This is a genomic window from Paenibacillus sp. 1-18, assembly GCF_000520755.1.
Classification (GTDB): Bacteria; Bacillota; Bacilli; order Paenibacillales; family Paenibacillaceae; genus Paenibacillus; species Paenibacillus brasilensis.
The window spans coordinates 1-57173 of the sequence record NZ_ASSB01000399.1 but is presented as its reverse complement, the minus strand read 5'-3'; the positions used below and the strand labels follow the sequence as shown (position 1 = coordinate 57173).

The 57173-nt window shown below is 41.9% G+C and carries 12 protein-coding genes; 2 read left to right on the top strand and 10 right to left on the bottom strand.

Annotation, left to right across the window (positions count from 1 at the left end):
* Nucleotides 1-222 precede the first annotated feature (222 nt).
* Nucleotides 223-765, top strand: a complete 543-nt coding sequence (gene loaP / locus L693_RS0126940) for an antiterminator LoaP (protein WP_025721552.1) — start codon at nucleotides 223-225, stop codon at nucleotides 763-765.
* 86 nt (nucleotides 766-851) lie between these two features.
* On the opposite strand, the gene uvrA is transcribed toward loaP, so the two are convergent.
* The 10 genes from uvrA to fabD all read right to left on the bottom strand — a co-directional run bounded on the left by uvrA (nucleotide 852) and on the right by fabD (nucleotide 55771).
* Nucleotides 852-4712 carry an excinuclease ABC subunit UvrA gene (gene uvrA, locus L693_RS0126935; protein ID WP_231503778.1) on the bottom strand — a complete coding sequence of 1287 codons (3861 nt, stop codon included), beginning with the start codon at nucleotides 4710-4712 and terminating at the stop codon, nucleotides 852-854.
* A 62-nt stretch (nucleotides 4713-4774) separates the two neighbouring features.
* The gene (locus tag L693_RS0126930; protein WP_025721548.1) at nucleotides 4775-6196 is read right to left on the bottom strand and encodes an MATE family efflux transporter; all 1422 of its coding nucleotides are present in this window, start codon (nucleotides 6194-6196) and stop codon (nucleotides 4775-4777) included.
* Nucleotides 6197-6807: 611 nt separating this feature from the next.
* Entirely contained in the window at nucleotides 6808-17661 is a 10854-nt protein-coding gene (locus L693_RS0126925; protein ID WP_025721546.1) for a non-ribosomal peptide synthetase, read from the bottom strand.
* Nucleotides 17662-17720: 59 nt separating this feature from the next.
* Nucleotides 17721-20504, bottom strand: a complete 2784-nt coding sequence (locus L693_RS0126920; RefSeq protein ID WP_025721544.1) for a beta-ketoacyl synthase N-terminal-like domain-containing protein — start codon at nucleotides 20502-20504, stop codon at nucleotides 17721-17723.
* Nucleotides 20505-20530: 26 nt separating this feature from the next.
* A complete protein-coding gene (locus L693_RS0126915; protein WP_025721542.1) occupies nucleotides 20531-21925 on the bottom strand; it encodes an SDR family NAD(P)-dependent oxidoreductase in 1395 nt (464 codons plus the stop codon).
* An 11-nt stretch (nucleotides 21926-21936) separates the two neighbouring features.
* Nucleotides 21937-37245, bottom strand: a complete 15309-nt coding sequence (locus L693_RS0126910; protein ID WP_025721540.1) for a non-ribosomal peptide synthetase — start codon at nucleotides 37243-37245, stop codon at nucleotides 21937-21939.
* Nucleotides 37232-51655 carry an SDR family NAD(P)-dependent oxidoreductase gene (locus tag L693_RS0126905; RefSeq protein ID WP_025721538.1) on the bottom strand — a complete coding sequence of 4808 codons (14424 nt, stop codon included), beginning with the start codon at nucleotides 51653-51655 and terminating at the stop codon, nucleotides 37232-37234. Before L693_RS0126905 ends, L693_RS0126910 begins: the two co-directional genes overlap by 14 nt.
* Nucleotides 51656-52798 carry a zinc-dependent alcohol dehydrogenase gene (locus L693_RS0126900; RefSeq protein WP_025721537.1) on the bottom strand — a complete coding sequence of 381 codons (1143 nt, stop codon included), beginning with the start codon at nucleotides 52796-52798 and terminating at the stop codon, nucleotides 51656-51658. It lies immediately after the preceding gene.
* 20 nt (nucleotides 52799-52818) lie between these two features.
* Complete coding sequence (locus L693_RS0126895; RefSeq protein WP_025721536.1) at nucleotides 52819-53484, bottom strand: class I SAM-dependent methyltransferase; 666 nt, start codon at nucleotides 53482-53484, stop codon at nucleotides 52819-52821.
* 34 nt (nucleotides 53485-53518) lie between these two features.
* A complete protein-coding gene (gene fabD, locus L693_RS0126890) occupies nucleotides 53519-55771 on the bottom strand; it encodes an ACP S-malonyltransferase (RefSeq protein WP_025721534.1) in 2253 nt (750 codons plus the stop codon).
* A gap of 867 nt (nucleotides 55772-56638) precedes the next feature.
* Here fabD and L693_RS0126885 point away from each other — a divergent pair.
* Complete coding sequence (locus L693_RS0126885; protein WP_025721533.1) at nucleotides 56639-57097, top strand: AbrB/MazE/SpoVT family DNA-binding domain-containing protein; 459 nt, start codon at nucleotides 56639-56641, stop codon at nucleotides 57095-57097.
* Nucleotides 57098-57173 lie beyond the last annotated feature (76 nt).

Sequence of the window (57173 nt, the reverse complement as noted above, 5' to 3'; positions counted from 1 at the left end):
ATTGAGTTACTTATTTTGGTTATTCAACAGGCGTGTTTTCAGATTTAACTAATTTATTTTCTAGCCACTTAATAGTCCCTTCCTTTTCGTCAATTGTGGGCTTAAGATCACTGATTTTATTTAAATTCAAACTTTTGTTTTAATGTTGCTTAATTGTCTCTTTATCCCTTTTTGGCTTATAAACCTATAATTGGATATATACTGCCTAGGGAGGTCTATGTAATGCCATGGTACGCTCTATTTATCGAAAACGGTAAGGAAGAAATTGTTCAACGCTTTATTCGTATGTATTTTACTGAATCCAGCCTTATATCAATTGTCCCACGACGAAAGATACCAGAAAAAAAAGAGGGTATTATGGTTAATTCGTTGAGGTTGTTATTTCCGGGATATATTCTAATAAAAACAGACATGACAGAAGAAATATACTATACTTTAAATAAAATTCCATATTTCTACAAAATTGTTAGTCAAGGATGTCATTATTCAAAAAAAGAGGGCTTTCATCTTTCTACAATTTCTGATGCAGAAATAGACCTCATACAACAGTTGATAAACGAAAACGAAGTTATTGACTATTCCCAAATCTATGTAGAAGGTTCCAAAGTCACTGTTCAGTCGGGACCACTAACTGGCTTAGAGGCAATTATAAAGAAAATTGATAAACATAAAAAAAGGGCAAAAATCAGGCTTAATTTTATGAAAAGTGAACGGACTGTTGACGTTGGAATCGAAATTATATCTAACAATCCCAGATTTACATAATAACGTGTTGTACTAAAAAGAAAGGACGGTTCCCCATAGTTTTTCAAAATTCAGGAGTACCGTCCTTAGAATGTTTATCTTGGAAATTACATATTGAACATCTTCTTTAAAGCCTGCCCGGTAAAGCTTTCTTCTACATGAATCAATTTGGCCGGCGGACATTGGGCAATAAGCACTCCTCCAGCTTTTCCTCCTTCTGGGCCTAAATCTACAATCCAATCGGCTGTCTTTATCACATCAAGATCGTGTTCAATTACAATTACAGTGTGGCCTTCAGTGGTGAGTCTGTGAAGAATATTCAGCAGATGCTGAATGTCGTTGAAGTGAAGCCCAGTCGTAGGCTCATCCAAGATATAAATCATATGCCCTTTTTTTACCTTGCTTAATTCCTTGGCCAGCTTTACCCTCTGTGCTTCTCCACCGCTTAATGTAGTAGCACTTTGGCCGAGCTTAATATAGTCAAGTCCAACATTTTGGAACGTTTGTAAAATGCGTATGACATCTTTGTTAGATTTAAAAAACTCCAATGCCTCTTTAACGTCCATTTCCAATACATCAGCTATGCTTTTACCATTGTGCTTAATGTCAAGAACTTCTGGCTTAAAACGGCGGCCTTTGCAATCGTTACATGTAATCCATACATCAGCTAGAAAGTGCATTTCAATTTTTACCTGTCCATGTCCTTGACATGCCTCACATCGTCCTCCTGGCGAGTTAAAACTGAAATACTCATATGAGATCTGCGCGTCTTGGGCTTGTTCCGTATTAGCAAAAATTTTTCGAATTTTATTAAATAAATCAGTGTATGTTGCAGGATTGGAACGCGGTGTCCTACCAATTGGGGATTGGGATACATTAATTACTTTATCGACCTTATCAAGCCCTATAATGCTTCGATAAGCTCCTGGACATGTGTCGCTCCCATTAAGCTTTTGCTCAAGTAACGGCTCCAGCGTTCCAGCAATCAGGCTGCTTTTCCCACTACCACTAACACCTGTTACACAAGTCATACGACCCAAAGGAAATTGGACAGTAACATCCTTCAAATTATTGTGAGAGGCTCCCTCAAGAACAAGCCAATCTTGCGTATTATGATTAGTTTGGGCCTTGATTGGAGCCTCAACTTTCTTCATTCCACTCAAAAACTGACCGGTAACGGAAGCGGGGTCTATCATGACCTCCTCAGGTGTACCCAATGCTACTACCTTGCCACCCAGAATTCCCGCTTTGGGACCAATATCAATTAAATAATCAGCTTTTCGCATTATTTCTTCCTCATGCTCAACAACAAGTACGGTATTCCCTTGATCCCGCAAATTCAATAACGTGTGAAGGAGCTTATTGATGTCACGCGGATGGAGACCGATCGAAGGCTCATCCAGTACATAAAGCACTCCTGTCATTCCACTACTCAAATGACTGGCAAGTTTTACACGTTGGCCTTCTCCTCCTGATAAGGTTGGAGCTGTTCGATTCAGACTAAGGTAATGGAGACCGACATTCATCAAAAAGGAAAGACGGTTGTATATTTCGACAAGCAACTCCTCGCCAATCTCCAGCATTGCTTCATCCAAGTGCTCATATACAACCTTTGTCCATCCCAACAATTCTCCAATTGAGGAGGAGCTTATCTCTGAAATAGTTTTACCTCCAAGCTGAACCGAACGTGCTTCCTTACACAATTTGGTCCCATCACAACTTGAGCATTTTTGGGAAGCCATAAATGCCCCGTATTTCTTTTTACCAAACTCTGATTCCGTTTCATAATAAAGCCGGGTAAGTTCAGGAACAAGACCCTTTATGGGTTTTTCTGTTTCTTTCATACCTAACGTGGACTGGACTTTAATCTTATCTTGTCCTGAGCCATAAAAAATGATTTGATGAAACCATTCGGGCAGTTCTTTCCAAGGTGTTTCAATATTTAGACCGTAGTGGGCATATATCACATCAAGCGGTCCTGTGGGCCATGTTGTTTTTTTCCCTTCTCGTAAGTTGCCAAACCACTTTAAAGCGCCGTCCAAGATACTTACATCAGGGTTATCTACAAGTAATTCGACGCTAATGTTCTGTTGGATTCCAAGACCGTTACAATCTGGACACATACCTAATGGTGAATTAAAACTGAAGTGCTGAGAACTCAATTCCGGAAAACTGGAATGGCAGTATGGGCAGATCATTTTTGTTGTAAAAAGAGCCTTGCATTCTTTTGCCTCTGCTGAAATTGTATGTTTACCTGCCTTCAAAATCTGCTGGATAGATAGCGTTAACTCTCCTATAAACGATTCCTTCTCTAGACCAACCAATGTATCAGGAGTAGTAAAACAATCCCCCACAACATCGACATTCCAATTGCTTACTGTCTGAGTTAAAACCACGTCGTCTAACATCATCTGCTTTCCGTTTACCCGAAGTTGCTTAACTCCTTTTCGCTTCATTTCTTCAAGTTTATACTCTAGTTCACCGGAAAAGTTAATTAACACGGGCGCAAACAATTGAAATGTTTCTCCAGCAGAAAAATAGTCACATAATGCAACAGCAATATCATCAGGGCTTTGGGGATATATTTCCGAGTTGCATTTTAAACATTTACGTATCCCGACCCGGGAATATAGTAAACGAAGATAACTGGATATTTCTGTTATTGTCCCTACTGTAGATCGGGGATTGTTACTCAAAGTCTTTTGCTCAATTGCAATAGCGGGACTAAGTCCATCAATAGCATCAACCTTGGGTCTTTCGACTTTATCCATATATTTACGAACATAAGGAGAGAAGCCCAATACAAATCTTCGTTGTGCTTCGGCATATATGGTATCAAAAACTAATGAGGATTTACCACTACCACTTACCCCTGTAAAAACGACCATCCGATTTTTAGGTACATTCAGGTTCACATCTTTCAGATTATGATGCTTTGCACCCCTAATCACAATTTGGTCTGTAGTAACTTCTGGAGTAGTCCATTGCGAAGTATTAAAATGACGACGCTTTTGGTGTACAGGCTCCATGACTCTACAGTAAACATCATTTTCGGTTTTATGGGGTACCTCAACTTCACCCTGCAGGTCCAGTTTTGTCCGGACAGGGGATGACAGAAAGACATCCGTTTCAAAAAGAGAACGCAAGTCTTGGAACGTATTGCTCCCTCCCGATGTAACCTCGGCTATTTTTTGTAATTGAACAAAATCATCTTTATTCATATCCTTTTTTGACCGAAATCCCCACCAGTTATCCCAAGGAGATACTTCGTATTTATTCAGAGAAGCAAAATTACGAAGTAAATTTCCACGGATGAACCCCAGACCCGTATGAAGCTGATATCCGAACAATCGGTCATCCATATCGTGGTCGCGACACCTGGTCCATACATCTTCAGAACGGAAAAACTTTTCTGGTGGTAAGTCTACAGGACTGAAGTCAATCCCTAAATGTCTTTGTAGCGTAGGGTCCAAGGATGCATCTGCCAGTACCCAACGTTCTTCTTTCTCCATCCAAAATTCACAAACCCAATGAGAGGGATAAAAATCATTACGATAAGCAGAAAAACCGCATAATACACGTGAAGGAATCTTTTGGTATCGAAGTATAGAGCATAACAATACATTAATATCTCGAGAGGTCACCATTAAACGATCTTGGACCTCTCTTGGTATATTCAAAGAATGAGAACAAAGTTCTTGAATCCTTTTTAGCATGTTGGAAACTGTTCGTAGCTCACGTTCTTTTTTTCGATTATACGTCAACTTCACTTCGTATTGCTCTGCATACTCATGGTTCAACGTAAGTCCTTGAACTATTTTACATAGTTCATCCACTTGCTTGGGTAGATTTGTATAAAGCCATCTCTCCTTACCGGGGTCCGTTATTATTCCCTGTTCCTGATAATACTCTCTCATCTTCGTCATTGCTCGTGTATTTTCCATAAATCCTCCAAAGGTTTCGCTCATTTATATCATCATCTGTATAAATAGCATCCATCTCTATTTCATTATGTTATCCCAAATTCCACTTATTTCAGGGTCATAGATTCCATCAACACTTTAACTTGCTTAATATTTTTCAAATAGAAATAACACCACGCAAAAGAGATCACCATCATTATCAAGTTAATCCCTGCCATCCCAAAGAATATTCCTGTAGTCCCTTGCTTAAGCCAGTAGAACAATATATATGATAATGGAATTGTTAATAATCCCATACGTAAAATGTCCAAGATGAGTCCCGGCATAGCCCTCCCAGTAGCTTGAAACGAACTGGTTGCCACAATAGCTATTACAATCCCTATACACGAAACAGAAATGATATGAACCTGTTTCACAGCACCTGCAGCTACCTCTGGGATGCTGGTAAATAGAGGGAATAAGTGAGGGGCAAAAACGTTGTAAATGACCAAAAACACGCTGCATAATCCCACCGCTAATAATACGTTAGTTTTGAAAATACGTAATACACGATCCATGTTTCCGTTTCCATAATTTTGACCGATCATTGTTAAAGCTGCACTTCCGAAGCCATAACCAGCTAGAAGAAGGAATTCATCAAATCTACCTACGAGAATCCATGAGTTCATGGCATGTTCACTAATAGAACCAATTAAATTATTAAGAAAAGCACTCATGACGGATAGGGAGATCATACTTAAGGTCTGAGGAAACCCAACATAAATCACCTTTGAAATTAAGGTGAAATCCACTTTATTAGTCTTCCAGGAAACAGGGACAACCGACTTTTTTTTCAAGAATAACCCTACCACAAATAAAAACATGACAGTTATCGCTATCGTTGTTGCTAATGCAGCTCCAGAGACCCCCATACCAAAATAAAATATGAAGATAGGGTCCAAAATAATATTGAGCACTGTAGACAACATCAAAGCCATTCCATAATATTTGGACAATCCTTCACCTTGTAAGATGCCCAGGAGCGATTGACTGATGAGCATCATGCCAAGCCCCGGAAGTATCCAATGCAAATAACTCAAACCATTGTTAACTGCCTCTGTACTCATCTCGGTACCAGCCAAAAGCCGAACAATAGGCCCAGAAAATACATACAAAACTGATACTGTTAACAGAGCCAAGGCAATGGCAAGCCATACTCCCGAGTCTCCGGTCTTATGTATGACCTGTTGATTCTTTTCCCCGATCCCCCTTGACACAACGGAGTTCATACCTGTAAATAATCCGATGCTCAAGGCGAGGAAACACATGTGTATAGGGAAAACTAACCCTATTCCAGTCAATAATGTTGTAGATTCTTTATTAATCATAGAAACAAACATCGTATTAGTTAGGCTGTAACCTAATTGCAAAAGTTGTCCAATAATAATCGGTAGAGCAAGTTTGATTGAAATCGGAACAATCGGACCTTGTAAAATCTCATTTGATATACTGCTTCCCGTAGGATTGTCCCTTTTTTCACTAATACTCATACATCCCATCCCCATCCTTCATATTTTTGTAGTTAAACTACATTTTACCAGAAGAAAAATTCATGATCAAGGAGGAATACCCAAAAAGAGGTAGTATAGCATTCTCAAAGTCATCCCTTGTGATCTTTTTTTAATAGTTAACTTAATGGTAAGAACTTATCTATTTTCCGAAACGTCAAACCTAGAACCTTGCTTTGCAGAAACGTTCAACAAAAACGACTGATGCCTCTAAATTTAATACCCGGGAATAAAAACTAAACCTTATTGGAGCAAAAAGTATTGGTTCGTTTTTCCATCAAAGAAACCCTATGTTCCAACTAGCCATTTCCCATCTTTCCGTTCGGCAGCGTAGCGCCCCGTGCTCACGACTCCCAAATATCCAGCTCAGGCTCTAAGAAACGTAACAAAGGAAAATCATTTTTATGGAATGAGGTATTATGTCAATATTCAATGAACTTATACCAAAAAAAGAATTCATATACGGTTGACCATTTAGATGAATACAGCATAGACTCATTGCCTTAATAAAGATTAACTTTCATCTCTCATCAATTTTTATCTGATGATTAAAGAAAACTCCCGATATCGGGAGTTTCCTTTAATCATCATGCTTATAAAATTGGCTTTTTCAAAAGTCCATTCTGGATAAAGTGATTTACATACTTACAGATAATATCTTTACTGATCGGGCTAAATTGGATTCCCGTTCCTTGCAACCCTTCTACTGCATTATGCATATCATATGTGAACGTTATACGTAGCTTATAATCTTCTGCCGCTCTCCAAACTACATCCGGTATTTGACTGTCTCCTGATCCAACAGCCTGAGCATCTTCCATCTGTTTTTTCCACGTAGGGAAGGGCATTACCTGAATTGGAAACCCAGCCTCCCCTAGCCAATTAGCCAACTCACTCAATTCAAAAAAGTAAGGAGAGGCCAAATTGAAATTTTTATTCAAGCTTTGAGGAAAGCTGGACAACTCAACGATGGCTTGACTCACTGTATCTACCGGCAACCAGCTGAACTTAAAGCTCCCATCCGGTATAATACCTGATGAAGCAATACTTCTCAAAGTTTTACTAGCAAAGTCATTCTCATTCCAAACCCCTGTTTGACTATGTCCAGAAATCACGTCGGGTCTGTAGATGGAAACAAGCATACCCTCTTCTCTTGCTCTTTGCACCAGCTTTTCAGCTACCCACTTACTTTGAGTGTAGCCGAGAGTAGAATGGAGCTTCTCGTTATAAATAAGATCACTATTGTCATGCACCACAACTTCATGGTCACAAGAAGCAGGCTCTGCGTCTATATTTTCAAATACAGATGTGGTGGAAATATAGTGTATCGGTTTTAACCTGAATTGTGAAGCCAGCTTCAGAACTTCAATCGTACCGTTCACGTTTGCTTTTTTCAGAACCTCATATGGATAAGCAAAGTTGACAAATGCACCGTTATGAAACACAATATCAACTTCTTGTGCAAGCTTATCGAATGAACTACGGCTAAGGCCTAACATAGGCTTTTCCAAATCTCCCAATACAGGGACCACTCTCTCAAGCATTCCTTCTCTCCAAAGCAAGTACTTTTGAAGGGTATTCTCCAGTCTGCGGATAGCGTCTGTTTCATCCTTTGCCCGAATCAGGCAGTACATAACAGCAGTTTTATACTTTTCAAGAAGATTAACCAACAGATGTACCCCCAGATGACCTGTCGCACCTGTTAGAAAAATTCTTTGGGGTGTGGCCCATCCCGGTGCTACGGATTCTGCTTGTAGGAACTCCTGCTCTAGACCGCCACATTCCAGCCACTCCTCCTCAGGCTTGTTGTTATCCCCCGCCGTATCCAGCAAGTTGGCCAGATTCCGAATAGTGGGATTAGCCAAAAAGTCAACTAACGGAATGTCTTTTTTCCATATTGACTTTATCTCATTCAACAACCTGATTACCAAAAAGGAGTGTCCACCTACCTCAAAGAAATTATTTTCAATCCCGACAGTTTGAATCTGAATAATATATTTCCATACCTCAATTAATTTTTGCTCTGTTTCTGTATTGGGGGCGGCCATATTCCGTATAGATGTTTTTAAGCACTTTTCTGGGCTTGGCAGATTCCTCCTATCTATTTTTCCGTTATTTGTAAGATTGAACGTATCCAGCTTAATAAAAACAGTAGGTACCATGTATTCAGGCAGCTTGTTCCGAACAAAATCCTGCAGATCATTCAGGGAAAGAGAATCAGTATCCGTTTCAGTAAAATAACCAACTAAAATACTTTCTCCTGTCTGATCTTGCTTTCCAAGAACAACAATTTCCTTGATTAGAGGGTGCCGGGATATGACTTCCTCAATTTCACCTACCTCGATCCTGAACCCCCGTACTTTTATTTGATAATCTGATCTGCCAAGAAATTCGATTCTTCCATCCGGTAAGTAACGTGCCAAATCACCTGTACGATACAGCCGGGATTTTGGACTATCATGAAACGGGTCTGGAATGAACTTCTCGGTTGTTAAATCAGGGCGATTAAGATATCCTCTTGCCACCCCTTCTCCTCCAATGCAAAGTTCACCTACTACACCGATGGGGGTCGGATTCAATCCTTTATCCAAAATGTAAATTTGGACGTTAGGGAAAGGTCTTCCGATCGGCACGAAGCCTTCATATCCGGTCCCTAGATCCGCGCAATCCAAATAGGTACTGTCGATAGCCGCTTCTGTCACACCATATGCATTTATAAACCGTGTATCCTTATTAAAATACAGCCGAAAATCGGACAAATCCTTCATATTCCAACTATCCGAACTAATTATGACTGTTTTCATATGCAACATGAGTCCGTTAGTTTTCATGTACTGAACCAAATGTCTCATCACCGCTGGTACAAATTCGGCAATGTGTATATTCTCTTCAGTAATATATTGATACAAATGCCCGGGGTCCAGCAAATACTCTCGAGGACAAAGCACAAGTTTGCCACCTGAACAAAGAGATCTCATCACATCTGCGATAAAAACATCAAAGGTGAACGCTGCCATTTGTAAATGTGTTTTATTTACCGTTTCGAGTTGATATTTCTCTCTATATCCATAAAAAATATTCACTGCACTCTCATGTGTAATCTCCACCCCTTTTGGCATGCCCGTTGAACCTGAGGTATAAATGACGTACGCCAGACTGTCAGTTCGAAGTGGAAGGTTCAAATTCTGATCCGACACCCTCTTTATATCACCACGAGCTAGATCAAGATTGATCGTTGTGGTTAGTCCATCAAGATTCGTTTTCATCTCCGAATTTGTAATAAGGATAGAAGCTCTGCAGTCTTTCAAGATAAATTCTATTCTTTCTTTCGGGTAAACTGGATCGACAGGAACGTAGGCATATCCCGCTTTAAATACAGCTAAAACGGCAACGACCATTTCTATAGATTTATCTAGACAAATCCCTACTAATTCTGTGGTTTCCTCTGCAATCGATCGCAAATAAACCGCCAGACGGTTCGCCCGGCAATTCAATTCCCTGTAGCTGATTTGGATTCGCTTTCCCTCACGGTCACAGATGGAAACAGCCGTATGATCTGGCTGGAGATCTGCTTGCTCCTCAAACAATGTATGAATACATTTGGAATCGTATTCCTTTAAGTTACCATTCCAGGAATGGAGCAAGAGTGTTTTCTCGTTTGGTTCAAGAAAATCATAAGAAAGAAGATTGCAATCCGGACAATCTACTACTGCCTCCAATAAATTGATATAGTGATTTTTGAAACGTACAATTGTATTTTCATTCCATAAATCCTTGTTATACATTATTTTACTCTGAATTATTTCTTCCTCCGCCATCATTTCAAGTTCAAGATCAAACTGACCCTCTTGTTGTGAAATGTGAAAAGATTCCAGTGCCAGTGCGCCCTTACTTTTCTGCAAGCTCATTTGACGATCCAGTAGCTGAAAGGTAACCTGAAAAATAGGTGATCGACTAGAGTCGCGCTTGGGGTTGAGTTTCTCCACTAGCAATGAGAATGGGTAGTCCTGGTTGTTCAGAGCCGAATATAATGTTTTGCTGACTCGTTCCAAGGTCGCCCTAAAAGTCGGTTCTCCACTCAAATCTGCCCGAATAACTATTGGGTTAATAAAATATCCTGCGACATCCTGAAAGCGAAGCGGGCCTCTAGCAGTTGCCGTTGTCCCAATGATTACATCCTCCTGTCCCGAATAACGGTGTAGTAACACGTGAAACGCGGTTAAAGCAACTAGATATAATGTTTTCTTTTCTTGTCGTGAGAATCGGCGCAGCTTTGTAGTTAGATTTTTATCCACAGTGAAGGTCAGAGTCGCCCCGTTAGAAGTTTGGACCGAAGAACGAGGCTTGTCAGTCGGTAAATCAAGTATCGGTAATTCACCGTCTAATTCCCCTTTCCAATAATTCCACATATTCTTACCTTTTGTGCTGTTTAACTGTTCGTTTTGCCATGCAACAAATTCAAAATAGCGCATATCCGCATTAGCCTCTGGTATATATTTTGGATCTATTAGCAGTTTTTCGTATGTTTCCCATAAATCTCTCACTATTAGTCCAGTTGAGATATAATCCGTAATGATATGATGTATATTAAAAAGCAGTACTGCATCAGTATCAGAGATACGGAACAACACCACTCGAAAGCCTGGCTTCTCTAAAAGCCTAAACGGCATACGGTATTCTTTTTCGTTTTCTATTACAAGTTTTTCGTGATCCCAACCCGTAGCATCCACCACTTTAATTTGCGGATCGCATTTTGCATAAACAATCTGCGTTTCTACCCCGTCCCTGATGGAAAAAACTGTACGCAGCAAAGGATGTTTATATATTACAAATTCCATTGCCCTTTGTAACAGAGTTATTTCCAGTTCACAGCGTATCCGCACGTGATAGGCTGTATTATACGAAGCGCTTTCCGGATTTGAGAGATGAACAAATAACAATGATTTCTGCCCCATAGAGAGGGGAAAGGAGCCGACTACGGAATCAGATTCCTTATCCAGTAATTTAGTAGGTTTTGCTGCCGGTTCCTCAAGTCTGAATGTAAACTCACGCTCTTTCTTATGTGATACGGAACCACACATAAAACTATGGATATAGATGTTTTCTTCGCCCGCAAGAAAATCTTGTGAGATTTTATCAAAATCCATCCCGCCAATCGGTACAGTTCCGATGCCGCATTCAGCTTGTCTATCCATCAAAACTTGTCCGATCATTCCAGCTTCTATCAGAGCACAACTTACACAGCTTTCCCCTAGGATCAATCGGCTCTTTTCTAACCGGCTAATCAGGAATATAAAAAATTTGGCTTCCATGCTGATTTTAATATTAAACGGAGTATGACACGCCCGCACAGGTACAGATAAACGTTCTCCAACCAAAGTCAACGTATTTTGATTGCGATTGTACATATAAATTCCTTCTTGGAGATTCTCAACCCCGTTCTCCTTTGCATAAACAAAAATCCCCAAACCTGAAATCCCACCAGGAGGGGTATACAGCCCTTTATCCATGGATTGGTCACTTTCTGTTCTTAATGTAGACAACCACTTGCTAAAATGACTAAAAGGTACAGGCTGCTCCTTGAAATGCCGCTGACTGGAACGCAGTATATAATTTACAGGGTCCAATGCTTCCGAAGTAAGCACAATTCTTTTTGTATATTCATCAAACTTACGGATGTGGCGCTGTTCTCTGGTAAGCTGCACAAGCTCTTTACGGGTCAAAATATTAAATTTACGCTCCCGCTGAACTCTAAGAATATCTGTTACTTTTTCATAAACAGGATGTGCTTTAAAATGTGCCGTAATATCCATTCTAGGCTCTTGACCATGTTGATTCTTGCTTTCGCCATTACATATCATTTCATTTTTCTCATAATTATAAAATCCACCGATCATAGAAAACATAAAGAGATGGCCCTCGTCAAGATGGAAGAACGGAGCAATACGATCAAAGTCAAGCCCCACTACAGGGTATAGCCCAATATTGTACTCCTGCTGTCTGCTGATCAGCAATTGAGTCATATAGCCAGAATCCAGCTTGGCCAAGTACCTGCTATAATCTACATATACGGTTTCAAGTGCGTGAAGCTGAGCAATAAAAAAAATACTAAATGCACTACTTTCAAAGACGGGCCGATCAGACTCCATGTGCATTGAGGAAGTTAGTACAACCGGAACGCAGATCGGAAACAACTCGTGTTGCAAAGGATGATAATAATACACTCCACCCTCCAATCCTTCAATACGCCCCTCTTTTACATAGACATATGTCTGTACACAATTTCGCCCTCCTGCAGAGGGGTATAAATACTTGCTGTCGCCATCCACTTTTTCCATTTTTAAAAGCCCTAAAAATTTGGAAAAGTCATTAAATGGAATGGGATCAGACTGGAATTGATGCTTACTCGAAGAGAAATGATACAATTCTCTTCTGAATGCTGGAGATTTCAACTTCACAGTCCGCTTTGTCATCTGAATGTTCTCAGGTGCAGTCATGACCGTTACTGTATCCCCAACCAAGTGTGATTCTTGAGTACTGCAAGGGGCTAATTGTATTCCACATTTACTAGCAATAAACCGAGCAATATCCGCAATTTTCGGTGTACTGAAGAATGTCTCAACTGGTACTGATATTCCATATCTGTCCTCAACGACACGAGTAACATTCATGAGGGTCAGTGAAGTAGCCCCCAGATCAAAAAGATCGTCAGAAAGTTGGATATTATCGTTCGTTTCAAGAGCCGCACGAATGATGGACAGGACTTCGTTATTGATCGAATCTGCTTCCTCTTCCACTGTTGTACCTTCAACACATAAGCTTATATTTGGCTCACTTTTGCATTGATCATCATGGTTGTTTTCTATCACATCGGATCGACTGCAATTAACTTCTGAATGTATAAATTTTGCAAGATCAAGAAGTGTTGATTCAGTAAAAAAGATTTCCACTGGAACAACGACACCGTACTCTTCTTCCAATACTTGTGACATCGTCATAATGGTCAAGGAGGTCGCTCCGAGATCGAATAGATCGTCCTCAATACCGATAGGCTCCTGCGAGTCCAAAGCTTTTCGTAGGATCATCTCTAACTCCAGGAGCAATTCTTCTAAATGCACAGGAGATTTGTATCTCCTTGCATCTACCGTTGCTGAGACAGGCCATGGCAGAGAAGTTCGATCCAGTTTTCCATTTTCCGTTAGCGGCAAAGATGTGATAGGCACAATAACATTAGGTATCATGTAGTCTGGAACTATATTTCGAACCCTTTGTCTGACTTCTTTTGCCGAGGGACACTCTCCGTTGGTTGGAATGATATAGGCCACAATCTTTGGATCGTCTGTATCCTGATCTTGTACAGTGACGGCTACTTGTTTAATTTGTTCATGCCTTAATAAAGCGGCTTCGATATCTCCTAGTTCAATTCGAAAGCCACGAACCTTGACTTGCATATCCATGCGCCCCAAATACTGTACTTCACCATCAGGTAGCAAGAGCGCACAATCTCCTGTTTTATATATTCGGCTCAACGGTACATCGGAGAACGGATCGGGAACAAATCGCTGGGAAGTTAAAACGGGCTGATTCAAATAACCTCTGGCAAGTCCTTCTCCCCCAACATATAGCTCCCCCGCTGTCCCCGTTGGTACTGGGCGCATGTGTTCGTCTAAAATATACAGTTGTACATCAGGAATAGGAGAACCAATTATACTCTTCTCGGAGTAAGCATCCGACATTCTCAGCGGACGATACGTTACATGTACTGTTGTTTCCGTAATTCCATACATGTTAATTAGCTGTGGTTGTTTATCACCGTGTCTGTTAAACCATGTAAGTAAACTTTCAGGACGAAGCATTTCTCCTCCAAAAATGATATACCGCAATGACAGATCCCCTGGTCGTCCCATACGCTCCTCCGCAAGCATAAACTGCTTGAATGCAGTTGGAGTCTGATTGAGTACAGTTACCTGCTCCGACTCGACCAGTTTATAAAAGAGCTCAGATGAGCGGCTGACAGAGTAAGGCACAATGACCAGACGTCCCCCGTATAACAAAGCCCCCCATAACTCCCATACCGAAAAATCAAAAGCGTACGAATGAAAAAACGTCCAAACATCTGTCTCCCTAAATCCAAACCAGGCATCGGTTGAGGAGAATAAACGGGCAATGTTTTGATGAGTGATCAAAACTCCCTTCGGCTTACCAGTAGTTCCCGAGGTATAGATCACATACGCAGCGTTATCTTCCATTACACCAGTATTAGGATTTTCGTTACACTCTACTAAGAGTTGTTTCTCTACCTCATCTAGACAAACAAATTGCGTCCGTTCTGCAGGATTTGAGGTTAACTTCCCCGCAAGTGACTTTTTCGTAAGCATAAGAGATATTTGTGCATCCTCCGTAATCATCCTTAACCTTTCCTCTGGATAATGAGGATCAAGTGGTACATAGGCTCCTCCACTTTTCAAAACAGCCAGAATGCTGATTACCATATCAAAGGAACGCTCCAGGCAAATCCCAACCAACACCTCAGGTCCTACCTTGCGACTAAGCAAGTAATGAGCCAGTTGGTTGGCACGTTTATTCAGTTGCTCGTAAGTCAAATGTTTTCCATCCAATGAAAGCGCTACCGCATAAGGTCTGTACTCAGCCTGCTTTTCAAAAAGAGTATGGATACAGTTTCTGCTGCTCCATCCCTGCCCGCCTTTATCTACATCATTTGTCCAATCCGTAAGTAAATCGTAATACCGTTTAAACATTTCTTCCACACATTCAGACGGGAGCACACTCTCATCGTAGTCCCAATGACTAACCAAAAACTCGTCATGCTCATAGCTCATATTATCCAAATAAACTCCAGGGGTAATGGATTGTCCAAATCCCATCTTTACTTGTGGAGGCAACGGAGATTCAGTAGCTCTTATTGGGTTGGTAAAAACAACTGGTAGAGAAAAAGAGTCTTCCTCGGAAGCAGTCATCATTTTTTTTCGCAACTCACCCAAACCACCGACAACTCCATGATCCAAATCGTTCTGGACAGTCTGCTGATAGATACGGGCCTTTTCAACTAGAGATGTATCGGAAGGTTCGATAATTACCCAACTCAGCGATGTAAAATCCCCTATCACTCGATCTATGTCAGGATGGAGATGCATACGGTTCCAATCAACGTACACAACAGTGAACGGCCGGGGACCATTCAAGTCCTTTAAAACCTGTGTAAACGCTGTAAATAGTATCATTTCAGGTTTGACCAACAGCTCTTCAGCTTTTTTCTTAATTTTCCTCCAATTGTGAATCTGAACTTCCAAGTGTTTATAGCCATACTTCAAATCGTCTCTTTTAAGATATGGCAAGCTGGGACCAGTTGGCAGCGAGATGAATTTCCCTTGCCAGTATAGGGATATTTCCTTACCTTCTTTTGTTCTTTTAAACCGCTTCATTGATTGCAAATATTCGCGGTACGTCAAATCTGGTACTTTCAGTAACGCTGTAGGATTTGTATATATCTCAAAAAGCTCATGATAAATCTTGGCCATACTGGCTCCATCTGCAATTAAAGCATCTACTGTTAAATGTATTCGAGCTGTTTTACCTGCTCTCAACGAAACTGAAAGGTCGAACAAGGGCCATTCATCGACACGGAAACACATACTAAGCTTTTCACGTCGCATAGACTCCACTCCATGCTCTCCTAACCCGTCTGAAAGAATAATTATTTTATACTCAGGTACTGAGGGCAGCACCTCTTGGGTTCCATTCTCACTTATGACAGTCCTCAACATATCATGTGTCTGAATGATCCGATTCCACGCGTTTTGCAAACGGGTAATATCCAGATCTTCAAGGTCAAACTCTTGATATATTCGGCAACTGACCTTTTTATGAATACGTTCAAAGAGTTGTGCTTGCTGCATGTCGGATAAGCGGAATCGAGAGTATTTATTTTCGGGAGAGAAAACAAGCGGTACAACCTTTTCAAGTTTTCTCTTTAAGGATACTTCATGCCAGTTATCCGGATTCGCCAATAGCTTAATGACCTGTATATATTCAGAAAACATAGAGCATATCGTGTTTTCTGTAAAATATTCTTCTACCACATCCCACTGAACAATTAACTGCTGGTCTCGCTCATATACCTGATGATCCAAATAAACCTGCGGAGTTTGCGAAATGGAGTATGACGCTTGGCTCAACCAGCTTCCCTCTGCCGCCTTTCCCCCATTATTCAGCATACTGGTAAATACCACTGGAACTGAAAGGTGTGGAGATTGTTTATTACGAACACGTAGCTCTCTCAAAGCTCTTATTCCGCTGACGGTACTATGATCCAAGTCATTCCAAAGCTGGCGTTGGTAGTTGGTCAGCTTATCTTTCAACGATAACTGCCGACTACTTTCATTCGAGCAAATATGAGTTGATACAAACGGTCCTACAATCTGGTCCACTTGCCGATGAACAGGTGGACGGTTAAAAAATGTAAGAATAATCGAAAAATTCTCATCTCTGCTCCAGTAAGATAGCAGTTCGTTGAAACATAAAATCAACAAAGCCGTCTGGGAAACTTCCATTTGAAGACATATTTCTTTTAAACGTCCCCAGGTGTCCCTATCTATAGACTGCTTATATCTTTTACGTTCAAAATAAGATTGACCCGAAGGATGCTCTGGATCAGAAGCATATGGAAGCGAAGGGCCGTTAGGTACGTTAGTGTACTTTTTCATCCAATATTCCAAGTCGTCTGAAAAGCGCCGTGACTCTTCATACTTTCGACTCATAGCTATATATTCTCTAAATGTAAATTCAAGTCTTGGAAGTTGGAACACAAGATTGTGGTATAGCATGTACCATTGCTTAAATAGTAGGGCAATACTATATCCATCCACGATCCATTCGTCGATACTAAAGTGAATTATATATTTCTCATATTGTAAACGGGATACGCAAATTTCGAATAATGGCCATTGGCCTACCTCATATAACCGATGTGACATCCGACTTCTAATCATCTTTAAATGAGAGTTTAATGCTTCAGAAGCTTCGTCCGACATATCATATACTCGAATCGTGTATTCCGGCACATCCTCCAGCACACGCTGAGACTGGTTAGGTAAAATCACTACTCGAAGCATCTCGTGGTACATCATCAGTTGGTTCCAAGATGCTACCAATCGGGCAATATCCAAATTGTATTCTTCCAGTTCGAAATAAATATGACAACCTACACGGTCAGATACGCCCCCAAAAAATTTGCCTATTGAAAACGATTCCTGCATATCCGATAGTGGAAATGGACGATAATTCGATAGAGATACCTCTGCTTCTGCAGATATTGCCGCAGCCTGTTCCTTCTGCAACTGCTGATTTTGGATCTGTTTATGCAGTTTGCGCAATACCTCTCTCTTTTCCCTTTCAGATAATAGTGAAAATCCCTCATTGTCTATCATCTTATCTCTCCTTCTGAATAAAAGAATTATGGCATAACACCATATGAAGAAAGACAAAGTTAAGTTCGGGTCAAATCAGTGTATCTTTTGCTTAAGACTTCATACAGCGCATCCAGCTCTTCTGATTGTAATGAATCTAAATTTGTATATTGACCCTTACCCTCTATAGCTTGCAGAAATTCCTCCAGATTTAAGTCGCTTACAACACGAGCGGACAACTCATTAATACAGTTGCTCTCTCCAAGAACTTCCATCGGTAGCGTTAGGCCCAATTCATGCTCTATTTCATATTTCAGCTTCGTGGCTGTAATGGAATCGAACCCGAACTCTTGCCAATTTCGATCAGCTTGTAAACCTTCTACATGCATGCCCAGTATAGAGGCAGTTTTATTTTTAAAGTATAAAGTAAGAATCTCCTGTGGATTTGATAACTCTCTTTCAACGCCAGATATGGATTGTGTCAACAGTTCAGGCATCAATGTAGAAGGCTTCGCTAACCCACTGCTTTCTTTATAACGGGATAACCAGTACCTTTGCTTGGCAAATACATAAGTCGGAAGATGTACTTTCCTTCTAGGCTCATCTTTATAGATGTGCTCCCATACAACAGAGACACCGTTCACCCAAAGCTTGGAGAGCGGAGCCCATTGATGGTGTTGAAGTAACATATCAAGATATATTTCACTTACTGCATCATCATTCATAAGATCACAAATACCATCTCTCACTATTTTTTGATCTGTTTGGTAAATGCCCACCTTCTTCACTTCTTTTGAGTTGTTTAGATAAATCCGGGCCTTTGAAATAAACTCCTCTAGCGAACTCACGACCAGTACGACCCTCTCTGGCATCTCATCCCGACCTGTTTGTAATGTATAGGCAACATCCTTTAGATTTAGATGGGTATGCCGCTCCACAAAATCTGCTGTTTCCTTCACGATCTCACGAAGGCTTTCTTGGGTACGGGCCGAGAAAAGCAAGGCGACCTGTTCTAACTCATCCGTTGGCTCTGCTTCGGTATGTTGTTCATACTCTTCCAAAACTATATGGGCGTTTACTCCTCCTGCACCAAAAATATTAATACCCGCACGTCGTGGTATTTCTTTATTGTTATGAGAATCTATTATTCTTTTCCATTCTGTTTTTTCCCGCACAACATAAAATGGGCTTTTATCAAGCTGCATGTGTGGATTTAATGTATTACAGTGGAGACTGGGCGGTAGCTGCTTATATTTGAGCGCCAAAATCACCTTCAAAAGACTGGCCATCCCGGAAGCTGCTTCAAGATGGCCGATATTAGTTTTCACAGACCCTAATCCGCAAAAAGGGGCAGACGTGGAAGCCAAATCAGAAACATCCGCCATCTCTTGAAAAGCACGTCTCATCCCTTCAATTTCAACTGAATCACCCAGCGCTGTTCCAGTGCCGTGAACTTCCATGTAAGTAATCGTGGATGCCTTAGCGCCACTTTGAGACAACGCTGACTTTATCACCTCTGCTTGACTAGCAGGATTAGGTGCTGTCAAAGATTTGGATCGCCCATTGTGATTAACCGCGCTTCCTTTAATTACAGCGTAAATTGAATCGTGATCAGCTATCGCTTGGGGGAGTGGCTTTAGTAGAAGTGCCCCTATCCCCTCTCCCCGAACAAATCCGTCTGCATTTTGATCAAACGTTTTACAGCGTCCTTCCCTACTTAGCATGCCTGCCACATCAAATGCAATCATATTCCGCGGTGACGCCAACACATTAACGCCCCCTACAAGGGCTGTACTACATTCGCCAGTATGAAGCGAACTAACAGCTCGATGAAGAGCTACGCCCGAACTGGAACAAGCAGTATCTACTGCCTCACTGGGACCATGAAAGTCAAAAAAATATGATGTTCGGTTTGCAATAAGAAAATGAGCATTAGTTACGATGGAATGGCTATCAACAGGAAGCTTTGATTCTGCAATTAAATCCGTATATTCATTGTTCGTTACACCGATAAATACCCCGGTCAGGCTACCAGCCAAAGCAGAAGGCTTGTAGCCGGCATCCTCAATGGTCTTCCACGCAACTTCAAGAAATTTTCGCTGCTGAGGGTCCATAATCTCAGCTTCCTTGGGAGACATATGGAAAAAGGAAGGCTCAAACGTATCAACATCCTTTAAAAACCCTCCCCACTTACATAGTGTTTTGTTCCTCTCTCTCATTGCATCCCCATGATACTCGCGCCAGTCCCAGCGATTAGACGGTATCTCCGTAATCAGATCATGACTATCACAAAGGTGTGTCCAAAATTCTTCGATGCTGTCGGATTGCGGCATCATCCCACCTATCCCAATTACGGCAATGGGCGTATAATCATCCTCGGCGTGAGACAAAGAAGACCTGCTTTCTTGGATTGGCTCTTCGAGCGGATCTTGCTTGAACGTGTCTAGGGGCTGGGGCTGGATAGAATCATTAACTTGATCATGAAAACGAAAAGGATTAACCGCTTTTGCCATAATATGTGTTCGTCCTACAAGACTATTCAACGTTGATTCCCCGGTAGAGCTGACGGAGGAAGACAAGGTGTTATAATACCTCGTCAGCTCCTGAGCATATTTACTACATAAATGCTGCACAAGTGAGTAGGGGGTAAGCTCCTTTAACTCAAAAAAAGCGGCAGGTGTTAAAGAAAGTCCCATTTTTTTATTTAGATCGTTGGCCAACTCCATCAATGTAATAGAGTTAAATCCATATTTGTCCATATCATCTTGAAGAGAGATATCTTGCTCACTTATGCTTGATATTTTACTAATTACACTAATTAAGTCCCTGGTTAATTTTTCTGATAGACTCGCATGGTCATTCATATACAAACCCCTCCTTTTAGTTGGCTTTAATTGTCATTAAAAAAAACAGCGTTAATTTTTTCGGCATCCCCATGGAGTATCGTGAGATGATTCTCGTTCATGGCCAAACCGTTTTCCAAAATCTTCACACCCTGTTCGGAACTTATGGAATCCAGACCTAACGTTTCCTTCATCAAATGCCGGGTAGGTTCATCTACTTGAATCCCCCCGTTTTTCCACATAGGCCAATTAATAGAGAGCGTTTTCCCATGCCTCCTTCCTTCCTTTCGCATGTTCTCACGTTTATAGGAGAAATTGTCCATAAAACTGTTTGCGTAAGCATAATCACACTGGCCCCTATTACCGAACTCTCCCGATATGGAAGAAAATAAGACGAACCAGTCCAGTGGCTCGTCCTTCGTTTCTTCATCCAAGTAAATTGTTCCTGACACCTTAGGAGCGATCACCTCCCGAATATCACTGAGTTTTTTTCGTAAAATTAGTGAGTCTCGAATTTCCCCCGCACAGTGCAGAATGCCATGTATCTGTCCAAAATGAATACGAGCCTGACGGATCAAGTGTTCGACATCTGTTCTGACAGAAATATCACTTTGAATATAAATCGCTTTCGCTCCTGTTTTTTTAAGCTTATCCAGGTTCCTGTGAATCCCCTCATGTAACGGAGAGCGTCCACTCAAGATTAATTTCGCGTGATATACCTTAGCCAAGTACAAAGCAATCTGGAAGCCGATCCCTCCCATGCCGCCTGTAATTAGATAAATCCCATTGTGTTTGAACGTAACACTTTGCCAAACTGACAAGTCACAGGCAACCAGCTTTTTTACTTGGCGGGTCTTTCCACTATAACGTACTTCCTGTCCTCCCCAACCTTTATCAATTTCCTTCTGCAAAATGGATGGAAGTAGTTTCAAATGGCTTGAGTCCACTCCCACCGTTCGCCCACGTAATTGCGGATGTTCAAGATGCAGGCTTTTTTGAAAGCCTCCAACAGCCGCATCAGTCGGCTCCGAGTTGAAATACATATACACAATGTGGACCTGACGGTCTACCCCTAATTCGGAGATAACGCGACTGATTTTAAAGATTGAAAATAGTCCTCGATCCATCTGTGTCATTTTGCTTCCTTTTTTACTTTTGTGATCGAGAGACCATAGATGTGCGATATGGGTATAGCCTGAAACTGATTTTTTTAAGTCCTGAAACAGTTGCCAATAATCTTTTTCATTGACCGGATTAAGCTCGTATACGAACTCATTTATACGTCGGAAATGATCTCCTTGTTGGACGAGGATGACCTTCTGGCCAATCAGACGAGACAACTCACTACTCAACCCTTCATTTTGAGCAAACAGGACGATCGTTCCGGTTTCCCCGTAATTAGGACCACTTTCACTTGTAATCTCCCAAGCTGGGCGATACATTAACGTTTGATTCACTTTTTTTTTTTTATCGGTCGCACTTTGTAGTCTCTGATCTTGACCAGAACACGACCTGCATCGTCAAGTAAGCATACGTCTAAACAAAGATTGTTTTCAGTTGCACGGTTTGAAAAAGTCGCATAGGCCATACAGTGACTCGGCAGCTCTCCATAAATTTCAATACTGCCCAGCCCAAAAGGTACAGCAGGACTGTCACTTTGTATATGTCGATTAGCCAAAAATCCTGCAGTCTGCAAGGCCCCTTCCAGCAAAACAGGGTGCAGCAGAAAGGAGTGAAAGCTTTCCTCCAGTCCTTCAGGCAAGTGAATACTCGAACAGGCCTCTACGGAATTGAACCATAGCTTGTGTACGGGCCGGAAGGTTGGACCGTATGTGAATCCTGCACTGTTATACAACTTGTACAATTCGCTTCCTTCCATAATTCCTTCGTAGCTATGAATGATCTCTTGTAGATTCAGTCGTTCCGTAGGACCATTCGGTAATTTTCCATACTGGATTTCACCTTGAGAGCAGAGTGATCCGTCTGCCTTACGCATCTGAAAATGGTGTCCGCTCTGACTTAGATGAATCGAAGTCCAGATGTCTATAGACGGTGTATCGAGATAGACTGGCTGTATCCATGTCACCTGTGATAGGCCAATAACATTTCGATAAGGATCTGCAAGCTCCCCAGCCATACGGGCCATCTCCAGATAGATCACCCCCGGAACCAGCATATGATCCTTTATCACATGTTCCCTCATATAAAAATCATCCGCACTGAATGTTTTTTTATAACAAGGGCCTTGCAATGTCGATTCATTACTGTCAATGAGTTCCGTCAGGCTAGCTTTAGCGACCGGCACAAACCAACCCTGCTGTTCTTCAGCAGGTTCAACCCAATAGCGACCACGGGAAAAGGGATATGTGGGTAACGAAACCCTATTTGGTAAAGGCTTGGTATATAAATGTTCCCAATCCATAACTTTTTCTCCGTTAACCCATAAGCGTGCAATTTCATCAAGCTTAGCAAGCTTTAAATCTAACGGTGCTTTCGTATCAATAGTGGATCGCGAGCTATCAATGACATATGCAGGTGAAGTAGTAGAGCTTGAATACATATACTCTGCCGGAATTCCATTAAGGTATCGTCGGAGCTTTACACATAAATCTGCACGATCCTTTGCAACTATCACAAGCCTTTGCTTTAATGCCTCCCTGCCAGTCTGAAGGGTGTACGCAATTTGCCGCAAGGTAGGACAGACAAACTGTTTCCCCTCTCCTTTGGGAACAGATTGAAGATTGACAACGAGAGCAAGGCTCGCAATTAATTGCTTCAGGCTAGAGTCGACATACAAATGCAGCCTATCAGGGTTCATCTCAAAACGTTTAATACATTCACTCTTCAGTTGGTTTAATAAAATAGGGTCATCAAATCCACATTCTGACAAGCAAGTCTCCATCTCTAAATCTTCTTCTGAGAGACAAGCGATCCTTGCAACCATTTCAGTCACTTCCTTCTCAAGATCGGAAGATAGCGATGTCGGAGTAGAGTCAGAGCTTGAAGCATTAGTTTGTGAGCTTTCTATAAAGCTGTACAAAGAATCCGCATATCGACAAAGCTCCTGTTCATGATGCGCTGATAAAACGATGAGTTGCGGTTCCTCCTCTTCCATTGAATGGAATTTACTAGTATACTCTTCAATCACAATATGGGCATTTACCCCGCTAAAACCAAAGGAACTGATTCCTGCCCGAAATGGGAGTTCGCGTCCTTCCACATCTTTAATCCGCTCCCATTCCTGAGTTTGCTCCAGCAAATAAAAAGGGGTGTCCTCAAGTTGGATATATGGATTAACTTGGTCTAAATTAGCAATTCCCGGTAACGTTTTATGCTGCATAGCTGTAATAATTTTCAGTATACCCGCTACGCCTGAAGCTGTTTCCAAATGACCAATATTCGGCTTTAAGGCACCAATTGCAATATGTTTGCCCGAATACTCTCGGTTCCATTGACTGTACAGCTTTTTGAAAGCCCGTTTCAATCCATTAATTTCAACGGGATCTCCCAAAGATGTTCCTGTTCCATGTGCTTCAATATAGCTCACTGTTCCTGGATCCATCCCTGCTTTTTCGTATGCTGATACAATCACTGCTGCCTGAGCATTAGGATTGGGGGCGGTGAGCGAGCTAGCCTTGCCACCATGATTGACAGCAGTTCCGCGAATCAGACCGTAAATATGATCCCGATCGCGAATCGCTCTGCTCAGCGGCTTCAGTAACAACATTCCTGCGCCTTCCCCTCGAACAGTACCATTTGCATCCTTATCGAATGTTCTGCACTTGCCATCAGGGCTCAAAATGCCTACACTGTCAAATGAAATATATAATGACGGGCTTGCAATGACGTTTACTCCACCCGCCAGAGCCAAATCACACTCCCCTTGATGAAGACACTCAACAGCTCGATGAATAGCAACCAATGAGCTGGAGCAAGCCGTATCAATCGGTTCACTTGGACCATGAAGGTCGAGTAAAAATGAAATTCGACCCGTGAGCATGTTATGCGCCCCACCCGTTAGAGCCTGTGCTTGACTGTCCACATTTCCTTTGGCTATAACGTCCGCGTAGTCATGTCCTGCTACGCCAATGAATACTCCCGTGTTACTTCCGGCCAACTTTCTCGGGTTATACCCTGCATCTTCGATAGCTTTCCACACCAGTTCTAAAGAAAGACGGTGCTGCGGATCCATAAGTTTGGCTTCTCTCGGGGATATTCCGAAAAATTCAGGATCGAACTTGTCCACTTCCTTCATAAAAGCGCCCCAAATGACGCGAGTCTTATCCTTATCGTCAGGGGATTCATTATAGTAATTCCGCCAGTTCCAGCGGTCTGGAGGAATTTCCGTCACCATACATTCTGACTGAACAAGTTTATTCCAGAAATCATTAAGGTCATCAGATTGAGGCATATACCCGCTAAACCCAATAATAGCTATCGGTTCATTTTCCGGGATAGCCAACTCTTCTTGTAGATGTTGTACGTCCTCAGCAAGCGCCTCAGGTGGCACGAGATGGGACTTTTGTCTTAAAGGAACTCTCTTAGTAAACTGGTCCCCGTACTCTTGAGCTATATGAAGAGCCAACTGTTCAACGTTAGGATACTCAAAAAACAGAGTTGGATATAATTGAACACCCAAACTCTGCTGGAGATTCTGGACGAGCCTGATTAAATCACTTGATTGAATACCCATGTCCATGAAATTACATGTCGGATCAAATTCCAACGGAGATATATGCATTGTGTGTCCAATTTTGTCTGTTAGGAATGATTTAACTTCGTTCAAGAGATCCTTGGCAACTGATTCCGATTCCTGCATAGTCTTAGCTTCACACCTTTCAAGTGCCGGTTTCCCATCCCCATCATTTCTTGAATTGAGTTTTTTGCACACAAAACCTTTCATTAAAACAAGCACTTTTCCAGCTGAATCTGTTAGTTCGATATCTCCTTCCCAAATCTCACTATTGGTTTTTACTTCTTGTACGCGACAATAGCACTCAGCAGGTAAATCCCCAAATATACACAGACGCTTTACCAACAACGGAATGAACCGGTCCTGCTTCTGCGGGTGCTGTAGCGCCAAGCGACAAAGAACTGCAGCGTCTAATAATGCAGGATGAACTGCATATTGCCGTCCATGCTTCATCTCACCCGTGAGCTTAAGATATCCCCATACACTTCTATCCTTTTTAGAAACCAACACTTCTTGTATGGTATGAAGAGACGGGCCGTATACCCCTGGTTTAGAATTGTACAATTCTCGACCATTGATTGGATGTTGATTGATAAAGGAAGGACGCGATAGGCTATAGTTTTTAATGTCTCCAGTCCTCAGCAGCACTCCCTTTGCAGCTGTTTTTACCTGCTCCGAGGTACTATACCGGAATCGATGAGTCATATAAGCCTTTCCATCTTCCTCTTCCACGTTGGTTATTATTTCTACCCGCTCTTCCTTTTGCAGACCAACCGGTTCTTGAAAAAGGAAGCTGTCGACTTGCATTACCGCAGTCTGGTGTACGGAGCATTGAAACGCTTCATAGGCCAAGCTGCAATACGTTACACCCAATAACGTTCGCTTTCCCTCAGAAACATGATCCCTTAAATAAGGGTCGTCATAGTTGTAGGTTGCCGTATGCGTAGGTTGGACAATGTCAAGTGCTGTCTGCTCTTCTTGAATCCAGTATGATTTACGATCAAAACAATAAGTCGGCAAAGGAGTACGCTTAGGTAACTGTGTACTGCGGTACAACGTTTCCCAATGAACCGTGGCTCCGTTCACCCAATGACGGGCAATGGTTTCCAACCCATCGTTGTCCGTCATAATTTTCGGGTAACGTGATGAGGAAACACTTCCTCTAAATAAAGCATGAACTGTTCCCCTATTCAAAAAAATCATAAGTTTGTCAGTAAGCTCTTCTATGCTGCTCGTCACCAAGGCAAGCCGTTCTTTCATCTCTTTGCGCCCTGTTTGTAGTGTATATGCAATCGACTCCAAGATTAAGGTTTCTTTCATCTCTGAGTTCTGCCGTTGTGCAATAAAAGCAAGGAGCTTTTTGACATAACCTCTTAGGCTGTTCTCAGTAAGGGCAGACAATACTACTAGCACTGGTTTGGAGGATGACGTGACCAACGTATCTTTGATATACTCTTCCACAATCAGATGAGCGTTAGATCCCCCGGCTCCAAATGAGCTGATACCCGCTCTTCTAGGTAGTGTTTTTAAATATCCATCCTCCGTCACAGTTGAACGCTTCCAGTCCGAAAGTTTGCGTTGTACATGAAACGGTGAATCTTCAAAAGCTATAAACGGATTTAATCTGTCAACATGAAGTGTAGGTACCATCTTGCCGTACCTCATTTGCAGTAGCACCTTCGTTAAAGCAGAAATACCTGATGCTGCCTCCAAATGACCGAGATTGGACTTGATCGAGCCTATAGAACAAAAGTTCTTCTTGTCTGTATATTTTGAAAAGGCAAGGCTTAAGGCGCGAATTTCTATAGGATCACCCAGAGTCGTGCCTGTCGCATGCGCATCTACATAATTAATCGTTTCCGGGTTTACCCTCGCACGCTGCAACGATTGTTCTATTACGTCTAACTGAGCATTGAGACTAGGTGTTGTAAAGGTGCTTGATTGACCACTGTTATTAACAGCTGTCCCTTTAATGACTCCATAAATATAATCCTGATCCTGAATAGCTTTATCTAGTGGTTTTAATAGGACGGCTCCTACTCCTTCTCCTTCTACAAAGCCCTCTCCGTCCTCACCAAACGACCTATTCTGATTTGAATTGGACAAATTGTTCAAGTTAGCCAATCTTACAAGCTGTCTTGGATGTAAAATTAGATTGATTCCGCCGGCTATTGCCATGCTACAATCTCCGCGCCAAATACTTCCGCATGCATTATGAATCGCAGATAGCGACGAAGAACATGCTGTATCTATGGCCATACTGGGTCCTGTAAAGTTAAAGAAGTGGGAGGTACGGTTGGCGATTAGCCAATAGGCGGATTGGGCGTTCGTCGCTGTGCCATTTTCCCATGCACGGGTAGAAATTTGTCCGTAAGCACCGTACATAACACCGACAAACACACCCACCTTCTCTCCCCTTTCAGCCAGGGTTTGTCCTGGGTAACCCGCATCTTCTAGGAGTGACCATGTAGTCTCAAGGAACAGTCGCTCCTGCGGGTCCATCTCTCGGGCATGATCTTCGGAAATCTGGAACAATTCTGCATCAAACATGTCCACATTCCGAATAAAGCCCCCCCACTTGCTGCTACCTTTGCCCTGTTCACGGTTATGAGGATCATAATAACGCCGCCAATCCCAGCGTTCAGCCGGAATCTCGGTAACACAATTACGTGAGTTAACTAAATTATCCCAATACTCATCCAAATTATCGGCTAAAGGATAACGACCAGCTAAACCGATGATTGCTATATCTTTTTCTCTTGAAGTCTCCTCATCATCTAAAAGTAAAATATCTCTATCTATCTGTCCGATCTGTGTGTCTTGTGCTTGCAAGGAGTCTTGTTTTTCAGGTGTACGAATAGATAGCTGTAAAGCTGGTCGGGACGAGGGCTCAACCTCCTCTTTCACTTGGAAAAGATCAATCAACCTTTCCCGGTATTCTTGAGTAAAGTAAGTTCCCAACGCTTCTACAGTTGAGTATTCAAAAAACAGCGTAGCTGGAAGCTTGGGGAAATCCCGTTCAAGTTCTTTATTTAATTCAATAATAATTAGAGAATCCACGCCAATTTCGTTAAAAACTGTGTCTCTATCAATCTTTTTCAGATCAATTTTTAATTTTTCTGATAGCTTGTGTATCAAATATTCACAAATTGCCTCAAACAAATCCTCTTCCTTCAGCTCCCGCTTCAGGTCTGGTGTTCGATACATCTTTGGTGCAACCAGATTTTTTCTGTATTCAGGCGAGAAGAACTGGGGCGCTTCCTTCGTTCCGACAGATATTGTAGATACTTCAGCCATACTTTTCGTAGAGCCATCCAAAATTACCGTACCATCCCCTTCTGCTAGAATAACGGATTGATCATTGACCCCATGTTCATTCCTCAGACCATAAATATCTACATGTCGAAATCCGTTAAGAAGCAATACTTCTTTCCAAGCATCAGCACTTAACAACGGAGAATTTTTAATTCTGTATTGATCTTCAAAATTCCACCATCCATCTGTTAAGCCAAACGTTAAAGTGGAAAAGTTTTGGAAATACGTTATCTCATTGATGACCAGCAGCCCGTTTGTTTTGAGCACTTCTTTTATATGTTGACAAGTTTGCTCTAGTGAGCGTGTAGCATGAAGAACGTTGGTTGCCAAAATCAAATCAAAACTGTCTGGCAAAAACTCTTGACTACAGGGAGACTGCTCGATATCAAGTACTTGAAACCGGATATTTTTATATTTACCACCATACACTGCTGAACCATGGGTTGTGAAACTGGCAGAAACATCTGTATATACATATTCAATCTTTTCGGAATAATCGTTTAATCCATCTAAAACTAGAGCACTAGTGGCCCCCGTTCCAGCTCCGATTTCCAATATTCGTATTATATCAGTACCACTAGTTCTCAAACGCTTTTGTACATAACTACTCACTGCTTCAGCTACCAATCCATTGTAGTAATCCAATATAACATTTCCCTGATAAATGCCTTGGACAAGTTCTTTTGAACCATCAGGAAACATAACTGTGATGTAATCCTTCTGCCCCTTCAGAACTTCCGTATAATTAGTTACACATTGCCAAAGCAATTGACAGTAAGGAGCCAGGGAGGGGTAAGAAACATTAAAGGCTTCTTTCTTTTGCAACAGGACTGATATATCCAAGTGAACCTTTTCATCGGTTACCAAATCAGTAGTTACTAACTCTTCCCCGATACGGCTTATGAAGCCTCCACGTTCAAGGATATCCAGCATTGCGTCAAAAAGCCGTTCATACTTGGGGATAATACCAAAATCTTTTTTCAGTTTTAAATTAGACCAACATTCACCAGAAGTTTGAAAACGACCGCTCTTCCAGAAATATTCTAAAAGTAAATATAAAGAAAAAGTTTCTAGCTCCTTAAACCCTCTCTTCAGCTGATCAATTTGCTGCTGTCTGTCTTCGGACAGCTCCGAGTGGAGTCGGACATCCTGGACTATAGAAGGGACCTTGGGCAAATATACTTTTTTCCGAACTTCAGTAGCAAATCCAAGCTTTCGAGTCAACTCCGATGAGGCTTTGAATATGATTAGTTGTGTTACTGGATGTATAAGTGATTGCTCGATGAGTTGCATTCCTTCAGCAGTCTGAATAGGAAGCATCCCTGCCTCAGTCAACAGTCTGTGATATCGTTCTGTAGCAACGGCCCCTGTACTTCCCCAAAAGCTCCAGTTCATTACTTTCACAGGAAATGGAACTTTTTTCCCCATCCATGCTGCAAAAGCATCCTGAAATGAACAAGCCGCACTATAATGACACTGCCCAGTGTTCCCCAAAATCGCATTAGTTGAAGAAAAAAACATCATAAAATCAAGAGATTCTTCCCGGAACACGTCATAGAGGGTAACACTCCCTTTAAGCTTCGGGCTGAGTACTTTCTTGAATGTGTCCTCATTCATAAATCCAATTCTCATATCCTGAAGAACCATAGCTGTATGAAATACACCATGCACAGAGCCGTACATTAGCTTGGTCTGTTCAAGTGTTTGTCTGATACTGTTCGGATCGGTAATATCCGTCTGTATATATTGAGCCTCTCCACCCGCCTGACGAATGAGTTCGAGCTTCTTTTGCATTTCCTCATCTTGTGGGCTTCGCCCCATAAGGATTAAACGTGCCTGAGATGTACTTGCCAAATATAAAGCCAGTTCAAACCCAATGCCTCCTGCTCCTGCAATCCAGTACACTCCTTGGTGTCTAATTGCTGATCCCTCGGCAAACGGAAGATCCAACTTGATGAGTCTACGAATATAACGCTTTCCACCACGGACAGCCACTTCACCTGTTGTTCCTTGAAGCATTTCTTTTACAACAACATCAGCATAAACCTGCAGAGGTGCTGACTCCTTACTGTTTGTAGCAGGAAGGTCCACGAGGAGCATGGACACTGATGGATACTCCAACGAAGCACCCTTCAGAAATCCACTGATTCCTGCATGTAGCGGAGAAATTTCCTCACCGGGCACTACCTCAAATAGTCCGTTTGTTACTGTAATCATCCGAATTTCCTGTGCAGAGCTTAATGCTTTGCTAAGATAAAACAGAGCCATAAGACCGGTATTCTGTTCCTCATCCCAGTGAAGAAAATCAGCTTGCTTCAGCGGATTTGACATGTCTGTTAGGAAAAAAATGTATCTGACTTCCTGATCCTCTATCCAAGCTTTGTAAGAAGGAACATCATTATACCCGAGAACGACATCCTCCGGAGATGACATGGAGGTTTTTTCCCCCAGTTGAGCTTCAATAACCGTTAAGCCATGATACTGTAAAGCCTTTATGAACGCTAACTTGTGCAGGTTGGTTTCTTTATTACTCGATACAACTAATACCTTCCCATATTTATCTGATGCATATTCTTTGTTGTGCACATCCTCAACAGCTACCCATTGAGGAACAAAAAGATGGGCATCTCGTTTTTCCTTGACTTCACGGGATGAAAGGTTATGAAAGCTAACGCATATTTTTCCCTGTTGATCGAGCAATGCCAGATCATGAATATCTTTACCTCGATTGATCGCATATACATAATAATCACAAGCACGTAGTGGCTCCATGACATGAATATGTTCGGCAGAAAAGGGGAGCTTGGATACGCCCTTTTCTGTATTTTGGTTGAACAAACAGCCCATGGCTTGCAATACACTGTCCATCAACACAGGGTGAATATTGTATTCACTCAGTTCATTCTCAAATTCACTTTTCAGATGAATCTGACCAAGGGCCTCTTTTTCACTGTAGTAAATCATTTCCATCGCCTGAAAATATGGACCATAAGCAATACCACTACCCTCAGCAATCTGTTCGTAGAACCGTTTTTTCGTTAATTCATACGGACAGCGCCTTCTAATATCGTCGATTGAGACATAATCCGTCGGCATCTGATGATCAGCTGTTTCCAGAACAATAGACCCTTTGGAATGCAATATAATGCCTTCGGGCGTTATGCTTTCGATCTGAAAACAGTAGCCATCGTCTTCTTCCTGCATAGAAATCAGTACTTCAGCTACTGTACTCTCATGTATAATCAGGGGCTGCAGCCAATAGATGTTTTTCAAATGCCATGCCGTTGCCTTTCCTATTCGTTCTGCTACCTGTATGACCATTTCCAAATAGCCTGTTCCAGGAAATACACACTCTCCGTTCACGATGTGAGCGCCTACAATTGCATCTGAAACGCTCCATAATTTACGGAACACTAGCCCTTTTTTAATGCTCTTAGACAGAAGGACCTCGTCCAGCATGGAATTTAGCGCAAGATTGCCACGATTCGTTCCGTATTGCGGTTTACTATTTCGTACCGTTATCCAGTGTGATTCCTTACGGAAAGGATAGGTTGGTAGGGGCACTCTATTGGGTACACCATTGGAATAAAGTAAATTCCAGTTCAGTTTATAACCGTTTACCCACAGTTTAGCTAACTTAAGACCTTGACGTCGTTCAACCAGTTCTGTGACAATCTCGTCCAATTCCCCGTCATCAAATATGGATTCCATCCCCGTTGTGCCCACGGTTGTATATACATTAGAAGGAAGTTCACTTTGTTTTATATAGCGGTCCAGCACTACCTTTAGTTCTGCCACATCTGAGACGAGCATGGCAAGCCGTTCCCGCATTGGTTCACGACCGATTTGTAACGTATAAGCTATAGACTCCAGTTTGACAGGAGAACCGTGGGCTTCTAACTCATATAAATAGCTAAGTAATTGCTTCGCCCGATCTTCCAGTTCCTTTTTTTGTTTCGCGGAAAGAACAATCAGAACTTGATGATCTCCCAGGTCTGATGTACATACCTCCTGAGGTTCACCAGAGTACTCTTCCAGGAGAACATGTGCATTTGTTCCACCAAAACCAAAAGAACTAACCCCGCCCCGTAGCGGCAATTGATTACCTGATTTATTCTTTAGCCGCGTCCAGGCCTGGGTTTCTCCGATCAAATATAGCGGACTCCCATCCAGGGAGATATAAGGGTTAAGCTCCTTTCTATGCAAATTCCCCGGAATTTGCTTGTAGTATAACGACAACACTACCTTAATTAAGCCAGCTAATCCAGCCATTGCCTCCAAATGACCGATATTCGTCTTAACTGAACCAACGCCACAGTGAGGAAGCCTGGCTGGAGGATGACCCCACTCTTCATAAAGGGCACTAAGTGCTTGTAACATACCATCTAGTTCAATAGGATCGCCGAGCGCAGTTCCGGTTCCATGTGCTTCTAAATATCCTAAAGAAGTAGGGTCAAAGCCCGCATCATGAAAAGCACGTCTTATCAAATCACATTGGGCAGTGCTGCTAGGAGCCGTTAGAGAATTGGTCTTCCCTCCGTGATTGACCGCCGAACCTTTGATGACTGCATAAATATGATCACCATCCTCCACTGCCTTGGAAAGATGCTTCAAATAAATGACGGCGCATCCTTCCCCACGAACATAGCCGTTTGCCGATGAATCAAAAGCTTTACATCGCCCGTCTTTACTAAGCATATTGATTTTACTCAGTGCAACATGAGCAAACGGACTCAGAATCAAATTAACTCCACCAGCAAAAGCTGTATCACAAGCACCGCTACGAATAGCTTCCACTGCACGATTCACACTAACTAATGAACTAGAGCAAGCGGTATTCAAAAGCTCACTCGGACCTTTTAAATCATAAAAATATGATATTCGGTTTGAAATGACATTGGCAGCAATCCCGGATAAGGTGTGCGAATCAATATCATGTTCACGCATCAGAATTTCAGCATAGTCAGAGCTGGTAGCGCCGATAAATACCCCTGTGTTTGAACCGGCAAGATCAGAAGCTTTATATCCTGCATTTTCAATCGTCTCCCATACCGTTTCGAGCATCATTCGCTGCTGTGGGTCCATCAATTCTGCCTCCCGGGGGGAGATACCGAAAAAAGAGGCATCAAATTTATCGATATCTGAGATAAATCCCCCCCATTTTGAAACAGATTTATTCGGGTCCTCATTGCTTTTATCATAAAAGTGAGTCCAGTCCCATCGATCTGCAGGAATCTCCGTAATTAAATCTTTTTCCTTTATAATATTATTCCAAAAAACATCTAAATCAGGTGATCCTGGAAGTTTTCCGCTCATTCCTATAATTGCGATGTCCTTTTCACCGGACGGAGAGGCTATATATTTTATTTCCGAGCTCTTCGCAGAACAACTCTCGTTTAACGACTCCTCTTCCCCCTGCCGTGTGGTCAAGGAAAGTTCGTCACAGTGAATGTACGCCAGTTTATCAAAATAAGTCACACTCAGATAGTGGGCAAAACGATGAATCGTAGAATACGTATAAAATAACGTAGGCATAGTTTTCACATCGTAATGCTTATTGATCGCAACAGAAAGACTCGTAAACGAAATAGAATCAAATCCCATTGAACCGAAATTAGCATGTACATCCAGACTTTCAGGTGGCTGTTTCTTCATATCAGAAATAAAGCACACCATTTGACGTTCGACTAAACCTTGTAATGCCTCAGTCGGATTTCTGGACATAACAGTTTGTTGCATCTCGCACCTTTTCGCCTTTACTGCCAAGGGTTTGATGCCAAAGATTTGTTGGAGCGTTATCAGATCCATGGAGATAAGTAGTGTCCGATTTACTTTCTGATTAGGTGTCATCGGATAGCCTGTAACATAGACAAACAGAGCAGGAAGCATGTAACTCGGTAATAAACAAGTGATTTCCTCCCGTAAAACTGATATATCAGGTGGATGCTCCTGGTTGTCAGGGATTAAGAAGGCAGTTAATTGTTTATCGTCTCCTTCCTCTCTGACTACTACAATAGCTTGGGATATCCCCTCCACTTGCTGTATGGCGTCCTCAACTTCACCTATTTCAATACGAAAACCCCGAATTTTTACTTGATGGTCCAAACGCCCTAGGCACTCTACTGTACCGTCTTGTAAATAGCGGGCCTGATCCCCTGTTTTATATATTTTTGAACTAAAATCATTTAGAAAGGGGTTGGTCAAGAAGCTCTGCTTCGTCTCCTCATCCCGATTCAAATAACCCGTAGCAACTCCATCACCGCCTATATACAACTCCCCAACCATACCTATGGGTACAGGTTTTAAAGCAGCATCCAAAACATAGAACTGGGTATTTGCGATAGGGCGACCAATTGTGATTTTCCTGCCCGTCTCCATCTTGTCAATGGAGGACCATATAGTTGTTTCAGTTGGTCCGTACATATTCCATAGCTCAGAGCTTAACTGAAGCAAACGATTGGACAGGTCGTACCTCAACGGTTCGCCACCGCACAATATTTTTAAATTCAGCGGTGTATTCCAGCCTGCTGCAAGTAACATTTTCCATGTAGCCGGTGTTGCCTGCATTATGGTTATATTGCCTTTCGAAAGAGTTTCAAGTAATCGAATACCATCTCTTTGTATCTCTTCTGTTGCGATTTCCAGTTTCCCCCCTACAATTAAAGGTAAATATAACTCCAACCCCGCGATATCAAAACATATGGTCGTCACTGCTAGCAGCATATCTTCAGAGGTACATCCCGGTCGTTGAGCCATTGAACACAGAAAATTGCTTAAGCCTCGGTGATTGATGATGATCCCTTTGGGTTTGCCCGTTGATCCTGATGTAAATATGAGATATACCGGATCTTCCGGTGCAATTGAAACTACAGACTCAATCGGTTCCAATTCTTCTTGAGTGAACGGATGGGTCCTGATGCTGTCCACGTATAACACCGTTCCATCGAATTTTGGTAACTTTCGATATATAGAGGAATGCGTTAGTACAAAATAAAGTGAACTCTCCTTAAACATATCTGAGAGTCGAGCTTGAGGGTACGCAGGATCAAGTGGGATATATACACCACCAGACATTTGTACACCGATCAAAGCAGGCAAAAGATCCAGAGAACGTTCTAAATAGATTCCAACAAAGCTTCCCTTTACGACTCCCTTCATACGCAAGAATAAGGCAATTTGCTTAGCTCGTTGAAATACATCAACATAAGTAAGGCTTTCTCCTTGGCATACTACTGCAACAGAATCAGGTGATTTCTTTACCTGATTTATAAATAAGTCAAGGAAAGTTTGATGTTGAGAAAAGTCAATACGCGTATCATTCCACTCATAAAGAATCATTTGAGATTCTTCCTTAGACAATAAAGAAATATCAGATAAAGGAGTATGAATCTGATTCCCGATTGCTTCTAGCGCCCGGACATAGCAAGAGGCTATGGATTCTATCGTTTTAGCTGAATATAATTCAGGATTATATTTCAAATGGAACAGGCATCCATCCTTATGCTCTATTACTTCCAGTGTCAAATCAAACTCTCCAAGTTGGTGGATACTATGCATTGGCTCTAAAAACATATCGTCTGGTTCATTCTTTATCCAGTTTTGGAAGTAAAAAGCCGCTTGAAACAAAATGGGCTTGCCCGTTGAGTGAAGTTGCTGAAAATCACGTACCAATCTGTAATATGGATATTGACTATGTTCAATTGATAAAAGCACTGTCTGTTGTACTTTCTCTATCAACGAGAGAAATGTGTCATGATCATCAACTTCACTACGAATTACAATCATATTCATGAAATGTCCTATCACATTTTCAAAACGAATATCCGGCCTGCCCGCAACCGGAGTTCCAATGGAGATATCATGCTGATTACTGAAGCGTGAAAGCACCCATTGGTAGGCTGCCATCATGGTGGAGAATAACGTTACTGGTTTTGAGGTAGCTATGGATTTAAGACCGGCGAGCAGTTCTCCGTCAATCGAAAAGGAAAAAGCTGTCCCTTCATAAGAAGGGACAGAAGATGAACTTTGTATCACAGGGAGCTCTAAAGACGGTGCTTCCTTGGATAACTTATCTAGCCAAAAATTTCGGTCCTGTTTAGACTTCTCGCTTTTCAGATAATTCTGTTCGTACTGAATATATTCAGAATAGTCTGCACGTCGTGCTTGTAACAGAGGAATGTCACCTATTCGAATTGCATCATAACATGTCTTCAAATCATTCATAAAAATTTGGGATGATATCCCGTCCAACACAATGTGATGGAAGGTACACAATAAGATGCTATTACCTCCCTCAACATCATAAAGACTTACCCGAAAAAGAGGCCCAGCTTCAAAATTAAATGGCTTCTTGATTTCAACCCATAATTGCTGTATGAGGTCCTCTTTTGTCTTCGCAATGATTGGAACTCGTTTAATTACAGGGGTAGAGAAGGCTTCTGTCTGCTGTAAAGGAAAAAATTCTTCATCCCGAGGCACCATTACCGTACGGAGGACCTTATGAAATGAAACCATATATTCTAAGGATAGCTGTAATATTTGTAAATTTATTTTAGGAGATACGAACAATGCCCCTGGCGTATGATACGCATAACTTTCAGGAGACATTTGGCATTCCAGCCACAGCCCTTTTTGTCCCTCGGTTAACTCCGTTTTAACTGGTTGAGCTCGGTTCGTCTGGAGTAACAACTCCAGAGCTTCATCACGCTTAAGTTGACCTTTAGAGAATTTCTGATAGATGTCATGCTCTATCATCCATCTCACCTCTTTCAACAAATGATGTAACCACTTCTTTTAATTTCAATGTCGTATCCAATGAGAGTTTCCCTTCTTCGATACATGACAAGAGCATATTACTTAAATAATAATCAAAGGAAGTCTTAGTATGGGGTGCTGCCCCCTTTTCCAGTAAAACTCTCTCCAGCTTTTCAATGGTAAAACAATCAAAAAACTCAGCTAAAGTGACTGATACACCATAGGTATTCTCAATAGCTTTTATCATTCGCAAAGCTACCAAGGAGTCCATTCCATACTTGTCAAACTTTTGGTCGACCTGAATTTTTTCCACTTTTAAGGCCAACAAAGAAGAAAGCAGCTCGAGCAAATAAGCCCGTATGCCTTGAACAGCATGCCTAGAGCTATTCGTCTGTATGGGCAATGATTCGTCCATCGATGAATCGGTTTCAACCCAATACCTTTCACGCTCAAAGGGGTACAAAGGCAGATCAAGCAGTGAACAAGCCAACGGCGAATAAAGTTGTTCCATGTCCACCTCACCACCATGCACCCAATGTTCTGCCACCATGCGTAAATCATCTTCTGTTGCTTGAATGAATTGCACGGTATGATACGAAACTCCCGTTTTATATCTACTCTGGAAAATGTCTGGACCAGCGAAGTCTCCATTTCGCGCTCGTTCCAGAGCTTCCAATGCTGCTGACTGATTTTGTACTACAAGGGCAAGGCGTTCTTCCATAGGCTCCCTACGAGACAGGGAATAAGCTACATCCTTCAGGCAAAGAGAAATCATATTTTTACTATAAAAATTATAGAAATTATCAATAAGAACTGCTAGACGCTCCTCGCTTCGGGCTGAAAAAAACAACAAAAAGGGCCCATCACTCCTATCCGTTACAGGTGCTTTTACTTTAGGCAGATACTCTTCTACAATAAGTGCCGTGTTTGTTCCTCCTGCGCCAAATCCGTTTATCAGTACGCGTAACGGAACTTCAAAATTGATTCCACTATCATCATTTCTTTTCGGACGGTACCAGTCCGACACCTGCCTTTGAATGTGAAGAACAGTATCTTTCAAATCAATTCGAGGATTAAGGCTATCTTCGTGCAAGGTCGGAACCAGTTTTCTATGGACAAACTGCAATATAACCTTGGTCAACTGGGACATACCAGATGCTGCTTCCAGATGGCCTATATTAGATTTGACAGATCCGATTGCACACGCGGTTTCCTCACTACGGCAGAATTGAAATACCCTCTTTATTGCATCGATTTCGACTGCATCTCCCAATGAGGACCCATTAGAAGCTGTCTCAATATACGATATGGTATCGGGGGTAACATCTGCATCTTCCATTGCCCGCTGTATTAATTCCACCTGCGCTTCACTAGAAGGAACCTTGTATGCACTGCTTCTCCCGTTGTGGTTGGTAGCGCTACCCTTAATTTTGCATAGGATTCTATCATGATCCGCTTCAGCTTTTGCCAACATTTTAAGTACCACAGCACCAGCTCCGTCACCTGGCAGATAACCGTCCCCGTCGCCCAGACTAAGGCTACGGTCGCGGCTGCCAAGCAACTTCGCCTGTGATAAGCCTACATACTTATAAGCATGGAGATTCAAGTTAACTCCTCCAACAATTGCCATAGTGCATTCTCCGGAACGGAGGCTATTCATGGCCAGATGTAGGGCTGTAAGTGAAGACGAGCATGCAGTATCCACCGCCATGCTAGGACCATGAATTCCTAGAAAGTAAGATATTCGATTGGCTATGGACCAGTAAGAACTACCAGAAAGAATAGCCCCTACAAGTTTATCTTTTGCTACCCAAGGATACGGTTGGTACATCGCTCCGATGAAAACGCCCACGCGTCCTCCTTCTTTTTCAACTTCAGCCAGTTTGGCCTTGGAATATCCTGACTTTTCCAAAGCATGCCAAACCACTTCAAGCATAATTCTCTCTTGAGGATCAATATTTTCGGCCTCACGGGGAGAGATATTAAAAAATAACGGATCGAATTGGTCGACATCTCGAATAAAGCCCCCCCATTTACCCGAGATTTTTAAAGGGTCAAGCTCATTTGAAGCTCTTTGATAATATTGATCTGCATTCCATCTTTCGGTTGGAACTTCCCTAATACAGCTTTCCCCTTTAATTAAATGATTCCAGAATTGCTCAGTGTTGTCTGACTCGGGATATCTTCCGCTTAAACCAATAACCGCTGCCTCTTTTTCTATAGATGGAGAAGAAACCTCTGTAGCAGAAGTCTCGGAAGAAAAGCTTGAAAGATTGGTAACAGGGATATTGGAGATGTTTTTGCTTACATCCGTCGATTGTATTTCCAAAAAAGAGAGCGCTCGTTGTTGATAATGCCCCAGCAAATGAGCACTCACATCATATACCGTTGAAAACTCGATAAAAACGCTTCGAGCTTCTGTTCCAAATGCTTTTTCCACCTCAAGACCCATCTCAATCAACATAATTGAGTCAGCTCCATACTTGTCAAAGGTGTCTTTATTACGGATTCTGTCCACCGGAACCTTCGTCGCCTTGGAAACTACCCCCTTAACCCACGAAACCAAACGCTTTAAGAGAGAAGGCTCCATCATATCTGTCGTTATTGATGATATAGCGACTTCCGAATGATCCTCGCCCAACGAACGACGCATCCAGTCCCGAACCTGAATGCCCCATCCTTCAATAACTGTTACACGTGGGTAATCGGAAGCTATCAACATCTCAAACGCCTCTAAAGCGTTTTCGGTTTGCAAGGTGGATATGCCTGTCTCACTCTCGATTCTTCGCTTTAGATCGGCATGCATTCCCATGCCTCCCTCTTCCCATAAAGACCAGTTAATGGATAATGAAGTTCCCTGGCAATTTCCTGCACGAACATGGTGCTGTCTTCGTTCTATCCACATATCCATAAAACGATTAGCAAAAGCATAATCAGCCTGTCCCTGGCTCCCGACTACAGCAGCAATGGAGGAGAAACCCACAAAAAACTCAAGAGGCTCTCTCCTGCTCAATCTATCCAGATGAATAATACCATCTACTTTTGCGGCAAGCACCGCTTTTAGCCCCTTGCCTGTTTTATTCGTTAACAGAGAATCGTTCGTCACCCCAGCGGCATGAACAATACCGTGAATTTGGCCAAAACGCTTCTTAAAAAACTCAAATAGCCTTACCGTTTCTGAGTAGTTTGATATATCGGCTTTCATATACAATACGTCTATGGCAATCTTACGTAGTTCTTCCAACTCTATCGTCTTTTCTGGTGTCAATTCTGAACGTCCTACCAACACAAGCGAGCAAGCACGACTAGCTGCCAAATATCGGGCGATAATAAGTCCTATACCACCTAATCCACCAGTAATAACGTATACAGGTCTGCCTCTCTTCTTATTTAAAGAAGCAGCAGGGGAAGATATACGAAGATCGGTGGCATCCACTTCATCCAAAACTCGAAGCTTTCGGTTGTCATCTCTATAAGCGACCTCTTGAAATGCTTCGCCGATAGAAACAACTTCGGAATGCAATACTTTGGCAATCTGCAGCGCTGAATCGTCAATACAGACCGTTTTATACATAATCCGATGGTTCTCCATACAAACGCTTTTAACAAAGGCGCTTGCGCATACGCTCTCCCACTCCGAACGTGAATTGACATAAGCAAGCAGGACTCGAACATGACCTATCGTCTCCTTTTCAACCGCTTGGGTGAAGTAAAGCAGACGCAATGCCAGTCTATGCACAAGTTCCGGTTCAGCTTGATCTGGCTTCGCTCCATGCCTATGTCCCTGCAAATAAATGATATGAGTCCACGACATATCTTTTTTACGAAACATCTCAAAAATCTTTTGATAATTATCCGGATCGTCTAGGTTCAATTCCAATCCGAAGCTCGTTTGCTCACCTGAACCTCCTGCATGTATCCAAGTGACAGATTTATAATATTTACCAATTTCATTTTTTAGATGTGGGTACTGCCCATCTTCATCTATAATGAGCAAGTTTCCTTGTGCTGTTAAGACAGGCGCCTCCAGCTCGGCTGTTATCCAAGAATCCTGTACATAAATCATCTCTTTGGATTTTTTTATAGCCGTTGGAGAATCATCCTTATGTCTGAAGGAAAGACCATCTACACGAACCAGAACTTGGCCATGTAGATCTGTCATGGTAAATGAATACCCTTTTGGCTGTCTTACGGTATGAACATAACATTGTCTTGTTAAACTTTTGTAAATTTCAATTTCGCGAATCATATACGGGAGTCTTAATTCGTTTTCAACTTCGTTCCAAGTAAGTGCAATTACCGACTGTAACCCTCCGTCTAGTAGAGCAGGATGAAGCCAAACTTGATCGCTCCATTCAATTTCCTCGGACAAGCTTATGAAAGCAAGCGCCTCATTTTCGTTATAATACAATTCTTCCAAGGTTTTAAAACTGCTTCCATACTGGAAATTTAATTTCTGAAAACTTGAGTAACAAAAATCCTTGGATAAATTGTGACAGCACCGCGTACGAATAGCGTGAAGATCAAGCCGTTCGTCGCCTCTAGGATCATTTCCATAAACAAGTGTTCCCTTGCAATGTATGATGGGAGTCTCCTGTTGTACAGAAAAAATATTAAATTCTGTAGTTGGATCTTGATCCTTAAGAGGGCTCAGACTGATGTTCGTACACTGGGGCTCTTCTGTGATCACAAGCGGAGAGAGCCAAACTACATTTTGAATCTTTGTAACTGTCCCTCCAGGCTTCGACCATCCCCCAACTGCTCTTGCCATTTCTATCATGGCTGTACCCGGAACTAAATGATCCCCTTGAATTATATGGTCCTTAATATACTCTTCGCTTCTATTAAATACTTTCTCATAAAGCATACCAGCAAAGGTTGACACATTTGCATCAATAAGCGGATGCAATCTTCTAACCATGTCATCTCTGAGTTTTGCTTCTGAACTGGCGTTATCTATCCAATAGCTTTCAAGGTCAAAGGGATACGTCGGAAGTTGTACCAAAGAATGTTCGTTTCCTATTTGTAAACGATCCCATTGAATGTTCATCCCTTTCGTCCACATTTCTGCGATTATCTCCAACCGATCCTGAGACCAAAGGAGTGAAGACTCTCCATTTTCCTCGACTACGGACGAACCAGTCTCAGCTATATCATCCGAAATAGTACCTCGGTATAGACCCGGTTTTTCTTTGCCTTGAAGGTAAGCCTCCAAAGCTTTATCCAAAGCATTGAAATCTTTGCAAACTATAGCTAGTCGCTCCTCAAAATGCTCGCGCCCGATTTGCAATGTATAAGCAAGATCATGCAGTGTAAAATTAATACTACTCGTTTGGAACAACGTATTTACTTCCAAAACGTTATTATGTTCCATCTTCTTAAGAAGAAGTCTCCCCAGTTCCCTAATGGTGAGGCTGGTCGTTACCTCATGCAAGCTGATCTCTATGTTATATTCTCTGTTGATCTCAGATATAAAATGAATCAGATCAGTAGCATTCCCCAAGAAATCCCCGAGCTGGTCTTCCGCACTAAATTGATTTCTTTCCCCTCCAATCCACATCGTCATTGAATCAAGTAATTTATGCTCGGCATACGTATTATCAGATACTTTATTTCTCTCCGCACTGCACTTTTTCAAAAACATCCTTAACTTTTCTACATAAGCCAACAAACGATCTTTGTTGATTGCTGACAAAACAATTAATGATTCAGGTTCGTCACGGGAATCAGATATATCATTAGCCTGTTCTGGCTTATCATTAATAAATTCTTCAACGATTAAAAACGCATTGGAGCCTCCAGCTCCAAAGGAACTGATTCCCGCGCGTCGAGGATATACTTTCATCGTCCCGTTCTCCATCAGCACAGGCTGCTTCCATTCAGCAAGCTCACGCTGAACACTTACCGGACTTCCCGCAAAATCAATTCGTGGATTCAGCTTATCAGAATGAATGGACGGAACCAGTAAGCGATGTTGCATCTGAAGTAATACCTTCGTAAGTGCAGCAATCCCTGCGGCAGATTCAAGATGACCAATATTGGATTTGACAGAACCAATAGAACAAAAGCCTTTATCCTCGGTAAATTCACTAAACGCCTTAGAAATACCGTTAATTTCAATCGGGTCTCCTAACGCCGTACCCGTTCCATGGGCTTCCAGATAACTGATTGTTCGTGGATGAATTTGGGACTGATGAAATACTTCATTCAACACGCTTGCCTGAGATACTGGACTTGGAACAGTATAACCGTTTGTCTTGCCTCCGTGGTTTAGAGCCGCACCTGTAATAACCCCATAGATATAGTCGCCGTCTTGAACGGCCCTACCCAGTGGTTTTAGAAGGACTGCCCCTACCCCTTCACCGGGTACATATCCGTCCCCTCCTTCGCCAAAGCTGCGACAACGACCATCAGTAGATCCAAATTTCCCTTGACTGACCAGAATGTACTTATTGGGATGGGAAGCGATGTTCACACCGCCAGCTAAGGCATAGTCCGTTTCACCACGAATCAGACTGTCACAAGCTAACTTAAGTGCCGCCAAGGAAGAAGAACACATTGTGTCTATTGCCATGCTCGGACCTTTAAAATTCATTACAAATGAAACACGGTTAGCGATAGAAGCATAGCTGGAAGTTGGTTTTTCTACTGGGGCATCATCGCTACCATAAAGCTGGTATTGCCCCCACATGACCCCGACATATACACCTACTTTAGCGGTCTCCAGACGTTTTCTCGTATAGCCTGCATCTTCTAACGTTTCCCAGGCACATTGCAAAAATAATCTCTCCTGCGGGTCCATCAATTCGGCTTCCTTGGGAGAAATGTTAAAGAAGAGTGGATCGAACTTATCTATATCGTCCAAAAATCCCCCCCATTTGGTATAGCTTCTCCCTTTTTCTCTTTTATCGGGGTCAAAAAAAGTTCGGAAATCCCAACGATCTTCCGGAATCTCGGTAATACAATCCTTTCCAGTCACAAGATTGTTCCAATATTCCTCCAATGTCCGTGCCATTGGATAATGCCCGCTTAAGCCGATGATAGCAATTTTGTTTTCCTCTGCAGGCTGAGCTTTTATAATCGTATCTTCTTTTATATTTTGCAAACTTAATAGTGTGGGCTCGAATGTCGAGCTTGTGTCGGTTTTGTCCATCGTATCTTTGAACAATCCTTCAACTTTATCTGGATATGTCTTCAACAGATATTCCGCAAAAGCTCCAAGATTTCGGTGTTCAAAAAAGAGAGTCTGGGACAAAGGCCCGAAATGACGACCCAACTTCTCGGTCATATTCATAATCATTAAAGAATTAAAACCAAATTCATCCATGCCTCTCTGGGGGTTACATTTCGCCATCGGCAAATGTGTTTCTTTAGATACTATACCAGCTAAAAGTTTCTCTACCCGTTTACGTAACTCGGGTGCTGAGACCCTTGACAGTGTATTAGCATATTGTGATGCCTGGTCTTGACGAGATGATTCGACGATAACAGGCGCACTCTCCTGAGATTCCTTCGTTAGCATAGAACCTTGATGAACAATCGTTTGCATCAAAAGAGAGGAATCGCCCACCAAAACGGTGACCAATGATTCAGGCAGCAACAATGCTTTTTCAAGAGCAGCAGTCCCCTGCTGGCTAGCCAGTTCAGTCATTCCATTTCTCAGTCGCAACTTGTTTTTTATTTCGGCAGAAAGATTCATACCTCCCTCGCTCCAGAACGGCCAATGGATCGAAAGGCTTTTCCCGGATCTCTCACCATCCCTACTCTTTGTCTGCCGCAATGCTGCAAATTCATCCATATAGCGATTGGCATAGGCATAGTCAGTTTGGCCGATATGACCAAACAAAGAGGCTATAGACGAAAACATAACAAAAAAATCCAGTGGATCGGAGGCTGTTAATTCATCTAAAACGCGCGTTCCCCGAACCTTCGGATTTAACACCTTATCAAAGGTTTGACGATCCTTATGAAAAAGCAAACCATCATGAGTCACACCAGCACAATGAAGCACACCTTTAATTGGACCCATTTGCTCCCTGCCATTTTGCAAAATTCCTCTTAAATCCTTGTAGTTGGTTACATCCCCTTGAAAATACTGAACTCTATTACCAAAAGAACGTAGTTGCTCAAATCGAGCTAGCTTCTTTCCTACAAGCTTTTCACGACCGATCAATATAACATTACTCTCTGGAGAGGCTAACAAATGGAGAGCCAGCTGATATCCAATCCCCCCCATTCCCCCAGTGATAATATAAACTCCGCGATACTGCATCTTTTCAGCAGTAATTTGAAAAGGCCTTAATCGTTTAACACACCGATCATGCCGCGATAGATGGATTTCACGCTCCTCTGAAGTGTCGTATAGTTCCTCCCACAGCTTTAATAACCCACTCTTTTCCTCTTTCCACACTTCAGGATCAATGCATACACTTTTGGTTTGAAATCGTGGATCTTCAAGCGAAAGCGTGCGCAAAAAACCTGTAACTCCCGCATAATACGGAAGAGCATCGTTAAATCCATTGGAATAAGCGAAAGTTAAACGGATGTTGCTTATTCCATTATTTCGGTGCATTATAGCCCTTACCAGCATATACAAAGAATAAATTCCCGATTCCATGCACATGGACGTCTCAAGATATCCTCCCCTATCCAATGCCCATAAATGAAGAATATCACTGATTTCAAACGAACGCTCAATCAGGACCTTAATCAACTGGGCATAGTCTTCATCATCTTGCCCCACTTCATAAAGATCCTCGGATAATTCTTTAAATTTACGCCCCCGCTTAACCCTCAAAACAGGTTGATCAGAAAATGGCAGGGGTAAGTCGGATGGATCATCAGGCATGAACACTAGCAAGCTTTTGAGTTTTTTGCCTTGCACAGATGGTTTTTCTTTCCAATAATTCTCGAGCAGCAGAACCTCATCTGTTTTGCTTTTACTTGGTGATGGAGCAATAAACTTTGCTCCTTCTAAGGGTCTAACTACAAAATCACGTATCCTTAAAAGCAACTCGTTTTGATCGTTGGTGATTTCAATATCCGCCTTAAGCGTATCATAACTTACTCCAGGATCTTGTTTCAGATGAATGTAAGAATAACAGTGATCGCATAGAGGCGCATACAGTTCCAGACAACCTATTGAAAAAGGAACATAAGGGGAATTGGCTTGACGCAAAACGTCTAAACCTTCCATGGCATGCATAGCCCCATCCATTATTTGCGGCAATATTGTATAAACTGAATCGTCTTGTTGCAGGTCATGTGAGAGCTCAAGCAAGGCTAGCAGCTCTGTTTCATTGTACGAAACAGACCTTACAACCTGGTAACTTGCGCCATATCTCATACCTTTCTCTGCAAATGATGAGTATAACTCTTCAGCCGTTATGGATCGGTTACATCTTGTCCTTATGGCCTCCAGAGGCTCAGAATTAGCCGGAGAATCCACCTTTGCCAGTGTCTCTAGCCATCCCTGACAAACCAGAATGGCTCCAGTCTCCCCTTCCTCATGCAGCACGAATTTAATCAAATTATTCTCATCCGATAATCCGATTCGTATTTTCTTGCTTGTCTTATCAAAGCTGACAGCTGTTCTAAAGTTAACCGAATGGATCATCGAAACTGTCTGTTCACAAGCCAGTGAACCGGCAGCCCTGATCATTTCCAATATGACAGCCGCAGGCAATACAGGCTCATCACCAATAATATGCTCCTTTATTTCAAGGTTCTGTGCGTGAAATACCGTCTGATACTGTTGTCCCTTTAATGTAGATACATTCTCCCATGAAAATGGCTGAAGTGAGCGCAGTGGTTTCTGCAACTCTTCAGGAAGCCAACAACGCTGACGGTCGAATGGATACACAGGCATCGAAATGTGACGGAAGGGACGCTTATGTGAAAGCAACTCCCAATCGAGATCATGTCCTTGCGTGTAAAATAGTGCAACTTCTCCCGCTGCTTCTTTGTAGCTGATGAGATCAAGTTCATCCCTCGTTAATTTCTGCCATAACTGATCCGCAGATTTTTCACCCATTTTGGATGAAGAAAAGGTCCCCTCCCTATTCGTGTAGAGATACAAATCAGACCTCCCGTTAATAAGTAATGCCAGCTTCTGCTTCAGATCACGAACATCCGTGACAACGCATGCAGCCCGGTAGTGGAAATGGCTTCGACCGCTTTGAAGCGTACCACTAATCTCTTCCATGGTGTGGTAAGCCCCCTCCTGATCTAGCCATTCCGAAAGCTCAACGATCTTTCTCATTAAAGCCGATTCAGATTTAGCGGAAAGAGGTATAATGTGATAAGGCAAAGTCTCCCCACTATTCGGAACAAGAGTAGGTGCTTCCTCAATAACCATATGGACATTCGTTCCACTGATGCCAAATGAGCTTACTGCCGCAAGCCGTAGCTCCCCTTCCGATTTCTTCCACTCCTTTAGTGAGGTATTCACATAAAAAGGACTCTGAGCAAAATCAATATGCTCATTGGGATGATTAAAATGAAGTGAAGCCGGTATTTTGTGATTCTTCATAGCCATTAGAACTTTAATAAGTCCTGCCACCCCAGAACTCGTTATCGTATGGCCAATGTTAGTCTTGACCGATCCAATTGCACAATAATTTGTATGGGATGTCCAGTTACGAAAGGCGCCCGTGAGTGCTTTAACTTCAATGGGATCACCCAATTTGGTTCCTGTACCATGAGCCTCAACATATGTAATCCGCTCTGGATTAATTTGATATTGTTCGTAAAGATTTTGTATGAGACGCTGCTGGGACGCGGCACTTGGGGCGGTAATGCCATTTGTTTTTCCATCCTGATTCATACCAGATGCAACAATTGTTCCATAAATATGATCTCCATCTTCTAGAGCCCTTTGATAACTTTTTAATATGACGATCCCTATTCCTTCCCCAGGTACAATACCATTGGCATCATTATCAAAGGCTTTACACTGTCCGGTGTCGGAAAACATCCCCATGCTAGAGGATTGATAATACAATGTAGGTGATGTAATGATGGATACTCCTCCGGCAATAGCCATTCTAGATTCACCGGAACGAATACTGGAACAAGCCAAGTGTATAGCAACAAGAGATGAAGAACAGGCAGTATCCACAGTAACGCATGGACCGTTTAAATTAAGATGATACGCAACCCTTGCTGCCAGAATAGCGTTATCATTTCCCATCGTCGTATATGGGTCTGGAGGTGTTTTTCGGTCGTGAATAAGCTGATCATACCCCCCTGTTCTTCCCCCTATAAAAACACCCACAGGTTCTGCATTTAATTTTTTATCAGAATACCCTGCATCCTCTAGTGATTTCCAACATTCTTCAAGAACAAGACGATGCTGGGGGTCCATCATCTCTCCTTCTCTGGGAGAAATATGAAAGAAATCAGGATCAAACAGGTCTATGCCATCAATAAACCCCCCCCATTTGCTCACTGACCGAAACGGCTTTTTCATATCCGGATCAAAGAATGAATTTAGAGCCCATCTCTCTTTAGGAATTTCAGTAATAGTACTAACTCCGTTCACCAGGTTATTCCAATACTCATGGACATTTTGAGCTCCTGGGAATTTACATGAGAGCCCAATAACTGCGATCTTAAATCCATCTTCCACATACTCACAACCAGACGATTCTGCCTTTTGAGAGGTGTTTACTTCGCCAAAAGAGTAATCAAAGCACGTCTCCAATGATGCCCCCCTTGATGTAAGAAATGCCGCAAGGTCTTGAATACTAGGATGATCGTATAAATCGGTAACCTCTAGCTTCACTTTGAATGTTGACTTTATTTGGTTCATAAAATCCACGATTGTCATCGAATCAAAGCCGATTTCATAAAGCTTATGATGTGCCTTAATTTCCCCTTCATTTCCTCCCAGAATCCCAGCGGCCATTTCAATCAGTACATGCTCCATATTTTTACCGTATACTCCCGTAGAACGTTTAAACAAAGGCTCGTCCATACGCATCAGTTTCTGACGATCAATCTTCCCGCTTGGAGTGCGTGGTAATTCGCTCACCCGAATGAACGTGGACGGAATCATATACTTCGGTAATTTTACACTCATTGTTGCCCTTATCTCATCGTCCGTTAACTTAGAGTTCTCAGCAATAACGACAAAGGCCAGTAATCTTTTGGTACCATCCCTTATTTCCTTTGCTACCACCGTACATTCTTTAATTCGATTTTCTTCAGCAAGAATATGTTCAATGGCAGACAGTTCCATTCGGATTCCATGGATTTTCACCTGATTATCCCGTCTCCCGAGCAATTGAATCCTCCCATCAGGCAAATAGCGGGCCATATCCCCCATTTTGTACAATCGCTTTTCAGCAGTGTTCTCTAAAGGATTTTCAATGAATTTTGCTTTGGTTTCCTCCTCCAGATTCACATACTCTACAGCCAGAGACACACCACCAATGTATAAATCCCCAGGCACCCCCACAGGGCATAATTGCATGGAGGGATTCAAGATATACGTTTTAACATTTGTGATGGGCTTGAACCATGGCATCTGATCCGACGAAGAATCACAATCCCCTGTTGAGAATTGCATAATTCCATTGACTTCTGTAGCACCATAGTCTACTACAAGTGTAGCGTCAGGAAAGTAATTTACAAACAACTTGTATAAATCAAATGTAAAAGGTTCACCGACCGTCATACAAACCCGAATACGATTGAGGCAAGACAAATCTTCCGATGTTTCAAAGATTCGACGCAACATGGACGGAAGCATCGTACAATAAGTCACTTCATGTTTATACAAAGCGTGAATTAATCTACCCGGGTCTCTTACCGTTGTATCCGACATGATAACGGTGGGAACTCCCTGTAACAGCCCTCCTAAAAACTCCCACATCGACGGCATAAAATTCATACTAGTTCGTTGACAGCTACAATCCCCCTCTATAAAAGGGTACTTGGTCCACATATGGTTGAAAAAATTAATGAGTTGTTGCTGATGATGTCTAACCCCTTTGGGCATGCCCGTTGAACCCGATGTGTACATGATAAACGATGCTCTTAGTGATTCATTGCTGTAATCCTTTATCGCTTTAAGATAGCTGTCTTCATCCTCATAATCCGTTTCTATTACATCCAGAACTAAATGCGGAATATTGACTGAATGTAAAAAAGGTACATGCGACTCAAGAGTCAAAATTAATGTTAGACTAGCATCTTGAATAATATGATGCAAATTCGATTCCGGATAGCTGATATCTAACGGTACATACGTAAGACCTAGTTTAAAAAGAGCTAACATAGATATGACGCTGTAAATCGATCTTTCTCCATAAACTCCAACGCATGAGGCTGGCCCAAGCTTCAATTTTTCTATGCGATGAGCTACACGATCAACTGTATCTGATAGTTCCCTGTAGGTCATTCTGATGCTGAGACCACTGGGATCTTCACAAATAACGGCAATGTCATCCGGTTTAACATCTGCGACTTTAAGAAATGTTGTATATAATGAATCTTCATTGGATACAACTTTCTCATCCCCTGAACACCCCAAAATAAATGCCAGCTCTTCTGAATCCATATAGGATACATCTCTGATACGTGCTTCCGGTTGCTCTAGCAAATTACTGAGAAAGTTTCCTACATGTTTTACTATAAGTTCCACAGACAAGGAATCAAACAACATAGAAGAGTATTTCACCCCACCAAAGCACGCGGAACCATCATTTCTCATGGACACCACAGCATCCGGCAAGTCTCCATATCTTTCCTCATCCATTGAAATACTAGGGATCTTGAACCATAAATGATATAGTGAAAGCTCTTCTTCTAGGGGAAGAAGAGCTTTCACTTCTTTTACAAGGGATATAAAGGTTTGATTATCAGTGACAAAACCGTTTAACCAAACAGGCCGTTCTTGATTCTCTCCTCCTACTGTAAATCCCACTTTTACTTCATTATCAGCAATTGTATTAAAAAAGGCCGCTATCATTGCAACCATTACATGCTGTGGGTAAACCCTCAATGCCTGACATAATAAAAGAACGGAATCCCACTGCGCATCAGATAGTTCGAAAAGACGAATCATCTCCCATGCACCTACAGATTCCTCTATATATACAGAAGGTACGTGAAACGACTTAGGTAAATACTGAGCATACAATTGCTTGGCTACCGACAAAGATACTTCGTCCTTGTATTGATCCACAAGCCATTGATGGGTAAGTTCAACAGATGTAAGAAGCATGGCATCTAGAAATGATTCTAGATCCACTTGATGTAAACCTATATATTCTTGCTGCTCTTTTCGTGTTACGGAGCGTAAGAATGGCTCACTATTAAAAGAAGTGTGATACATGTAAGCGTGCTCCGTTTTATAAAAATGCGTTTTGTCGGTAGCCAACAACTTAGCCATATCCACTACCATTCATTTACCTCCTTTACACACCATTTGCTTACGAAGGTCAATAACCACCTTGCAATTTTCTCTCTCCAGCAGTTCACGATGCTCCAGAAACTTTTTGATATCCTTTAAATCCTCTACGACGTTCGTAACAATTTCCTCCAAGTGAATTCGCCCTGCTTTTTGTAAAGCCAAAATTTGGGCAAAAGCGCCACATAAATGACCACGCGATCCCTTGACAGATATTTCATTCGTAATCATATGGTCCACTCCGTTAATTTCCAACGGGACTCCTCTTCTTCCAAGCAAGACTATACGCCCATTTCCACTAACATGTTTAAATATATGATTGACGTTTTCTACATAAGCTGACGACTCAAAAACAACATCGATCTTAAGAGGCGGAGCTTTAAAAAATTCTTCAGGAGTGTACACATGATCCGCCCACTTCTTAGCGAACTGACGTCGAAACTCCAAAGGTTCAACGACATGAACTTGCGAAGCACCAAATACTTGTTTACTAAGCATAGCGCTTAATACACCGATAGGACCAGCCCCAAAAATAACAACAGTTTCGCCAGCCTTCAACTCCGCATTCTCACATCCCACATAAGCAACTCCTGCAGGTTCAATACATGCTGCCGCCATGAGATCTTGTTCGTTTCTCACACGATCCGTAATGTTGTGAGCAATTGAGCAAGGAACATCAACAACCGTTCCGAACAATCCGTCGTGCTCCAATCCTATTAATTTGGCCTGTTTGCACTGATTGAACTTCCCTTTCTTACACGATTCGCACACATTACATACCATAATAGATTCCAGTGTCACAAGCATATCAACTTGTAGATGTCTAACATGTTCCCCTACCTCTAATATTCTACCTACACCCTCATGTCCTATAATTCTTCCATTCTCTGGGATTTCCAAAGGAGCTGTGCATCGAATATAGCCTGTGTGCGGATCATTTGTAGTAAGGTGTAAATCTGTCCCACATATCCCTACATAGTACATCTCTAAACGGATTTTATCCGGGTCCAGCTTGGATAAATTGCGTTTCTCAATAGAAACCCGGGCATTTCGATAGACTTGGTTTGGTGTTGGATGCAGAATTCCCGGCATCGGTTTCTTATCAGCATGAACCAGTAGCACATCACTTTGAACCATTGACACAACACTCCTCAGATTTATATTTCACGCATAGCAATCGTTAGACCGTCTCCTATAGGCAACATACTCATGCTGACCCGATCATCTTGGTAAATACGCTTATTGATTTCTCGAATCCCTCTTGTATCCGGCCCCTGATTTTGGACATTAATGACACTACCACCCCACAACACATTGTCTACACCTATCATGCCCCCCGGTCGAACCATTCGGATAGCGCGTTCATAATAGTTACAATAATTCTCCTTATCTGCATCAATGAATATAAAATCGAAATAATTAGCATAATCTCTAGATAAAAGATTATCCATGGTCTCCAATGCTGGAGCAAGGCGAAAATCGATCTTACAGTCTACTCCAGCTTCCTCCCAAAACCTTCTTCCCATATTAGGCCACCTATCATCAATATCGCATGTTATAATCCGTCCATTGGAGGGCATAGCCAAACCCATAAGCAATGTCGTATAACCTGTAAAAGTTCCAATTTCCAATACTCGCTTAGCCCCTATCCATTTTAAAAGCAATGCAATAAATTGACTTTCTTCAGGCGGACTTTGCATAGCAGACAACAGCATACGATTAGTTTCTTCCCGAAGTTTTTGAGCTGGTTGAGGCTCTTTCAACGAAACGCTTAATAAATAATTATACAGTTCATCCGTCAAGTTCAGTGTCCGTTTCCCCATGTTATCCCTCCCCAAACTACCTGTTAGCGGGTAGTCAGTTACCATATAAGTTTCTTATACGTTGATTTAAAATCATAGCTGTTTCCTGCATTAGCTTGTCAGCAATGCTGACTACATGCCGATACCGCCAGAATTCCATTTCTGTACCTTCCACCCATCTGTTAAAAGCGCCTAAGGCTGGCCCACAGTAAACTTGGTAATCCACCTTTTGGCCTTCACTTCCACTTAAAGCCAGATTTTCAGAGAGATCAAAGTACCAACTGAATACTAACAACATTTTATACTTTGGCTCGCGTTCAGCCCTAGCTATTGCATCATGTGAGTGCACTTGCCTCAATTCCTCAAAAACTTCCTCAAAACTGCGCTTGAAATACCTGTCTTGAAGCGTACTTCTGTGTCGGTCATCTATCTCCTCTAGCGAGTCATAGCATTTAAATAATTCGTATAGTTTATTGGCCCTTGCCGGGAAGAACACTCCCTTTCTCAGAAATTGAGCCTTGGCTCCAATATGGAATAACCTCCCGATAGGTGCTATAGCAGTATCTTGAACTTTCATTTGCTGAAGCAAGTCCTTCACCTGATTACTTGTCCCTGCCTCAACAGTACACTGATTGATTGAGCCGGTCATAATAAAATCAGCCCCCATTATAAAAGATGCCGCAGCGGCTTCAGGTACCCCGATCCCTCCAGCCAAACCGACACATATCCTGCGCTTATATCCGTATTTCTTCATAAACTGATCTCTCAATCTGCAGATGACAGGCATGATTACCTCAGAGGGACCCTGTTCAGCCGACATCGCAGAATCCGCTTCTACGCACAGATCATCAGCCATAGGCACATTCTTCAGTAATTCCGCTGCCATCTCGGAAATTTTGTTGCTCCGAAGTAGTTTTTGTATCCATGATTCCGGGGCAGGACTTAAAAAAAACTCTGCCACTTCAGGTCTTGATACCTTAGCTATTATTTTATGATCACTGACGATCCTCCCTCCCATCCCTCGTCTTAAGCCTGCAGCACGGTATAACACCAAGGCTGGAGTAATACTCACAAAAGACGATGCCTCAAGAACCTTTACTTTATTTTTGATAAGCATCTCTATTAAAGCTTCTTCTCTTTGAGGATCGAAAGGATCATGAGCGAGGTTTACTCCATACGTATACTCCCCATCTAATTCTTGTCTAATCCAGTGAAGCGAATCTTCAATCTCTGAAAAAGTCAGACCGGTTACACCCAAAAAACCCATAAGTCCACCTTTTGCTAATGCAATAACCATCTCCTTTGAGGAAATTCCCTTATGCATTCCCCCGGCATAATAAGCATATTTAAGCCCATATTTCTTTCTAAATTCCTCATTTCCTAAAGATCCGGAAGAGATAACCATCTTCCCGCCCTCGAGCGGTTTCGACTGAATTTGCTCCGCTCCCAAATCTAGCGGTTCTGCTTCATTCCGTATCTGGTCAAGCAATTTGGTTAGTACCTGCTTTGGACCAATCTCTTCTATGCTCTCCACTCCCAAAGCAAGCAAATATCGCATACTGTCTGTCCAATTTACAGGATGTGTCATCTGATCAGTCAGGTTTCGTTTGATATCGGAAGAATTATAAGGTCTTGCATGAACGTTAGATATTACAGGGAATTGAAGCTCCTTAAACTGAATTTTGCTCAAATACTTCTTAAATTGTTCCTGTGCTTCTTCCATGTAACGGGAGTGAAAGGCTCCGCTCACATTCAGTGGAACCACTCCTCTGGCTCCTGCAGCTCCCAGAAGACGGATGGACTCGTTAATTTCATGCTTTAAGCCTGAAATAACAATTTGTGTAGGTGTATTTAAATTCGCAATATCAATACCTTGTAAATTGCTATCTTGCAAAACCGCCCGGATCTCTTTTGCATCCATGCCTAAAACTGCTGCCATAGCTCCTGGAGTAACTTGGCTCATCAGTTCTCCGCGTTTTCTTACAAGTTCTAATCCGATTTCAAAGTCAAAGGCTCCTGCCGCAAATAGGGCATTAAACTCTCCCAGGCTATGCCCTGCTACAAAATCTGGAGTAATTTTCCGGTCATTAACAGTCTTTACGAAATGGAGCGCATTGACAACATACAGAGCCGGTTGTGTATAAGCAGTATTTCCAAGCTTTTGCTCCGGATCTTGTAAACAAAGTTGCTTTATAGAATAACCCAATACTTGGTCAGCTATAGATGTTAATTTGGGGAACTCATCAAATAGGTTCTCGCCCATACCTACATACTGGGAACCTTGACCTGGAAACATAAAGGCTCTCATTGTTGTGAAACCTCCTTCATTGAAACATTCGTAACTATAAATTTAATGCCAAATAGGACCTGCACCGAATTCTTCGGGCGGTCCTATGTAAGGTAATATAGAAAATAAGGAGAATAGACACACCTTCCCCATGTCATCTGCTATATCTAGCACACTACGAAAATGAATTATATCTCACCTTGCCTTCCAACGCGCCTAAACATCGATTGGAACGATACCGGTTCGTCACTATCATGTAACAAGTAGGTGAGCTGTCTATTATCACTAAGATTGTGTGTATTATATCTCTACAATTTATATATTTCAGTGACATTTTGGTCTTGACAAATTACTTTTTACTAATTCTAGTCTATCATCCCTAAAATGAGCGCGCAAAATTGAGGATTTTAACCTTATCGTTTTTTAAATGATAAGTATACTCTATTTGTTACGTTGGATCATTGAACTCAATTTTCGATTATATGCTCAGACCTTAGCATGTCTGCTAGAAGTCTCTATTATCTTCTATTGAACTAACGGACAGGATATTTCTACCTGTTATACCGGGGTTTATTTTTACCTGCCTGGCTAGATCGCTAATGTTTAAATCGTTTTTTCCATGTAATTAAGTATCTCTGCGAGTATTGTGGTTGTTTTTACCCAAATTAACCACGCCTTTATAAGGTAACTTTTTAGGATATCAATCAATTTAAATATGGTATATCACAATCAAATGGTGAAATACGAATTCTGGAAATAAGTATACTATCCTTTGGGAAGTTTTTATTTACCTCTCAATAATTTACTTTATATAGACAAATCTATTTTTTCACTATAGAAGAAAGGACCTTAATTCTGATAGTATTAAAAAAAAGGAGGATTTTAACTGTGAAAAGTATTGGTATGACTCGGCCATTAGACCCTCTAGGTCGTATTGTAATCCCTAAAGAAATGAGAGAAACGATGGGTTATAATGTGGGAGACCCGATAGAAATTTTTATGGATGAAGAACACGGTCTCTTAGCGTTTCGTAGATATACGGGTGTTTCCTGTAATATGTGCGGTTCTATCGACGAATTGACATACTTCAAGGATTACTTTATATGCGTACGCTGTATTGATGACTTAAAGAATGACAGGGGCGTTCAGTCGAAAGTAGCGCATGTCAAGCCCGGGACCGAAAAGGCAATTAAGGAGCCGAAAAGGTCTCCTCTTCCAACAGAGCAACTATTACAAACACTAAAGAATCTCATTCATCAAAAGCCTAACTTGACACAAAAAGAGTATGCTGAATTAATGAGTGTTTCTCAACCAAGGATTTCTCAACTCAAAAAAATGCTTCACTAAGGGCACCTTTATTTTCTCTATCCCTTTTAGCATCAATAAGTGGATTGTCAACAGTAAATCAAACAACTTTTTTAAG

Coding starts and splice junctions, on each gene's coding strand:
- loaP (WP_025721552.1), top strand. CDS start 223: ATGCCATGGTACGCTCTATTTATCGAAAACGGTAAGGAAGAAATTGTT.
- uvrA (WP_231503778.1), bottom strand. CDS start 4,712: ATGAGCGAAACCTTTGGAGGATTTATGGAAAATACACGAGCAATGACG.
- L693_RS0126930 (WP_025721548.1), bottom strand. CDS start 6,196: ATGAGTATTAGTGAAAAAAGGGACAATCCTACGGGAAGCAGTATATCA.
- L693_RS0126925 (WP_025721546.1), bottom strand. CDS start 17,661: ATGATAGACAATGAGGGATTTTCACTATTATCTGAAAGGGAAAAGAGA.
- L693_RS0126920 (WP_025721544.1), bottom strand. CDS start 20,504: ATGAATGACCATGCGAGTCTATCAGAAAAATTAACCAGGGACTTAATT.
- L693_RS0126915 (WP_025721542.1), bottom strand. CDS start 21,925: ATGTATCGCCCAGCTTGGGAGATTACAAGTGAAAGTGGTCCTAATTAC.
- L693_RS0126910 (WP_025721540.1), bottom strand. CDS start 37,245: ATGATAGAGCATGACATCTATCAGAAATTCTCTAAAGGTCAACTTAAG.
- L693_RS0126905 (WP_025721538.1), bottom strand. CDS start 51,655: ATGGTAGTGGATATGGCTAAGTTGTTGGCTACCGACAAAACGCATTTT.
- L693_RS0126900 (WP_025721537.1), bottom strand. CDS start 52,798: ATGGTTCAAAGTGATGTGCTACTGGTTCATGCTGATAAGAAACCGATG.
- L693_RS0126895 (WP_025721536.1), bottom strand. CDS start 53,484: ATGGGGAAACGGACACTGAACTTGACGGATGAACTGTATAATTATTTA.
- fabD (WP_025721534.1), bottom strand. CDS start 55,771: ATGAGAGCCTTTATGTTTCCAGGTCAAGGTTCCCAGTATGTAGGTATG.